Annotated in this window: 51 protein-coding genes (2 of these 51 only partly in view); 38 read left to right on the top strand and 13 right to left on the bottom strand. The window is 71.4% G+C overall.

Translation table 11 applies throughout. The features are described from left to right. The 3 genes in view from ACZ516_RS27600 to ACZ516_RS27590 are tightly spaced (at most 48 nt apart) and all read left to right on the top strand, a layout consistent with a single transcriptional unit that may run on beyond the window. On the top strand, nt 1-1265 hold the 3' portion of the coding sequence (locus tag ACZ516_RS27600) for a geranylgeranyl reductase family protein (protein WP_358577228.1). 22 nt of this gene lie to the left of the window's left edge; the window shows 1265 of its 1287 coding nt (coding positions 23-1287); its start codon lies off the left edge, out of view; its stop codon occupies nt 1263-1265. Next, complete coding sequence (locus ACZ516_RS27595; RefSeq protein ID WP_469012054.1) at nt 1262-2008, top strand: IclR family transcriptional regulator; 747 nt, start codon at nt 1262-1264, stop codon at nt 2006-2008. Before ACZ516_RS27600 ends, ACZ516_RS27595 begins: the two co-directional genes overlap by 4 nt. Nucleotides 2009-2056: 48 nt before the next feature. Next, nucleotides 2057-2392 (top strand): putative quinol monooxygenase, encoded by a 336-nt coding sequence (locus ACZ516_RS27590; protein ID WP_361082784.1) that lies wholly within the window; start codon nt 2057-2059, stop codon nt 2390-2392. A 95-nt stretch (nt 2393-2487) separates the two neighbouring features. Here the strand turns inward: ACZ516_RS27590 and ACZ516_RS27585 are convergent, their stop codons facing one another. Next, nucleotides 2488-3321, bottom strand: coding sequence for a C40 family peptidase (locus ACZ516_RS27585; RefSeq protein WP_469012052.1), 834 nt, complete (start codon nt 3319-3321; stop codon nt 2488-2490). Between the two features lie 828 nt (nt 3322-4149). Here ACZ516_RS27585 and ACZ516_RS27580 point away from each other — a divergent pair. From ACZ516_RS27580 to recQ, 15 genes are all read left to right on the top strand, one after another. Continuing rightward, nucleotides 4150-4509 (top strand): NADH-quinone oxidoreductase subunit A, encoded by a 360-nt coding sequence (locus ACZ516_RS27580; protein ID WP_358577239.1) that lies wholly within the window; start codon nt 4150-4152, stop codon nt 4507-4509. A gap of 21 nt (nt 4510-4530) precedes the next feature. Further along, entirely contained in the window at nt 4531-5085 is a 555-nt protein-coding gene (locus ACZ516_RS27575; protein WP_358577241.1) for a NuoB/complex I 20 kDa subunit family protein, read from the top strand. Between the two features lie 68 nt (nt 5086-5153). Beyond that, nucleotides 5154-5852 carry an NADH-quinone oxidoreductase subunit C gene (locus ACZ516_RS27570; RefSeq protein WP_361082928.1) on the top strand — a complete coding sequence of 233 codons (699 nt, stop codon included), beginning with the start codon at nt 5154-5156 and terminating at the stop codon, nt 5850-5852. Continuing rightward, nucleotides 5852-7174, top strand: coding sequence for an NADH-quinone oxidoreductase subunit D (locus ACZ516_RS27565; RefSeq protein ID WP_361082787.1), 1323 nt, complete (start codon nt 5852-5854; stop codon nt 7172-7174). Before ACZ516_RS27570 ends, ACZ516_RS27565 begins: the two co-directional genes overlap by 1 nt. Beyond that, on the top strand, nt 7171-8022 hold the full coding sequence (gene nuoE, locus ACZ516_RS27560) for an NADH-quinone oxidoreductase subunit NuoE (RefSeq protein WP_358911460.1): 852 nt from the start codon (nt 7171-7173) through the stop codon (nt 8020-8022). The genes ACZ516_RS27565 and nuoE overlap by 4 nt, the downstream gene beginning before the upstream one ends. Continuing rightward, entirely contained in the window at nt 8022-9383 is a 1362-nt protein-coding gene (nuoF, locus tag ACZ516_RS27555) for an NADH-quinone oxidoreductase subunit NuoF (protein WP_361082789.1), read from the top strand. The genes nuoE and nuoF overlap by 1 nt, the downstream gene beginning before the upstream one ends. Beyond that, nucleotides 9380-11890: an NADH-quinone oxidoreductase subunit G gene (locus tag ACZ516_RS27550; RefSeq protein WP_469012049.1), complete on the top strand. Its 2511-nt coding sequence runs from the start codon at nt 9380-9382 to the stop codon at nt 11888-11890. The genes nuoF and ACZ516_RS27550 overlap by 4 nt, the downstream gene beginning before the upstream one ends. Before the next feature lie 38 nt (nt 11891-11928). Next, nucleotides 11929-13284 (top strand): NADH-quinone oxidoreductase subunit NuoH, encoded by a 1356-nt coding sequence (gene nuoH, locus ACZ516_RS27545; RefSeq protein ID WP_358577454.1) that lies wholly within the window; start codon nt 11929-11931, stop codon nt 13282-13284. Continuing rightward, a complete protein-coding gene (gene nuoI, locus ACZ516_RS27540; RefSeq protein ID WP_469012048.1) occupies nt 13277-14011 on the top strand; it encodes an NADH-quinone oxidoreductase subunit NuoI in 735 nt (244 codons plus the stop codon). The genes nuoH and nuoI overlap by 8 nt, the downstream gene beginning before the upstream one ends. Then, a complete protein-coding gene (locus ACZ516_RS27535; protein WP_358697550.1) occupies nt 14008-14847 on the top strand; it encodes an NADH-quinone oxidoreductase subunit J in 840 nt (279 codons plus the stop codon). Before nuoI ends, ACZ516_RS27535 begins: the two co-directional genes overlap by 4 nt. After that, complete coding sequence (gene nuoK / locus ACZ516_RS27530; RefSeq protein WP_168543269.1) at nt 14844-15143, top strand: NADH-quinone oxidoreductase subunit NuoK; 300 nt, start codon at nt 14844-14846, stop codon at nt 15141-15143. The genes ACZ516_RS27535 and nuoK (ACZ516_RS27530) overlap by 4 nt, the downstream gene beginning before the upstream one ends. Nucleotides 15144-15153: 10 nt before the next feature. Further along, entirely contained in the window at nt 15154-17100 is a 1947-nt protein-coding gene (gene nuoL / locus ACZ516_RS27525) for an NADH-quinone oxidoreductase subunit L (RefSeq protein ID WP_358577256.1), read from the top strand. A 5-nt stretch (nt 17101-17105) separates the two neighbouring features. Beyond that, complete coding sequence (locus ACZ516_RS27520) at nt 17106-18677, top strand: NADH-quinone oxidoreductase subunit M (protein ID WP_469012046.1); 1572 nt, start codon at nt 17106-17108, stop codon at nt 18675-18677. Further along, nucleotides 18674-20323: an NADH-quinone oxidoreductase subunit NuoN gene (gene nuoN, locus ACZ516_RS27515; RefSeq protein ID WP_358577260.1), complete on the top strand. Its 1650-nt coding sequence runs from the start codon at nt 18674-18676 to the stop codon at nt 20321-20323. Before ACZ516_RS27520 ends, nuoN begins: the two co-directional genes overlap by 4 nt. A 213-nt stretch (nt 20324-20536) precedes the next feature. After that, nucleotides 20537-22573 carry a DNA helicase RecQ gene (recQ, locus tag ACZ516_RS27510; protein WP_469012170.1) on the top strand — a complete coding sequence of 679 codons (2037 nt, stop codon included), beginning with the start codon at nt 20537-20539 and terminating at the stop codon, nt 22571-22573. Between the two features lie 173 nt (nt 22574-22746). On the opposite strand, the gene fahA is transcribed toward recQ, so the two are convergent. Beyond that, on the bottom strand, nt 22747-24060 hold the full coding sequence (gene fahA, locus ACZ516_RS27505; RefSeq protein WP_469012045.1) for a fumarylacetoacetase: 1314 nt from the start codon (nt 24058-24060) through the stop codon (nt 22747-22749). Nucleotides 24061-24426: 366 nt separating this feature from the next. Here fahA and ACZ516_RS27500 point away from each other — a divergent pair, with 366 nt between their 5' ends. Then, a complete protein-coding gene (locus ACZ516_RS27500; protein ID WP_358577267.1) occupies nt 24427-25239 on the top strand; it encodes an HAD family hydrolase in 813 nt (270 codons plus the stop codon). Between the two features lie 40 nt (nt 25240-25279). Here ACZ516_RS27500 and ACZ516_RS27495 read toward each other — a convergent pair whose 3' ends face one another. Continuing rightward, complete coding sequence (locus ACZ516_RS27495; RefSeq protein ID WP_469012044.1) at nt 25280-27295, bottom strand: CocE/NonD family hydrolase; 2016 nt, start codon at nt 27293-27295, stop codon at nt 25280-25282. A 110-nt stretch (nt 27296-27405) separates the two neighbouring features. On the opposite strand from ACZ516_RS27495, the gene ACZ516_RS27490 reads away from it, so the two are divergent. From ACZ516_RS27490 to ACZ516_RS27470, 5 genes are all read left to right on the top strand, one after another. Then, nucleotides 27406-27663, top strand: a complete 258-nt coding sequence (locus ACZ516_RS27490; protein ID WP_358698209.1) for a hypothetical protein — start codon at nt 27406-27408, stop codon at nt 27661-27663. Further along, complete coding sequence (locus ACZ516_RS27485; RefSeq protein WP_358577273.1) at nt 27660-28670, top strand: polyprenyl synthetase family protein; 1011 nt, start codon at nt 27660-27662, stop codon at nt 28668-28670. Before ACZ516_RS27490 ends, ACZ516_RS27485 begins: the two co-directional genes overlap by 4 nt. A gap of 289 nt (nt 28671-28959) precedes the next feature. Then, a complete protein-coding gene (locus ACZ516_RS27480) occupies nt 28960-30252 on the top strand; it encodes a LolA family protein (protein WP_469012042.1) in 1293 nt (430 codons plus the stop codon). 383 nt (nt 30253-30635) lie between these two features. Beyond that, nucleotides 30636-31631: an ABC transporter ATP-binding protein gene (locus ACZ516_RS27475; RefSeq protein ID WP_358911447.1), complete on the top strand. Its 996-nt coding sequence runs from the start codon at nt 30636-30638 to the stop codon at nt 31629-31631. Then, nucleotides 31618-32577 carry an ABC transporter permease gene (locus tag ACZ516_RS27470; protein ID WP_361082806.1) on the top strand — a complete coding sequence of 320 codons (960 nt, stop codon included), beginning with the start codon at nt 31618-31620 and terminating at the stop codon, nt 32575-32577. The genes ACZ516_RS27475 and ACZ516_RS27470 overlap by 14 nt, the downstream gene beginning before the upstream one ends. On the opposite strand, the gene ACZ516_RS27465 is transcribed toward ACZ516_RS27470, so the two are convergent. From ACZ516_RS27465 to ACZ516_RS27445, 5 genes are all read right to left on the bottom strand, one after another. After that, nucleotides 32567-33238, bottom strand: a complete 672-nt coding sequence (locus tag ACZ516_RS27465; RefSeq protein WP_361082808.1) for a flavodoxin family protein — start codon at nt 33236-33238, stop codon at nt 32567-32569. The genes ACZ516_RS27470 and ACZ516_RS27465 overlap by 11 nt on opposite strands. A gap of 93 nt (nt 33239-33331) precedes the next feature. Continuing rightward, the gene (locus tag ACZ516_RS27460) at nt 33332-35023 is read right to left on the bottom strand and encodes a hypothetical protein (RefSeq protein WP_469012041.1); all 1692 of its coding nucleotides are present in this window, start codon (nt 35021-35023) and stop codon (nt 33332-33334) included. 76 nt (nt 35024-35099) lie between these two features. Continuing rightward, a complete protein-coding gene (locus ACZ516_RS27455) occupies nt 35100-35447 on the bottom strand; it encodes a hypothetical protein (protein ID WP_469012039.1) in 348 nt (115 codons plus the stop codon). Between the two features lie 190 nt (nt 35448-35637). Further along, the gene (gene rarD / locus ACZ516_RS27450) at nt 35638-36627 is read right to left on the bottom strand and encodes an EamA family transporter RarD (RefSeq protein WP_467465341.1); all 990 of its coding nucleotides are present in this window, start codon (nt 36625-36627) and stop codon (nt 35638-35640) included. A 207-nt stretch (nt 36628-36834) separates the two neighbouring features. Next, complete coding sequence (locus tag ACZ516_RS27445; RefSeq protein WP_469012038.1) at nt 36835-37695, bottom strand: SDR family oxidoreductase; 861 nt, start codon at nt 37693-37695, stop codon at nt 36835-36837. Nucleotides 37696-37787: 92 nt separating this feature from the next. On the opposite strand from ACZ516_RS27445, the gene ACZ516_RS27440 reads away from it, so the two are divergent. Then, nucleotides 37788-38162, top strand: coding sequence for a winged helix-turn-helix transcriptional regulator (locus ACZ516_RS27440; protein ID WP_361082818.1), 375 nt, complete (start codon nt 37788-37790; stop codon nt 38160-38162). Nucleotides 38163-38292: 130 nt separating this feature from the next. Here the strand turns inward: ACZ516_RS27440 and ACZ516_RS27435 are convergent, their stop codons facing one another. The 5 genes from ACZ516_RS27435 to ACZ516_RS27415 all read right to left on the bottom strand — a co-directional run bounded on the left by ACZ516_RS27435 (nt 38293) and on the right by ACZ516_RS27415 (nt 45153). After that, entirely contained in the window at nt 38293-39354 is a 1062-nt protein-coding gene (locus ACZ516_RS27435) for a 2-oxoacid:ferredoxin oxidoreductase subunit beta (protein WP_469012036.1), read from the bottom strand. After that, complete coding sequence (locus ACZ516_RS27430) at nt 39347-41278, bottom strand: 2-oxoacid:acceptor oxidoreductase subunit alpha (RefSeq protein ID WP_469012034.1); 1932 nt, start codon at nt 41276-41278, stop codon at nt 39347-39349. The genes ACZ516_RS27435 and ACZ516_RS27430 overlap by 8 nt, the downstream gene beginning before the upstream one ends. A gap of 280 nt (nt 41279-41558) precedes the next feature. Next, nucleotides 41559-42230, bottom strand: coding sequence for a response regulator transcription factor (locus tag ACZ516_RS27425; RefSeq protein ID WP_358577299.1), 672 nt, complete (start codon nt 42228-42230; stop codon nt 41559-41561). 220 nt (nt 42231-42450) lie between these two features. After that, nucleotides 42451-43809 (bottom strand): sensor histidine kinase, encoded by a 1359-nt coding sequence (locus ACZ516_RS27420; RefSeq protein ID WP_361082822.1) that lies wholly within the window; start codon nt 43807-43809, stop codon nt 42451-42453. A 117-nt stretch (nt 43810-43926) separates the two neighbouring features. Then, nucleotides 43927-45153 carry a sensor histidine kinase gene (locus ACZ516_RS27415; protein WP_469012032.1) on the bottom strand — a complete coding sequence of 409 codons (1227 nt, stop codon included), beginning with the start codon at nt 45151-45153 and terminating at the stop codon, nt 43927-43929. A gap of 251 nt (nt 45154-45404) precedes the next feature. Here ACZ516_RS27415 and ACZ516_RS27410 point away from each other — a divergent pair, with 251 nt between their 5' ends. The 13 genes from ACZ516_RS27410 to ACZ516_RS27350 all read left to right on the top strand — a co-directional run. Continuing rightward, nucleotides 45405-45794 carry an NADH-quinone oxidoreductase subunit A gene (locus ACZ516_RS27410; protein ID WP_358577306.1) on the top strand — a complete coding sequence of 130 codons (390 nt, stop codon included), beginning with the start codon at nt 45405-45407 and terminating at the stop codon, nt 45792-45794. Next, the gene (locus tag ACZ516_RS27405; RefSeq protein ID WP_469012031.1) at nt 45785-46537 is read left to right on the top strand and encodes an NADH-quinone oxidoreductase subunit B; all 753 of its coding nucleotides are present in this window, start codon (nt 45785-45787) and stop codon (nt 46535-46537) included. The genes ACZ516_RS27410 and ACZ516_RS27405 overlap by 10 nt, the downstream gene beginning before the upstream one ends. Next, nucleotides 46534-47958, top strand: a complete 1425-nt coding sequence (locus ACZ516_RS27400; RefSeq protein ID WP_469012029.1) for an NADH-quinone oxidoreductase subunit C — start codon at nt 46534-46536, stop codon at nt 47956-47958. Before ACZ516_RS27405 ends, ACZ516_RS27400 begins: the two co-directional genes overlap by 4 nt. Further along, a complete protein-coding gene (locus tag ACZ516_RS27395) occupies nt 47955-48923 on the top strand; it encodes a complex I subunit 1/NuoH family protein (protein WP_361082832.1) in 969 nt (322 codons plus the stop codon). The genes ACZ516_RS27400 and ACZ516_RS27395 overlap by 4 nt, the downstream gene beginning before the upstream one ends. A 2-nt stretch (nt 48924-48925) precedes the next feature. Further along, nucleotides 48926-49558: a NuoI/complex I 23 kDa subunit family protein gene (locus ACZ516_RS27390; protein WP_469012027.1), complete on the top strand. Its 633-nt coding sequence runs from the start codon at nt 48926-48928 to the stop codon at nt 49556-49558. Beyond that, the gene (locus ACZ516_RS27385) at nt 49555-50130 is read left to right on the top strand and encodes an NADH-quinone oxidoreductase subunit J family protein (RefSeq protein WP_358577318.1); all 576 of its coding nucleotides are present in this window, start codon (nt 49555-49557) and stop codon (nt 50128-50130) included. The genes ACZ516_RS27390 and ACZ516_RS27385 overlap by 4 nt, the downstream gene beginning before the upstream one ends. Next, complete coding sequence (gene nuoK, locus ACZ516_RS27380) at nt 50130-50564, top strand: NADH-quinone oxidoreductase subunit NuoK (protein ID WP_469012026.1); 435 nt, start codon at nt 50130-50132, stop codon at nt 50562-50564. The genes ACZ516_RS27385 and nuoK (ACZ516_RS27380) overlap by 1 nt, the downstream gene beginning before the upstream one ends. Further along, nucleotides 50561-52555 carry an NADH-quinone oxidoreductase subunit 5 family protein gene (locus ACZ516_RS27375; RefSeq protein ID WP_469012024.1) on the top strand — a complete coding sequence of 665 codons (1995 nt, stop codon included), beginning with the start codon at nt 50561-50563 and terminating at the stop codon, nt 52553-52555. Before nuoK (ACZ516_RS27380) ends, ACZ516_RS27375 begins: the two co-directional genes overlap by 4 nt. 6 nt (nt 52556-52561) lie before the next feature. Beyond that, on the top strand, nt 52562-54151 hold the full coding sequence (locus ACZ516_RS27370) for a complex I subunit 4 family protein (protein ID WP_469012023.1): 1590 nt from the start codon (nt 52562-52564) through the stop codon (nt 54149-54151). Beyond that, nucleotides 54148-55698, top strand: a complete 1551-nt coding sequence (locus tag ACZ516_RS27365; RefSeq protein ID WP_469012021.1) for an NADH-quinone oxidoreductase subunit N — start codon at nt 54148-54150, stop codon at nt 55696-55698. The genes ACZ516_RS27370 and ACZ516_RS27365 overlap by 4 nt, the downstream gene beginning before the upstream one ends. Before the next feature lie 171 nt (nt 55699-55869). Then, entirely contained in the window at nt 55870-56733 is an 864-nt protein-coding gene (gene htpX, locus ACZ516_RS27360; RefSeq protein WP_358577331.1) for a zinc metalloprotease HtpX, read from the top strand. Beyond that, the gene (locus tag ACZ516_RS27355; RefSeq protein WP_361082847.1) at nt 56730-57125 is read left to right on the top strand and encodes a YccF domain-containing protein; all 396 of its coding nucleotides are present in this window, start codon (nt 56730-56732) and stop codon (nt 57123-57125) included. Before htpX ends, ACZ516_RS27355 begins: the two co-directional genes overlap by 4 nt. Before the next feature lie 44 nt (nt 57126-57169). Beyond that, on the top strand, nt 57170-57671 hold the 5' portion of the coding sequence (locus tag ACZ516_RS27350; protein ID WP_469012020.1) for an SMI1/KNR4 family protein. It continues 77 nt past the right edge of the window; only the first 502 of its 579 coding nucleotides appear in the window; it begins with the start codon at nt 57170-57172; its stop codon lies beyond the right edge, outside the window.

The following is a 57671-nucleotide window of genomic DNA, read 5'->3' as shown; positions in this document are numbered from 1 at the left end:
ACTCAGCGGACGTCATCGTCGTCGGAGCCGGGCCCGCCGGTTCGACGACGGCGTACTACCTGGCGAAGGCCGGGCTCGACGTCCTCCTCCTGGAGAAGACCGCGTTCCCGCGCGAGAAGGTCTGCGGTGACGGGCTCACCCCGCGCGCCACCAAGCAGCTGGTGTCCATGGGCATCGACATCTCCGAAGAGGCGGGCTGGCTGCGGAACAAGGGCCTGCGCATCATCGGCGGAGGCATGCGGCTCCAGCTGGACTGGCCCGAGCTGGCCTCGTACCCCGACTACGGCCTCGTCCGCAAGCGCGACGACTTCGACGAGCAGCTCGCCCGGCAGGCGCAGAAGGCCGGCGCCCGGCTCCACGAGCGGTGCAACGTCGGCGAGCCGATCATCGACGACCGCACCGGCCGCGTCACCGGCGTGCACGCCAAGCTCGGCGAGGAGAAGACCCCGGTCACCTTCCACGCGCCGCTGGTCGTCGCGGCCGACGGCAACTCCTCGCGGATCTCGCTGGCCATGGGCCTGCACCGCCGCGAGGACCGCCCGATGGGCGTGGCCGTGCGCACCTACTTCACCTCGCCCCGCCACGACGACGACTACCTGGAGTCCTGGCTGGAGCTGTGGGACCGCCGCGGGCCCGGCGCGGACCGGCTCCTGCCCGGCTACGGCTGGATCTTCGGCATGGGCGACGGCACGTCGAACGTCGGCCTCGGCATCCTCAACTCCTCCAAGGCCTTCCGCGAACTGGACTGGCGCGAGGTCCTCAAGGCCTGGTGCGCCTCGATGCCCGAGGACTGGGGGTACACCCCGGACAACATGACGATGCCGATCCGGGGCGCCGCCCTGCCGATGGCCTTCAACCGCCAGCCGCACTACACCAAGGGGCTGCTCCTGGTGGGCGACGCGGGCGGCCTCGTCAACCCGTTCAACGGCGAGGGCATCGCGTACGCCATGGAGTCCGGGCAGCTGGCCGCCGACGTCATCGTGCAGGCACACGCGCGTGCCACCCCCGCCCAGCGCGAACTGGCCCTCCAGAACTACCCGCAGATCCTCAAGGACACCTACGGCGGCTACTACACGCTGGGCCGCGCCTTCGTGAAGCTCATCGGCAACCCGAAGATCATGAAGATCGCCGCGCAGCGCGGTCTGACGCACCCCGTCCTGATGAAGTTCACGCTGAAGATGCTGGCGAACCTCACGGACCCGACGGGCGGCGACGCCATGGACCGCATCATCAACGGACTGAGCAAGGTGGCGCCGAAGGCGTGAACGACGTGCACGGCGGACCGGCCTCGGTGGACCGCGCGCTCGACCTCCTGGAGGCGATCGCCCGCTCCCCGGAGCCGGTCGGCGCCAAGTCGCTCGCGGGCGAACTGGGCTGCGCCCTCTCGACGGTCTACCACCTGCTGGCCCCGCTGACCGCGCGCGGGCACGTCGCCCGCACCGGCGCCGGCTACGTCCTGGGGCCGCGGGTGCCCGCCCTGTACCGGTCGTTCCAGCGGCACGCGGGCATCGACGCGGGCACCCGGGGGCTGTTGCTCGGGGTGCGCCGGGCCGTCGGCGCCCACGCCTATCTGAGCGTGCGCCGCGGCGGACGGATCGCGGTGGTCGACAGCACCACGGCCGTCACGGCCGACGCCGCCGACCCGTTCGAGGTCGGTCTCGACCAGGGCGCGCACGCCACCGCCCACGGCAAGGTGCTGCTCGCCTCAATGGGCCGGCCGGCCAGGCGCCGCTACCTCGACGAGCACGGCCTGCCCCGGCTGACCGAGCACACCATCACGAGCCCGGACCGCTTCGAGGCCGAGCTGCGCCGGGTGCGGGCGGCGGGCGTCGCGGTGTCGGTGGGGGAGACGGACCCGGCGTACACCTGCGTGGCGGTGCCCCTCGGGGACGGCACGCGGGCGCTTTCGGTCTCGCTGCCGACGGCGCGCTTCCGTGGGCGGCGCTCGGAGTTGGCGCGGGTCCTCACCCGTGCCGCGCGGCACGGTTTTCCGGCAGCGTCGGAATAGCGGGCGGCTCCGGTTGCCGGGGTCGGTGGGCGGGCGGACGCTGGGCCCATGATCTTCATCGCCGTCAAGTTCACCGTCCGCCCGGAGCACGCCGACACCTGGCTGGAGCGGACCGCCGCCTTCACCCGCGCCACGCGCGCCGAGCCGGGAAACCTGTTCTTCGAGTGGTCGCGTAGCGTCGACGACCCCCACCAGTTCGTCCTGCTGGAGGCGTTCGCCACGCCCGAGGCCGGCACCGCGCACGTGGAGTCGGAGCACTTCAAGGCCGGCATGGAGGCGATGGCCGAGGCCGTCGCGGAGGTCCCGCGGATCGTGAACACGCAGGTCCCGGGCGACGACTGGTCGCTGATGGCGGAGCTGACACCGAAGAACGGCCGGCCGTAGACCACTGGAACGGCTGTACGGCCGTCTGAGGGCGCGCGAAGGGCCGGAACCCCACCGGGGGGTTCCGGCCCTTCGTACGTGGCTCCAAGGGGCCGTCAGAGGACGCGCACGGCACCCGACGCCGGGTAACCCGACAGATCCTGGATGACGACGCCCTTGCTGGGGTTGGCGGCGTCGAGGTACTGGCCGTTGCCGATGTACACGCCCACGTGGTACGCGGAGCCCGCGCCACCCCAGTAAAGGATGTCGCCCACCTGGACGTTGGAGAGCGAGACCGGCGTGCCGGCGACCGACTGGTCCTGCGAGACGCGCGGAAGGTCCACGCCCGCCTGCTTGAACGCGGCCTGCACCAGGCTGGAGCAGTCCCAGGCGTTCGGGCCCGAGGCGCCCATCACGTACGCGTCGCCGAGCTGCGCCTTGAGGAAGCTGATGACCGTGCCGACGCTGCCGCTGGCCGGGGCGGCCGAGTCAGAGGCGGAGGCGGAGGTGGCGGAACCGCCGCCGGACGTCGTCTGGGTGGAGAGCGTGGTGCGCTCGGTGGCGCGCGAGGCGCGCTCCTGCTCGGCCTTCTTCTTCGCGGCGGCGTCGGCCTTGCGCTTGGCCTCGGCCTTCTGCTCGGCCTGCGCCTGGTCGGCGCGGGCCTGCTTGGCGGCCTTGGCGGCGGCGGCGTCCCGCTCGGCGTGCGACTCGTAGGTGTCGGCGGCCTGCTGGGTGGCGTCCGCCGACTGCGCGATCTGCGCGGACAGATCGGTGGTGAGCGTGGGCATTTCGATGGTCTCGGACACCGGCTCGGCCGCGTTCGCCGTACCGGCCGCCGCGGCCACTGCCAGGGTGCTGAGGACGCCACCGGCAACTCCGGCGCGCAGGGCGATCTTGGAGGCGCTGCGACGGGGCTTCCGGTGGCTGGGTATGTGAGCGGTGTGGGACATGGGAACAACCGGTACCAGGGACTTGTGGTTCCCATCAAGAAACGTGTGCTGCGCCACAGTTGTCGCTCGCGGGCTCGAATCCCGGGCGTGTCGCTTCTTATTGACGCCGTAACGGGCAATGCGGACACGGTCGATCACGCCTGTGATCATGGGTTTTCTGAGATACGCCCGAATTGCCCTCGGTCTACCACCGGTTGAGACCGTTGGCCAAGCCCGCTTGATTTGGCGTGGGGCTGTTGTGGCGCAGGTCACAGGGGGAGCCCCTCGGGGATCTCCCTGAGATCTTGCCGAGACCTCCCTGAGATCTCCCGTACTTTTCGACTGCCCGGTGCGGGGATTTCGAACCCGGCGCGACGCGTCGGCGGGCGCGCGGACGGACCGGCGACGGGGGTCGCCCCCGGGACCGGCCGGCGCTCCGTTCGTGAATCGGTGCACGTGTCCACTTCCGTCCCCATCTCTGCCGCCAAAGTGTGAACGCGACGCCTTTATCAAGTGAGCGTGCCCAGCGCCAATTTGCCTGAACCGGCCATGGCTTGATAGTGCGACACCTCTTCGACCAGCGGTAACACGCCGAGATGTCACCTCTGGTGATCACTCAGGTGCTTCGCGTACGAAGATCACCGCTCATCCGACTTCATGATCCTTCGTCAGGTGGTGGAGATCACAAAGCCGTTGTCGCACCCCGTGTCGCAGATCACAGACCGCCGGGCATAAGATGCGGGGCAGTTGGGCTTGTGACCTGCTTCACATGAGAGCGATCTTCGTGGGGCCCGGGCTCGGTCCGACGCAACCGCCAACAGTCAGTGCCGACTGAGAGGAGCGAGGAGCGTGAACGCCTATGCGCCCATCCTCGTGCTGGGAGCCCTCGGGGCAGGCTTTGCGATCTTCTCCGTGGTCATGGCCGCGCTTATCGGTCCAAAGCGGTACAACCGCGCGAAGCTAGAGGCCTATGAGTGCGGTATCGAGCCGACGCCGACGCCGGCCGGGGGTGGGCGATTCCCCATCAAGTACTACCTGACGGCGATGCTCTTCATCGTCTTCGACATCGAGATCGTCTTCCTCTACCCCTGGGCCGTCACCTTCGACGCGCTGGGGATTTTCGGGCTCGTGGAGATGCTGCTCTTCGTGCTCACCGTCTTCGTCGCGTACGCGTACGTATGGCGGCGCGGCGGCCTGGAATGGGACTAAAGGTCTGAGGGGCCAAAGAGCATGGGACTCGAAGAGAAACTGCCGAGCGGTTTTCTGCTGACCACCGTCGAACAAGCGGCGGGCTGGGTGCGCAAGTCGTCCGTCTTCCCCGCCACGTTCGGCCTCGCCTGCTGCGCCATCGAGATGATGACGACCGGCGCGGGGCGGTACGACCTGGCGCGCTTCGGCATGGAGGTCTTCCGTGGTTCACCGCGCCAGGCGGATCTGATGATCGTGGCGGGCCGGGTGAGCCAGAAGATGGCGCCGGTCCTGCGGCAGGTCTACGACCAGATGCCCAACCCCAAGTGGGTGATCTCGATGGGGGTTTGCGCCTCATCGGGCGGGATGTTCAACAATTACGCGATTGTGCAGGGTGTGGACCATGTCGTCCCCGTCGACATCTATTTGCCCGGTTGTCCGCCCCGCCCCGAGATGCTGATGGACGCGATCCTCAAGCTCCACCAGAAGATCCAGGGCGGCAAGCTCGGCGTGAACGCGCAAGAGGCGGCCCGCGAGGCGGAGGAGGCGGCCCTCAAGGCACTCCCCACCATCGAGATGAAGGGGCTGCTGCGGTGAGCGACGCGCACGACGAGCGCCCGAACGGCAAGGGCGACGACAAGACCCCGGACGCCACCGGCGAGCACCTGAACGGGGGCGGCCTCCCCGCCCCGCGCGACGCGGCCGGCGACGTCATCCGCGTACGCAAGGGCATGTTCGGCGCCGAGAACGGCGGTGACACCTCCGGGTACGGCGGCCTGGTGCGGACCATCACCCTGCCCGGCGCCACCCCGCGCCCCTACGGCGGCTGGTTCGACGAGGTCGCGGACGAACTGGAGGGCGCCCTGGAGGAACAGGGCCTGCTCCCCGAGAACGCGATCGAGAAGACGGTCGTCGACCGCGGCGAACTGACCTTCCACATCGCCCGCGAGCACCTCGTGCGCGTCGCCCAGACCCTGCGCGACGACCCGGCCCTGCGCTTCGAACTGTGCACCGGCGTCAGCGGAGTGCACTTCCTGGAGGACAAGGGCCGCGAGCTGCACGCCGTCTACCACCTGCGCTCCCTGACCCACAACCGGCTGATCCGGCTGGAGGTCGGTGCCCCCGACGCCGATCCGCACGTCCCCTCCCTCGTCTCCGTCTATCCGACGAACGACTGGCACGAGCGCGAGGCGTACGACTTCTTCGGGCTGATCTTCGACGGTCACCCGGCCCTGACGCGGATCATGATGCCGGACGACTGGCAGGGCTTCCCGCAGCGCAAGGACTACCCCCTCGGCGGCATCCCCGTCGAGTACAAGGGCGCCCAGATCCCGGCTCCGGACCAGCGGAGGTCGTACAGCTGATGAGCACTTCCCACGCATCTGCCCGGGAGACCACCGAGGGGACCGTCTACACGGTCACCGGCGGCGACTGGGACGAGGTCGTCCAGGCCGCCGCGAAGGCCGACGACGAGCGCATCATCGTCAACATGGGGCCCCAGCACCCCTCCACGCACGGTGTGCTCCGCCTGATTTTGGAGATCGAGGGCGAGACAGTCTCCGAGGCCCGCTGCGGCATCGGCTATCTGCACACGGGCATCGAGAAGAACCTCGAGTACCGCACCTGGACGCAGGGCACGACGTTCGTCACGCGCATGGACTACCTGACGCCGTTCTTCAACGAGACGGCGTACTGCCTCGGGGTCGAGAAACTCCTCGGCATCGAGGACCAGATCCCGGACCGCGCCTCGATCATCCGCGTGCTCCTCATGGAGCTGAACCGCCTCTCCTCGCACCTGGTCTGCATCGCCACCGGCGGCATGGAACTGGGCGCGACGACGATCATGATCTACGGCTTCCGGGATCGTGAACTGATTCTCGACATCTACGAACTGATCACCGGCCTGCGGATGAACCACGCGTACATCCGGCCCGGCGGACTCGCCCAGGACCTGCCGCCCGGCGCGGTGGACCAGATCCGCGAGTTCGTGAAGAAGATGAACAAGAACCTTCCCGAGTACGACAAGCTCGCCACCGGGAACCCCATCTTCAAGGCCCGCATGCAGGACGTCGGCTATCTCGACCTCGCCGGCTGCATGGCGCTCGGCGCCACCGGCCCGGTCCTGCGCTCGGCCGGCCTGCCGCACGACCTGCGCAAGTCCCAGCCCTACTGCGGCTACGAGAACTACGACTTCGACGTCCCGACCGCGGACACCTGCGACTCCTACGGCCGCTTCCTGATCCGCCTCGAAGAGATGCGGCAGTCGCTGCGCATCGTCGAGCAGTGCCTGGACCGGCTCGCGCCGGGCCCGGTCATGGTCGCCGACAAGAAGATCGCCTGGCCCGCGCAGCTGGCGCTCGGCCCCGACGGCCTCGGCAACTCGCTCGACCACATCAAGAAGATCATGGGCACCTCCATGGAGGCCCTGATCCACCACTTCAAGCTGGTGACCGAGGGTTTCCGGGTCCCGGCGGGCCAGGCGTACACCGCGGTCGAGTCACCCAAGGGCGAACTGGGCGTGCACGTCGTCTCCGACGGCGGCACCCGCCCCTACCGGGTCCACTTCCGCGACCCGTCCTTCACCAATCTCCAGGCCATGGCGGCGATGTGCGAGGGCGGCCAGGTCGCCGACGTCATCGTCGCCGTCGCGTCCATCGACCCCGTGATGGGAGGCGTCGACCGGTGACCACCACTCCTTCGGAGAAGGCAGCGGGCGTCAGCCTGGGCATGCCCCAACTCCCCGCCCCCGCCTACCCGGACGACGTCCGGGCCCGCCTCGAGGCGGACGCGCGGGAGATCATCGCCCGCTACCCCGACTCGCGGTCCGCGCTGCTGCCCCTGCTGCACCTCGTGCAGTCCGAGGAGGGGCACGTCACCCGCACCGGCATGCGGTTCTGCGCCGACGTCCTCGGCCTGACCACCGCCGAGGTCACGGCCGTCGCGACCTTCTACACCATGTACCGGCGCAAGCCCTCCGGCGACTACCAGGTCGGCGTCTGCACCAACACGCTCTGCGCGGTCATGGGCGGCGACGCCATCTTCGACGAACTCAAGGCCCACCTCGGCGTCGGCAATGACGAGACGACCGAGGACGGCAAGATCACCCTTGAGCACATCGAGTGCAACGCCGCCTGCGACTTCGCCCCCGTGGTGATGGTCAACTGGGAGTTCTTCGACAACCAGACCCCCGAGTCCGCCAAGCGGCTCGTGGACGACCTGCGCGACGGCAAGACCGTACGGCCCACCCGCGGGGCGCCCTTGTGCACGTACAAGGAGACCGCCCGCATCCTGGCCGGCTTCCCCGACGAGCGGCCCGGCGCCGTCGAGGCGAGCGGCGGCGCGGGCCCCGCCTCACTGATCGGACTGCGCCTGGCCAAGGGCGAGGCGCCCCAACGACGCGTCGTCCACCCGCGCACCGCGGGCCCGCAGGACGAGGCCCCCGCCGAGCACCTCAGCTCGCACGACGCACCGCAGCAGACCTCGGCATCCGACCCGGCCAACCCGGCCGGACCGACCGCCGAGGAGGGGGAGTGATGACCTTGGCCGCCGAGATCAACAACGAGACCAGCCCGGAGAAGCTGCTCGCCCCCGTCCTCACGGCCTTCTGGGACGAGGACAAGCCCTGGACGCTGGAGACCTACCGGCGCCACGACGGCTACGAGGGCCTGCGCAAGGCACTCGCCATGGCCCCCGACGACCTCATCGCGTACGTGAAGGACGCGGGCCTGCGCGGCCGCGGCGGCGCGGGCTTCCCCACCGGGATGAAGTGGCAGTTCATCCCGCAGGGCGACGGCAAACCGCACTATCTGGTCGTCAACGCCGACGAGTCGGAGCCGGGGACCTGCAAGGACATCCCGCTCCTCTTCGCGAACCCGCATTCCCTCATCGAGGGGATCGTGATCGCGTGCTACGCGATCCGTTCGTCGCATGCCTTCATCTATCTGCGGGGCGAGGTCGTCCCCGTGCTGCGCAGGCTGCACGAAGCCGTCCGCGAGGCCTACGCGGCGGGCTACCTCGGCAAGGACATCCTGGGCAGCGGACTCGATCTCGAACTCACCGTGCACGCGGGCGCGGGCGCGTACATCTGCGGTGAGGAGACGGCGCTGCTCGACTCGCTCGAAGGCCGCCGCGGTCAACCGCGACTGCGTCCCCCCTTCCCGGCCGTCGCGGGCCTCTACGCATGCCCCACTGTCGTGAACAACGTCGAGTCCATCGCGTCGGTTCCCGCGATCCTCCACCGCGGAAAAGACTGGTTCAAGTCGATGGGGAGCGAGAAGTCCCCGGGCTTCACGCTCTACTCGCTCAGCGGCCACGTCACCAACCCCGGCCAGTACGAGGCCCCGCTCGGCATCACACTGCGCCAGCTGCTCGACATGAGCGGCGGCATGCGCGCCGGACACCGGCTCAAGTTCTGGACGCCCGGCGGCTCCTCGACGCCGATGTTCACCGACGAGCACCTCGACGTCCCCCTCGACTACGAGGGCGTGGGCGCCGCCGGTTCGATGCTCGGCACCAAGGCGCTCCAGTGCTTCGACGAGACGACGTGCGTGGTGCGGGCCGTGACCCGCTGGACCGAGTTCTACGCCCATGAGTCCTGCGGAAAGTGCACGCCCTGCCGCGAAGGGACGTACTGGCTCGTGCAGTTGCTCCGCGACATCGAGGCCGGCAAGGGCGTCCTGGCCGACCTCGACAAGCTCAACGACATCGCCGACAACATCAACGGCAAGTCCTTCTGCGCCCTCGGCGACGGCGCCGCCTCGCCGATCTTCTCCTCGCTGAAGTACTTCCGCGAGGAGTACGAGCAGCACATCACCGGCAAGGGCTGCCCCTTCGACCCGGCCAGGTCGACCCTGTGGAGCGACCGCGCCGACCAGCACACGGAGGTGAACGCATGACAGTGACCACGAACAGCGCTCCCTCCGGGGGCGGCGCGGCGGCCGTACCGCCCGAGGACCTCGTGTCGCTGACCATCGACGGCATCGAGATCAGCGTCCCCAAGGGAACGCTGGTGATCCGCGCCGCCGAACTCCTCGGCATCGAGATCCCCCGGTTCTGCGACCATCCGCTGCTCGACCCCGCGGGCGCCTGCCGCCAGTGCATCGTGGAGGTGGAGGGCCAGCGCAAGCCGATGGCTTCCTGCACCATCACCTGCACCGACGGCATGGTCGTGAAGTCGCAGCTGACCTCGCCGGTCGCCGAGAAGGCCCAGCGCGGTGTGATGGAGCTGCTGCTCATCAACCACCCGCTGGACTGCCCGGTGTGCGACAAGGGCGGCGAATGCCCCCTGCAGAACCAGGCGATGCAGGTCGGCGACTCCGACACCCGCTTCGAGGGCAAGAAGCGGACGTACGAGAAGCCGGTGCCGATCTCCACCCAGGTGCTGCTCGACCGCGAGCGGTGCGTGCTGTGCGCGCGCTGCACCCGGTTCAGCAACCAGATCGCCGGCGACCCGATGATCGAGCTGATCGAGCGCGGCGCCCTCCAGCAGGTCGGCACCGGCGAGGGCGACCCCTTCGAGTCGTACTTCTCCGGGAACACCATCCAGATCTGCCCGGTCGGCGCCCTGACCTCGGCGGCGTACCGCTTCCGCTCCCGCCCCTTCGACCTGGTGTCGTCGCCGTCGGTGTGCGAGCACTGCGCGGGCGGCTGCGCGAGCCGCACGGACCACCGGCGCGGCAAGGTCATGCGCCGCCTCGCGCAGGAGGACCCCGAGGTCAACGAGGAGTGGATGTGCGACAAGGGGCGCTTCGCCTTCCGCTACGCGCAGCGGCCCGACCGGCTCACCGCCCCCCTGGTGCGCAACGCCTCGGGTGAGCTGGAGCCCGCGAGCTGGCCCGAGGCCCTGGCGGTCGCGGCCCGCGGCCTGGCCGCCGCGCGCGGCCGGGCGGGCGTGCTGACCGGCGGCCGGCTCACCGTGGAGGACGCCTACGCGTACAGCAAGTACGCGCGCGTGGCGCTCGACACGAACGACATCGACTTCCGCGCGCGCGTGCACAGCAGCGAGGAGGCCGACTTCCTCGCGGCCCGGGTCGCCGGACGGGGCCTGGACCTGGACGGGACCGGCGTCACGTACACGGCCCTGGAGAAGGCGCCCGCCGTCCTGCTCGCCGGAATCGAGTCCGAGGAGGAGGCGCCCGGCGTCTTCCTGCGGCTGCGCAAGGCCTGGCGCAAGCACGGCCAGCGCACCTTCTCCCTCGCCACGCACGTCACACGGGGCCTGGAGAAGGCGGGCGGCACGCTGCTGCCCGCGGCTCCCGGCACCGAGACGGAGTGGCTGGACGCCCTCGCCGCCGGCGTGGGACTCGCGGACGACGGAGCCGGGGCCGCCGAGGCGCTGCGTACGCCCGGGGCCGTCATCGTCGTCGGTGAGCGGCTCGCGGCCGTGCCCGGCGGACTCACCGCCGCCGTGCGCGCCTCCCTGGCGACCGGCGCCCAGCTGGTGTGGATCCCGCGCCGGGCGGGCGAGCGGGCCGCCGTCGAGGTGGGCGCGCTGCCGTCGCTGCTGCCCGGCGGCCGCCCGGCCACCGACCCGCGCGCGCGGGAGGAGGTCGCGGCCGCCTGGGGCGTCGCCGAACTCCCGCACCGCTACGGCCGCGACACCGGGCAGATCGTCGAGGCCGCCGCGACCGGCGAACTCGGCGCGCTGCTCGTCGCGGGCGTGGAGGTGGCCGACCTGCCCGACCCGGCACGCGCGCGTGAGGCGCTCGACGCGGTCGGCTTCCTGGTCTCGCTGGAGCTGCGGCCCAGCGAGGTGACACAGCGGGCCGACGTCGTCCTGCCGGTGGCCGCGGTCGCGGAGAAGCCGGGCACCTTCCTCAACTGGGAGGGCCGGGCGCGGATGTTCGACGCCGCGCTGAAGCCGGACCACATGACGCGCAGGCTGGCGCCCACCGACGCGCGCGTGCTGCACATGCTGGCCGACGCCGGTGACGTCCACCTCGGGCTGCCCGACCTGGTCACGCTCCGCCGCGAGCTGGACCGACTCGGCGGCTGGGGCGGACCGTACGCGGATCAGCCCCGCGAGACGGGGGCCCAGCCGCCGCGGCCCGCCGCCGGAGAGGCCGTGCTCGCCGGTCACCGGTTGCTGCTCGACCAGGGCCGCCTCCAGGACGGCGACGAGGCGCTGGCCGGCACCCGGCACGCCGCCCACGCGCGCGTGTCCGCCGCCACGGCGGCCGAGGCGGGCGTGAAGGACGGCGACCTCCTCGCGGTCACCGGCCCGGCCGGGTCGACCGCGCTGCCGCTCCAGGTCACCGCGATGCCCGACCGGGTGGTCTGGCTGCCGCTGAACTCGACGGGCGGAGGCGTCGCTTCGGACACCGGCGCGCGCCCCGGCGAACTCGTCCGCATCGGCCCGGCGGTCCTGCCGGAGTCCACCGAGGCCCCGGAGGTGACGTCGTGACGCACACCGTGGTGCCGCTTGCGGCGGAAGACCTGTCCATGTTCGGCCGCGACCCCTGGTGGCTGATCGCCCTGAAGGCGGTCTTCTGCTTCGCGTTCCTGATGGTGACGGTCCTGTTCTCCATCGTGTGGGAGCGCAAGGTCGTCGCGTGGATGCAGCTGCGCATCGGCCCCAACCGGCACGGCCCCTGGGGCATGCTCCAGTCCCTCGCCGACGGCATCAAGCTGATGCTGAAGGAAGACGTGATCGTCAAGCGGGCGGACAAGGTGGTCTACGTCCTCGCCCCGGTCGTCGCGGCGATCCCGGCCTTCATGGCGATCGCCGTGATCCCGTTCGGCCCCGCCGGCAACGAGGTCTCGATCTTCGGTCAGCGCACCACCATGCAGCTCACCGACCTGCCGATCGCGATGCTCTACATCCTCGCGGTCGCCTCCGTCGGCATCTACGGCATCGTGCTCGCGGGGTGGAGTTCCGGCTCCACCTATCCGCTCCTGGGCGGCCTGCGCTCCTGCGCGCAGATGATCTCGTACGAGATCGCGATGGGCGCCGCGTTCGCCTCCGTCTTCCTCTACTCCGGGTCGATGTCGACCTCGGCGATCGTGGAGGCGCAGACCGACCGCTGGTACGTCCTGCTGCTGCCGGTGTCGTTCCTCATCTACATCGTGACGATGATCGGTGAGACCAACCGCGCGCCGTTCGACATGCCGGAGTCCGAGGGCGACCTCGTGGGCGGCTTCAACACCGAGTACTCCTCCATCAAGTTCGCGCTCTTCATGCTCGCCGAGTACGTCAACATGGTCACCGTCTCGGCGGTCTCGGTCACGCTCTTCCTGGGCGGCTGGCGGGCCCCGTATCCGATCAGCACCTTCTGGGAGGGCGCGAACCACGGCTGGTGGCCGATGCTCTGGTTCGTCGTCAAGGTCCAGCTGCTGCTGTTCTTCTTCATCTGGCTGCGCGGCACGCTGCCCCGCGTGCGCTACGACCAGCTGATGAAGCTCGGCTGGAAGGTCCTCATCCCGGTCTCGGTCCTGTGGCTGATGCTCGTCGCCACGGTCCGGGCGCTGCGGAACGAGAACTACGACTTCACCTCGATCGCGCTGTACGTGGGGGGCGGGGTCATCGCGCTCCTGCTGCTCTCCGTGGTCGTCGACATCTTCCGCGACAAGCGGGAGAAGGCGACGGCGGTCGAGGAGGAACCGGTCGCCTTCGACCCGATGGCCGGCGGATTCCCCGTGCCGCCGCTGCCCGGGCAGAGCCTCCCGCCCGTCCCGCGCCGCCGCTCGCGCCAGGAGCGGGAGCTGATTGTCAGTGGCGGGCCGGATACTCACAGTGACACCCGCGGTGACGCCAGTGGCGGCACCCGAAGTGACGGAAAGGAGGCGTCCGATGGCTGAGTCGCACAACGAATCGCCGGCATCGCCGGAGTCACCCCATGAGTCGAACCAATCGAAGCAGGGGTTCCAGAACCCTGTGGCGGGCTTCGGCGTGACCTTCAAGGCCATGTTCAAGAAGCGGCTGACCGAGCAGTACCCGGAGCAGCAGAAGACCACCGCTCCCCGCTTCCACGGCAGGCACCAGCTGAACCGCCATCCGGACGGCCTGGAGAAGTGCGTCGGCTGTGAGCTCTGCGCCTGGGCCTGTCCCGCGGACGCCATCTATGTGGAGGGCGCGGACAACACCGAGGAGGAGCGGTACTCCCCGGGCGAGCGGTACGGCCGCGTCTACCAGATCAACTACGCCCGCTGCATCCTGTGCGGCCTGTGCATCGAGGCGTGCCCCACGCGCGCGCTGACGATGACGAACGAGTTCGAGCTGGCCGACAGCAGCCGCGAAAGCCTCATCTACACCAAGGAGCAGCTGCTCGCCGGGCTGGAGGAGGGCATGGTCGAGAGCCCGCACTCGATCTTCCCCGGCATGGACGAGCAGGACTACTACCGAGGCCTGGTCACCGAGGCCGCCCCGGGGACGGTGCCCCAGGTGGCGCTCTCCAAGGGCGAGACGCCCCAGGAGGCGGCCTCCGACTTCGGGGCCGGCGAACCGGCCTCGCGGAAGGTGGCCGGCGGCCCCGTCGCCGGGAAGCCGGCCGGCGGACGGGCGGCCGGGAAGGTGGCAGGCCGATGACGCAGCTCGCCGCCTACTCCACCTCCACCGGCGAGGCCTTCCAGTTCTGGGTCCTCGGCACGGTCGCCGTCATCGGCGCCCTGTGCACGATCCTGATGAGGAAGGCCGTGCACAGCGCGCTCTGCCTCGCCGGGACCATGATCATCCTTGCGGTGTTCTACCTCGCCAACGGCGCGTACTTCCTCGGCATCGTCCAGATCGTCGTCTACACCGGCGCGATCATGATGCTCTTCCTCTTCGTGGTCATGCTCGTCGGCGTCACCGCCGCCGACTCCCTGAAGGAGACCATCAAGGGCCAGCGCTGGCTGGCCCTGCTCTGCGGCCTCGGCTTCGCGGTACTGCTCTTCGCGGGCATCGGGAACGCCTCGGTGAGCGAGTTCAACGGCCTCGGCAAGGCGAACTCCGGCGGCAACGTGGAGGGCCTCGCGAGGCTCATCTTCACCAAGTACGTCTTCGCCTTCGAGATCACCGGCGCCCTGCTCATCACCGCCACGGTCGGCGCGATGGTGCTGACCCACCGCGAGCGCACGGAGCGCGCCAAGACCCAGCGCGAGCGGGCCGAGGAGCGGGTGCGCGCGGGCAAGCACCTGCCGCCGCTGCCCGCCCCCGGGGTGTACGCGCGGCACAACGCCGTGGACATCGCGGGCCTGCTGCCCGACGGCACCCCGTCGGAGCTGACGGTCAACAGGACGCTGCGCGAGCGCGGCCAGATCCGTGACGTGTCGAGCCAGGCACTGGAGGACCTGCGGGCGCTGGAGCAGCGCTCCGCGGACCGTCTGGAGCGGCCCGACCCGCGCGGCACCGACATCGGGCGGACCGAGGAGGCGTCGAAGTGAATCCGGTCAACTACCTCTACCTGGCCGCGCTGCTGTTCTCGATCGGCGCGACCGGCGTGCTCATCAGGCGCAACGCGATCGTGGTGTTCATGTGCGTCGAGCTGATGCTCAACGCCTGCAACCTCGCGTTCGTGGCCTTCTCCCGGCTGCACGGCAACCTCGACGGCCAGATCATCGCGTTCTTCACGATGGTCGTCGCCGCCGCGGAGGTCGTCGTCGGGCTCGCGATCATCGTGTCGCTGTTCCGTTCCCGCCACTCGGCCTCGGTCGACGACGCCAGCCTGATGAAGCTGTGAGGGGCTGAAAGTGGAGAACCTGATCGCGCTGCTCGTCGCGGCGCCGCTGCTCGGAGCGGCCGTACTGCTGTGCGGCGGGCGGGCGTTGGACCGTGTGGGCCACTGGCTCGGCACGCTGCTGGCCGCCGCCTCCTTCGCCGTCGCCGCCGTGCTCTTCACGGACATGCTGGGCAAGGGCGCCGAGGAGCGCGCCCTGTCGCAGCACCTGTTCAGCTGGATCCCCGTCGAGGGTTTCCAGGCGGACGTCGCCTTCCAGCTGGACCAGCTGTCGATGACGTTCGTCCTGCTGATCTCCGGAGTCGGCACCCTGATCCACGTCTACTCCATCGGGTACATGGAGCACGACGAGCGGCGCCGCCGCTTCTTCGGCTACCTGAACCTCTTCCTCGCGGCGATGCTCCTGCTGGTCCTTGCCGACAACTACCTGCTCCTGTACGTCGGCTGGGAGGGCGTCGGCCTCGCCTCGTACCTCCTGATCGGGTTCTGGCAGCACAAGCCCAGCGCGGCCACCGCCGCGAAGAAGGCCTTCCTGGTCAACCGGGTCGGCGACATGGGCCTGTCGATCGCGATCATGCTGATGTTCACCACCTTCGGGACGTTCGCCTTCGGGCCCGTCCTGGAGGCCACCGGTGAGACCGGCGAGGGCAAGCTCACCGCCATCGGCCTGATGCTGCTGCTCGCCGCGTGCGGCAAGTCGGCCCAGGTGCCCCTGCAGTCCTGGCTGGGCGACGCGATGGAGGGCCCGACCCCGGTCTCGGCCCTGATCCACGCCGCGACCATGGTGACCGCCGGTGTCTACCTGATCGTCCGCTCCGGGGAGATCTTCAACGCCGCGCCGGACGCCCAGCTGGCCGTCACGGTCGTCGGAGCGGTCACGCTCCTGTTCGGTGCGATCGTCGGTTGCGCGAAGGACGACATCAAGAAGGCCCTCGCCGGTTCGACGATGTCCCAGATCGGCTACATGATCCTGGCCGCCGGCCTCGGCCCCGTCGGCTACGTCTTCGCGATCATGCACCTGGTGACGCACGGCTTCTTCAAGGCCGGGCTCTTCCTCGGGGCCGGTTCGGTCATGCACGGCATGAACGACGAGGTCGACATGCGCAAGTACGGCGGCCTCAGGAAGTACATGCCGGTCACCTTCGTCACCTTCGGGCTCGGCTATCTCGCGATCATCGGCTTCCCCGGCCTGTCCGGCTTCTTCTCCAAGGACAAGATCATCGAGGCGGCGTTCGCCAAGGGCGGCACGGAGGGCTGGATCCTCGGCTCGGTGGCCCTCCTGGGCGCGGCCATCACCGCGTACTACATGACACGCGTGATGATCATGACCTTCTTCGGAGCGGAGCGCTGGCGCGACCGCCCCACCGCCTCCCCGGACCAGCCGGACGTGGAGCCCGCCGCGGAGCACCGCGGGGCGCACGAGGAGCCGCATCCCCACGAGTCCCCGAAGTCCATGACGATCCCGATGGTCGTGCTCGCCTTCGGATCGGTGTTCGCGGGCGGCTTCTTCAGCATCGGGGACCGCTTCCTGCACTGGCTGGAGCCGGTCACCCACCACGACCACGGCGACTCGCCGCTGAGCGCCGCCACGGTCACGGGCGCCACCATGGTGGTCCTCGTCATCGGCGTCGCCCTGGCCTACGTCCAGTACGGGCGTCGGCCGGTCCCGGTCACCGCCCCGCGCGGCTCGCTGCTCACCCGGGCCGCCCGCCGCGACCTCCTCCAGGACGACTTCAACCACGTCGTCCTGGTGCGGGGCGGCGAGCACCTCACGCGGTCCCTGGTCTACGTCGACCACAGCCTGGTCGACGGCGTCGTCAACGGCACGGCGGCCTCCATGGGCGGCCTCTCCGGGCGGCTTCGCACCCTGCAGAACGGCTACGCCCGCTCCTACGCGGTCTCGATGTTCGGCGGCGCTGCGGTGCTCATCGCCGCGACCCTGCTGATGAGGGCGGTCTGATACCGATGTCCTTTCCCCTGCTGACAGCGACGGCGGCCCTGCCCGCGGTCGGCGCGATCGTCACGGCGGCCGTCCCGGCCGCCCGGCGGACCGCCGCCAAGTGGCTCGCGCTGCTCGTCTCACTCGCCACGCTGGCGCTGGCCGTGGTCGTCCTGGTGCGGTTCGACCCGGACGGCGACCGCTATCAACTCACCGAGTCCCGCGCCTGGATCGCGGACTTCGGGGTGCGCTACGAACTGGGGGTCGACGGCATCGGCGTCGCGCTCATCGGGCTCACCGCGCTGCTGATCCCGTTCATCGTCCTGGCGGGCTGGCACGACGCCGACCCCCTGGAGACCGCCTCCTCCCGGTGGCGGCCGACGCAGGGCTTCTTCGCCCTGATCCTGGCCGTCGAGGCGATGGTGATCATCTCCTTCGAGGCCACCGACGTCTTCCTCTTCTACATCTTCTTCGAAGCCATGCTCATCCCGATGTACTTCCTCATCGGCGGCTTCGGGGACCGCGCCCACGCGGGCAGCGACGAGAACGCCTCGGCGCAGCGCAGCTACGCGGCCGTGAAGTTCCTGCTCTACAACCTCGTCGGCGGCCTCATCATGCTGGCCGCCGTCATCGGGCTCTACGTGGTCGCCGGGAACTTCTCGCTCCAGGAGATCGCCGAGGCCCGCGCCAACGGCACGCTGGACATGGCGACCAACACCGAACGGTGGCTCTTCCTCGGCTTCTTCTTCGCCTTCGCGGTGAAGGCGCCGCTGTGGCCGCTGCACACCTGGCTGCCGAACGCGATGGGGGAGGCCACGGCCCCGGTCGCGGTACTGATCACGGCGGTGGTCGACAAGGTCGGCACGTTCGCGATGCTGCGGTTCTGCCTCGGCCTCTTCCCCGAGGCGAGCAAGTGGGCGACGCCGGTCATCCTCGTACTGGCCCTGATCAGCATCATCTACGGCGCGCTGCTCGCGGTCGGCCAGCGCGACATCAAGCGCCTGGTGGCGTACGCGTCGATCTCGCACTTCGGGTTCATCGTCCTCGGCATCTTCGCGATGACCTCGCAAGGGCAGTCCGGCGCGACGCTGTACATGGTCAACCACGGCATCTCGACCGCCGCGCTGATGCTGGTGGCCGGCTTCCTCATCTCGCGCCGCGGCTCGCGCCTGATCGCCGACTACGGAGGGGTGCAGAAAGTCGCCCCGGTGCTCGCGGGCACCTTCCTGGTCGGCGGTCTGGCCACGCTCTCGCTGCCGGGGCTCGCGCCGTTCGTCAGCGAGTTCCTGGTGCTCGTCGGGGCGTTCGCGCGCTACCCGGTGGCCGGGGTCGTCGCGACCCTCGGCATCGTGCTCGCCGCGCTCTACACCCTCGTCCTCTACCAGCGGACGATGACGGGACCCGTGAAGCCCGCGGTCTCGGCCATGCCCGACCTGCGGGTGCGTGAACTGGTCGTCGTCGCCCCGCTGATCGCGCTCCTGATCGGCCTCGGCGTCTATCCGAAGCCGCTCACCGACCTGGTGAACCCGGCGGTCGAGCACACCATGTCCGACGTCCAGAAGAAGGACCCCGAGCCCGAGGTGGAGGCGGCCAAGTGAGCGCATCAGCCGTCCACAGCCTGTGGACAATGGCCGCCGATCCGATCGACAAGATCGACGCGCCGAAGATCGAGTATGGACAGTTGTCGCCGACGCTGATCGTCATCGGCGCGGCCGTCCTCGGAGTGCTCATCGAAGCCTTCGTCCCGCGCAAGGCCCGCTACCACGCCCAGCTGTTCGTCTCCGTCGTCGCGCTCACCGCCGCCTTCGCCGCGGTGGTCGGCCTCGCGGCCCGCGGCTTCGGCACGACGAAGGCGCAGATCGCGGCCATGGGCGCGATCGCGGTCGACGGGCCCGCGCTCTTCCTCCAGGGCACGATCCTGCTCGCCGGGCTCGTCGCCGTCTTCACCTTCGCCGAGCGGCGGCTCGACCCGGTGGCGCACGGCAACCGCGTCGACTCCTTCGCCGCGCAGGCCGGAGCCGTGCCGGGCAGTGAGGGCGAACAGGCCGCCACCAAGGCCGGGTTCACCACCACCGAGGTGTTCCCGCTGGCACTGTTCGCCATCGGCGGCATGCTGGTCTTCCCGGCGGCCAACGACCTCCTGACGCTCTTCATCGCGCTGGAGGTCTTCTCCCTGCCGCTGTACTTGCTGTGCGCGCTCGCCCGCCGCAAGCGCCTCATGTCGCAGGAGGCAGCCGTCAAGTACTTCCTGCTCGGCGCCTTCGCCTCCGCGTTCACCCTCTTCGGCATCGCGCTCCTGTACGGGTACGCGGGCTCCGTGTCGTACGCGACGGTCGCCGACGTCGTCGAGGGCAACGTGCAGACCCTGGACCCGGCGCTCGCCGAGACCATGGGCAATGACGCGCTGCTGCTGATCGGCGTCGCGATGGTGGTGATGGGGCTGCTCTTCAAGGTCGGCGCCGTGCCGTTCCACATGTGGACCCCCGACGTGTACCAGGGCGCCCCGACACCCGTCACCGGCTTCATGGCGGCGGCGACTAAGGTGGCCGCGTTCGGCGCGCTCCTGCGGCTGCTCTACGTGGTCCTGCCCGGCCTGCGCTGGGACTGGCGGCCGGTCATGATGGGCATCGCGGTCATCACGATGCTGGGCGGCGCGATCGTGGCGATCACCCAGACCGACATCAAGCGGCTCCTGGCGTACTCGTCCATCGCGCACGCCGGCTTCATCCTCGCCGGCGTCATCGCCACCACCCCGGAGGGCGTCTCCTCGGTCCTGTTCTACCTGGCGGCCTACTCCTTCGTGACGATCGGCGCCTTCGCCGTGGTCACGTTGGTGCGCGACGCCGGGGGCGAGGCCACGCACCTGTCCAAGTGGGCGGGGCTCGGACGCAGGTCACCGCTGGTCGCGGCGGTCTTCGCGGTGTTCCTGCTGGCCTTCGCCGGCATTCCGCTGACCTCCGGTTTCACGGGGAAGTTCGCGGTGTTCAAGGCGGCGGCGGAGGGCGGCGCGGGCGCGCTGGTCGTGGTCGGCGTGCTGTCGTCGGCGATCGCCGCGTTCTTCTATATCCGTGTGATCGTGCTCATGTTCTTCAGCGAGCCGAAGGCGGACGGCCCCACGGTCGCCGTGCCCTCCCCGCTGACGATGACGGCGATCGGGGTCGGCGTCGCGGTGACGCTGGTCCTCGGCGTGGCCCCGCAGTACTTCCTGGACCTCGCGGGCCAGGCGGGGGTCTTCGTCCGGTAGCCGCTCCGGTTCGCACACATGTCGCCGCCCGGCGTCCCGACCTGGGGATGCCGGGCGGCGGCCTGTGGATAACTTTTCGGCCTGTCGGCGCGGGGCCCTATCGTGGAGGCAGTGGTCGAGGCAGTGGACGAGGCAGGACGTACGGCGGGGGACAGGGCGATGGATGGGACCAGCGGCATGAGCGAGGTGACGGCGTCGGCATCGACGCCGGGTATGGCGAGCGACACGGTGACCGGCACGGCGGGCGCGGTGGCGCAGAGCGATGCCCTGCGCATGCTCCAGCGCGTCTTCGGTTACGACGCCTTCCGCGGCGAGCAGGAAGCGATCATCGACCATGTCGTGGCCGGTGGTGACGCCGTCGTCCTCATGCCCACCGGCGGCGGAAAGTCCCTCTGCTATCAGATCCCCGCCCTGGTCAGGCCGGGTACGGGCGTGGTGGTCTCGCCGCTCATCGCGCTCATGCAGGACCAGGTGGACGCCCTGCGGGCGGCTGGTGTGCGGGCCGGGTTCATCAACAGCACGCAGGACTTCGACGAGCGGCGCGTGATGGAGGCCGAGTTCCTCGCGGGGGAGCTGGACGTGCTCTATCTCGCCCCGGAGCGGCTGCGCCTGGACGCCACGCTGGACCTGCTGTCCCGCGGCAAGATCTCGGTCTTCGCCATCGACGAGGCGCACTGCGTCGCCCAGTGGGGGCACGACTTCCGCCCCGACTACCTCGCGCTCTCCGTGCTCGGGCAGCGCTGGCCGGACGTGCCGCGCATCGCCCTCACGGCGACGGCCACGCACGCCACGCACCGGGAGATCACCGAGCGGCTCGGCATGCCGGACGCCAAGCACTTCGTGGCGAGCTTCGACCGGCCCAACATCCAGTACCGCATCGTGCCCAAGGCCGAGCCGAAGAAGCAGCTCCTGTCCTTCCTGAAGGAGGAGCACGCGGGCGACGCGGGCATCGTCTACTGCCTCTCGCGGAACTCGGTCGAGAAGACCGCCGAGTTCCTGTGCCGGAACGGCATCGAGGCGGTCCCGTACCACGCGGGTCTCGACGGCGGCACGCGCGCGGCGCACCAGTCCCGCTTCCTGCGCGAGGAAGGCCTCGTGGTCTGCGCCACCATCGCCTTCGGCATGGGCATCGACAAGCCGGACGTCCGCTTCGTCGCCCACCTCGACCTGCCGAAGTCGGTCGAGGGGTACTACCAGGAGACGGGCCGCGCGGGCCGCGACGGTCTGCCCTCGACGGCCTGGATGGCGTACGGCCTCCAGGACGTCGTCCAGCAGCGCAAGATGATCCAGGGCAGCGAGGGCGACGAGGCGTTCCGGCGCCGGGCCGCCTCCCACCTCGACGCGATGCTGGCGCTCTGCGAGACCGCCCAGTGCCGGCGGGCCCAGCTCCTCACCTACTTCGGCCAGGATCCGGCCGCGCAGTCGTGCGGGAACTGCGACACGTGCCTGACCCCGCCCGAGACCTGGGACGGCACGGTCGCGGCGCAGAAGGTGCTCTCCGCGGTGGTGCGCCTCCAGCGGGAGCGCGGCCAGAAGTTCGGCGCGGGCCAGATCATCGACATCCTGCTCGGCAAGAAGACCGCGAAGGTCATCCAGTTCGACCACGACCAGCTCTCCGTCTTCGGCATCGGCGAGGAGCTGGCGGAGGCCGAATGGCGCGGAGTGGTGCGGCAGTTGCTGGCGCAGGGCCTGCTCGCGGTCGAGGGGGAGTACGGCACGCTGGTGCTCACCGAGACGAGCGGCTCCGTCCTCGCCCGTGAGCGTGAGGTGCGGCTGCGCAAGGAGCCGAAGCGTCTTCCGGCGGCGCGGGCCGCCAAGGGCGAGCGCAAGGCGAAGGGCGCGGCGGCGGTCGCCGAGCTGCCCCAGGAGGCGGTGCCGGTCTTCGAGGCGCTGCGCGCCTGGCGCGGCGCCCAGGCCAAGGAGCAGGGCGTCCCCGCGTATGTGATCTTCCACGACGCCACGCTGCGGGAGATCGCCACGCTGCGGCCCACGTCCGTGGCGGACCTCGCGGGCATCAGCGGAGTGGGCGAGAAGAAGCGGGCGACGTACGGCGAGGGCGTGGTCGGGGTCGTCGCGGAGTTCACCGGCGGGGCGGACTCCGGCGAGGCTGGCTCCGGCGAGGCGGGCTCCGGCGGGGCGCCCGGCGGGGGTGCGTCGGGCACCGCCGCGTCCGACGGCGACGTTCCGTCGGGGGCCGGTGCGGACGAGCTGGGCTGGGGGGACGAGGAGGAGCCGGACTGGACGTCCTGACGAGGACGACCGAAGGCGGGCCGCGCCGCACCCGGGACTGGCGCGGGACATGCCTCGGGCCCGGCAGGACACCGGGCCCGAGGAGCAGACGGCGCCGCGCGCCGCTCAAGCGTTCAGGTCAGCCGGCCGGCCGGCCAGCCAGCCAGCCGGTCAGTCAGTCAGTCAGCCGCCGCTCAGCGCGCCGCCACGATCCGGCCCGTCACCTCGCCGAGGCCGACCTTGGTGCCGTCCGGGCCCGGGGCCCACGCCGACAGGGTGACCTCGTCGCCGTCCTCCAGGAACGTCCGCTTGCCGTCGGGGAGTTCGAGGGGGTCGCGGCCGTTCCAGGTGATCTCGATCAGGGAGCCGTACTGGCCGGCGGAGGGGCCGCTGACCGTGCCCGAGCCGTACAGGTCGCCGGTGCGCAGCGAGGCGCCGTTGACCGTCATGTGCGCCAGCTGCTGCGCGGCCGTCCAGTACACGGTGGAGAACGGCGGTTCGGAGATCACCTGGCCGTTGAGCGTGACCGTCATGCGCAGGTCGTAGCCGCCCGGCTCGTCGGCCGCCGACTCGGCGGAGTCGTCCAGGTAGGGCAGGAGCGGGTGCGTGCGCTCGGGGGGCGCCACCCGGGCCGCGTCCAGCGCGTCGAGGGGCGTGATCCAGGCGGAGACGGAGGTGGCGAAGGACTTGCCGAGGAACGGCCCGAGGGGGACGTACTCCCAGGCCTGGATGTCCCGCGCCGACCAGTCGTTGAGGAGGGTGAGGCCGAAGACGTGCTCGCGGAAGTCGGCGAGCGGCACGGGGGTTCCGTGCTCCGAGGGCGCGCCGACCACGAAGCCGACCTCCGCCTCGATGTCGAGGCGGACCGAGGGGCCGAAGGTGGGGGCCGGGTCGGCGGGCGCCTTGCGCTGACCGGAGGGGCGCACGACGTCCGTCCCGGAGACCACGACGGTGCCGGAGCGGCCGTGGTAACCGATGGGCAGATGCTTCCAGTTGGGCGTCAGGGGCGTCGGCGAGTCGGGGCGGAACATCTTGCCCAGGTGCGTCGCGTGGTGCTCGGACGCGTAGAAGTCGACGTAGTCCGCGACCTCGAAGGGCAGGTGCAGGGTCACCTCGGAGAGGGGGTGCAGCAGGGGGCGCACGGAGTCCCGGTAGGACGGCACGGTCACCCATGCCGTCAGGGCGCGGCGCACGTCGGACCAGGCGGTGCGGCCCGCGGCGAGCAGCGGGTTCAGCGTGGGCCGGGCCAGGAGCGAGACATAGGGCGAGCCGAGCGCGGCGGCCGCGGCGCCGGCGTCCAGGACGTGCGAGCCGAGCCGTACGCCGACCCTGCGCTGGTCGTCCCGCTCTCCGGCCAGGGAGAACACGCCGTAGGGAAGGTTGTGCGGCCCGAAGGGGTCGCCCTCGGGCAGGCCGAAGGGGTCGCCCCCGGGGAGGCCGAAGGAGTCGCTCCCGGGAAGGCCGGTGGAGTCACCGGCGGCCGGGTCGAGCGGGGTCTGCTCGGACATGCGTACCTGCCTCGCTTTCCATAGGGGTGTGCCACACGTTACGTGTGAAGACCCTGGTTGCGGCAGTGTCCAAAGAGTGCGCCCTGTCCGGAAAGGTCGTGCTGGAGTGTCCGATTCCGGCTTCGCGTCCTTCGGGGCGCGGGCGAGGTGGTGACGCGCGTCGGGTGCCGCACGCGGTTCGCCTCGCCGCGGCCGGCGGAGCACTTGGCGCGTTCGTACGGCTGAGCGGCCGGACACTCGGCCGGGTAAGAATCGGAATGCTGAATTCCGCTTTCTGGTGAACCGTGCCGGTCCTCGCCGTCCCCCTCGCGCACCGGCCCCGCCAAGGCGCTTCCGGCGTGCCTCAGGATCCGTATTCTCTGGATCATGGCCGCTCCCCTCGCGTACGCACTCATCGCCACCGACCTGGACGGGACGCTGCTGCGCGGCGACGACACGGTCTCGGACCGGTCGCGGCGGGCGCTGGCCGCCGCGGACGAGAGGGGCGCGCGGCACCTCGTGGTGACGGGGCGTCCGGCGCCGCGGGTGCGGCCGCTCCTCGCCGAACTCGGGTACGACGGCCTGGCCGTCTGCGGGCAGGGCGCGCAGCTCTACGACGCCGGGGCGCACCGCATGGTCTGGTCGGTGACGCTCGACCGCGAGCTGGCCGAGGTCGCGCTGGGGAAGATCGAGGCGGAGGTCGGGCAGGTCTTCGCCGCCGTCGACCAGGACGGTGTGGACGGCCTCACGCTCATCGAGCCGGGGTACGAGATGCCGCACCCGACGCTGCCCGCGGTGCGGGTGCCCGGGCGGGACGTGCTGTGGGAGGTGCCGATCAGCAAGGTGCTGCTGCGCCATCCGACGCTGGCGGACGACGAGTTGGCGGCGGTGGCGCGCGGCGTGGTGGGCTCGCTCGCGACCGTGACGATGTCCGGTCCGGGGACGGTGGAGCTCCAGCCGTGCGGGGTGACCAAGGCGACGGGGCTCGCGCTGGCCGCCGGACGGCTGGGGCTGACGGCCGCCGACACCATCGCCTTCGGGGACATGCCGAACGACATCCCCATGTTCCTGTGGGCGGCGCACGGCGTGGCCATGGCCAACGCCCACGCGGAACTGAAGTCGGTCGCCGACGAGTTGACCCTGACCAACGAGGCCGACGGGATCGCCGTCGTCCTGGAACGGATGGCGGCCGCGGCCTGATCGGCCCGCGTTCCGACCGAGCGGCCCGCAGTCCCCCGGTTCAGCCCGCGGTCCGGCGGATCCGCCGCTCCCAGGTGCGGTGGAAGACGACCTCGTCGCCGTCCCGGCAGATCACCTCGTCCGTGGTGCGGAAGTCCGCGGCGTCGCAGGTGATCTCCGAGTGCGTCTCGATCCTGGTGTCCCAGGCCAGTTCGGGGCGGTGCAGCCGGATCGTCCGGTCGGAGCGGGCGCGGGCGCTCAGCGGGTCGCTCTCGTGGATGGTGTACGTCTCCACGGCGTCCTCGGTGAACTCCAGGCCGTCGGGGTGGACCCGCGTGCCGCCGGCGCCCGGGACGACCTCCAGGCGCCATTCGCCCCGGGCGACATCGCGTACGACCAGGCGTTCGGGGCGCTCCTCGTCGAGTGTCGCGGGGTGCGTCACGCCGAGCGGCTCCGCCTGTTCCGGGGGTTCGAAGGTGATCGTCGGGTCCGGGCCGCCTGCGCGCACCGGGAGCTCCAGGAAGCTGCCGGCCGGCTCCAGCGTGAAGCCCGCCGTGTCGGCCTGCGGCCAGATCCAGGGCCAGTACGCGGAGGAGACCGCGAGCCGGATGCGGTGGCCGGCCCGGAAGGCGTGGCCGATGCCGGTCAGCTCGAAGGCCACGTCCTCGGTGGCGCCGAGCGGCCAGGCGTCCGCGCGGTCCCGGCCGTGCCGGGCCGAGAGGTTCAGCGCGCCGCGCGTCACCAGCGTGGACGAGCCGTCGGGCGCGATGTCGCACAGGCGGGCGACGGCCTGGCCGAAGGGCACGTCCATCCGCAGCCGCAGCGTCACCCGGGGCCGCCCGAGGACGCGTACCTCGGCGGGGACCTCGAACTCGAAGCACGCCGACCTCGCGTCCTCGTCCCGCTGGTCGGGCGGCAGGTCGGCGGAGCCGCCGCACGGGATGTGGCGGCCCGCGTCCACCCCGGTGTGCTGCGGGGAGGCGACCAGCACCGGGGTGCCCTGGAGGGCGTAGGAGGCGGGGGTGACGTTCGGGGAGGGCCAGGCCGGATCGCCGGCCCAGCCGCCGCGCAGTTCGGCGAGGTCCGCCGCCGGGCGGTGCGAGTCGCTGATCCAGGACCGGAGCTTCGGCTCGGCCATGACGCCGGTGTCGACGCCCTTGAGGTGGTGGTCCCACCAGCGCAGCGTCTCCTGGAGGAAGCCGATCGCCGGACCCGGCGCCAGGCCCTGGTCGGGGTACTGGTGCGACCACGGGCCGATCAGGCCCCGCACCTGGTCGTCGGGCAGCTGTTCGACGAGGCGCAGGACCGTGTCCCGGTACGGGTCGTGCCAGCCGCCCACCGCGAGGACCGCGGCGCCGATCGTGGAGCAGTCCTCGCGGACGCTGCCGTGCCGCCAGTAGGCGTCGCGGGTCTGGTGGTCCAGCCAGGTGTGCACGGGGGGCTCGACGGCCGCCAGGCGCGTCAGCCACATCGCGCGCCACGCGTCGCCCACGAAGCGCGGGTCCGGCGGGCGGCAGGCGCGGGCGAGCGTCGTCGCGGACCACGCGTGCGTGTCCACCGCGAGGACGGAACCACCCATGTAGTGGAGGCCGTTGTCATGGCGGTCGTCCGTCGAGCAGACCGTGACGAGCGCCTTGAGCGGCTCGGGCGCGAGGGCCGCGATCCGGAGGGAGCCACCGCCGTCCCGGGAGAGGCCGAACATGCCGATGCGGCCGGTCGACCAGGGCCGCGCGGCCAGCCAGTTCACCACCTCCACGCCGTCGGCCGCGGCCCGCTCCGCGTACGCGTCCACGGGCAGGCCCTCGCTGTTGCCGTGGCCGCGGGCGTCGACGCGTACGGAGGCGTAGCCGTGGCCCGCGTACCAGGGGTGGCGCTGCGCGTCGCGCGCCGCCGTCCCGTCGGTGAGGCGCTCGGGGAGGTATTCGAGGAGCACCGGCACGGGCTCCTCGGTGACGGGGCGCCACACGCGCGCGTACAGCTTGGTCCCGTCGGCGAGGGGTACGCGGAGATCCTCGTGCGTCGTCTCGTACGGGAAAGCTGTCCGGGTCTTCGGGCGCGTCATCTTCGGGTGCGTCATCTGGGGAACCTCGGTGGACGGAGATGCCGGGTCGGCGACGACTCGTACTCAGCGGGGGTACAGCGGTAGTGCTCAGCGGTAGTACTCAGCGGTAGTACGGGAGGAACAGGATGTTTCCGTTCACCCATGCGACAACCGGCACAGAACAGCTTTCTCGGCCGTATGGGCTGATCAAGAACATACCGGTGGTGATCGGCGGGCGCCCGGTCGGCTTTGTGCGGGCAGGTGCTCGCTGTGATCGAAAGGCGACCGGATACGCTGACTTGAGTGATGGCAGCGACACATCGACAAACCGTGTCATCGACCGAGATCCAATGATCGACCGAGTTCGCCATGTGATCGTCAGCAGACAGGAGAACCTCTCGTGACCGTCGTCGGGCCTTTCGGGCTGAGCGTGCGGGACCAGGCTCTCGAAGCCGATGTCCAGGCAGGGTTGGCGGCTGTCGAGGAGGGCCTCCTGGAGGCCACCAAGAGCGCGGTCCCCTTCATCACGGAGGCCGCCCAGCACCTCGTCCGGGCCGGCGGAAAGCGTTTCCGCCCGCTGCTCGTGATGCTCGCCTCCCAGTTCGGCGACCCGGACGCGCCCGGCATCGTGCCCTCCGCCGTGGTCGTCGAGCTCACGCACCTCGCGACGCTCTACCACGACGACGTGATGGACGAGGCGGACGTGCGCCGCGGGGTCGCCAGCGCGAATCAGCGCTGGGGCAACTCCGTGGCCGTCCTGACCGGCGACTTCCTCTTCGCCCGCGCCTCCTACATCCTCGCCGACCTCGGCCCGGAGGCCGTCCGCATCCAGGCGGAGGCCTTCGAGCGCCTGGTCACCGGACAGATCCTGGAGACGGCCGGCCCCAGCGAGGGCCGCGACCCGGTCGACCACTACCTCGACGTGCTCGGCGGCAAGACCGGTTCGCTGGTCGCCGTCGCCTGCCGGTTCGGCGCGATGATGTCCGGCGCGGACGAGACCGTCGTGGACGTCCTGACCCAGTACGGCGAGCGGCTCGGCGTGGCCTTCCAGCTCGCCGACGACGTGCTGGACATCGCCTCCGACTCCCACGAGTCCGGCAAGACGCCGGGCACGGACCTGCGCGAGGGCATCCCCACGCTGCCGGTCCTGCGGCTGCGCGAGCGCGTGGCGCGGCTCGGCCTGCCCGAGGACATCGCCCTGAGCGAGCTGCTCGCCTCCGACCTCACCGACGACGCCCGGCACGCCGAGGCGCTCGCGGGGCTGCGCGCCCACCCGGCCCTGGAGCAGGCCCGCCGGGACACCGTGCGGTACGCGGAAGAGGCGCGGGCCGCGCTGGCGCCGCTGCCGGAGTGCGACGCGAAGATCTCCCTGGTCGAGCTCTGCGACCTCGTGGTGCACCGGGCGGGCTGAGGGCCCACTGCCGACGGCCGGCGGCGTCACCCCCTACGGGACGGGGGAGGCGCCGCCGCTCTGTGTCATCCCGTGGCAGTACGCCGAGTTGCGCCCGGGGGCTGACGCTTCTGCGCGCCCGATTTGGTCGGATGGACCTCGGCAAGAACCACCACTCCTGACCAATTCGGGTGAGAATGGCGGCGCGGGGTGGACAAAGGCGCGTACGCATGTATGGACGTACCGGCACATGCGGCACGTACCGCACGTACAGGCAGGGCCGCCGCCGACCACGGAGGTAGGGCACACAATGGCACCGTACGGACCGGAACAGGACACCACGAAAGCCGGGGAACCGCGCGCGCGGCGCCGCAAGGCGAGCCGTTACGCGGTCCCCGTCGCGGTGGCGGGGGTGGCGGCGGCGACGATCGGGCTCGTCCCGGCGCTCGCCACCTCGGGCGACCCGGATCTGCCGAAGATCACCGCTCAGGAACTCATCGAGAAGATCGCCGCGTCGGACACCCAGCGGCTTTCCGGCCACGTCAAGATCAGCACGGATCTGGGGCTGCCCTCGGTGGGCGGCCTTGCGGGCGGCGTCGCGGGCGGAGGCGGCGGCGCGGGCCGCGGTGAGGGCGGCGAGGGTTCCGCCGCGGACCCCGCGAGCAAGCTGATGGAGCTGGCGTCCGGCACGCACACCCTGCGGGTCGCGGCCGATGGCCCCGACAAGCAGAAGGTGTCCGTCCTCGGGGACGCCTCCGAGTACAGCCTGATCCACAACGGCGACGAGGTGTGGGGCTACGACAGCGCCTCGAACGAGGCGTACCACGCGCAGGGCGCCGACGAGGGCGCCGAGCGGCGCTCCGGGAAGGGCCCCGGGAAGGGCGCCGAGTTCGGGAAGGGCGCGGCGAAGGGGCTGCCCGCCACGCCCAAGGACCTCGCCGAGCAGGCGCTGAAGGCCGTGGACGGCACGACGTCCGTCACGGTCGACGGGACCGCGCAGGTCGCGGGCCGCGACGCGTACCGCCTGGTCGTCAAGCCGAAGCAGTCCGGTTCGACGGTCGGGCAGATCACGGTCGCCGTGGACGCGGAGACGGGTACGCCGCTGAAGTTCACGCTGACCCCGGCGTCCGGGGGCGCGGCGGTGATCGACGCGGGCTTCACGAAGGTCGACTTCGGCAAGCCGTCCGCGGCCACGTTCGACTTCACGCCGCCCAAGGGTGCGAAGGTCGCCGAGGCCGACGAACGCGGGGCGCGCGGCGGTGACTTCAGGCCGAAGGACGGTGACTTCAAGGGCAAGGGCAAGGGCAAGGAATTCAAGGAGGAGGACCTGAACGACCTGCGGGTCATCGGTGAGGGCTGGGGTTCCATCGCCGAGCTGAAGCTGCCCGGCGGCCAGGGGCTGCCGACGGCCGGTTCGGGCGATGTCCCGCCGGGCGCGCAGAAGCTGCTGGACTCCCTGGGCGACAAGGTCAGCGGCGAGTTCGGCTCCGGCACGGTCTTCTCGACCCGCCTGATCAACGCCCTCGTCACCGACGACGGCACGGTCTACGCGGGCGCGGTCACGAAGGACGCGCTGGTGAAGGCGGCGAACGAGGCGCACTAGCGCGTAGGGCCCACGGGGGGCGCTCGGTGGTGCACGGCGGCGCGGGACGGCACTGTGCACCACCGCGTACTACCGCGACGCGGACGAGCGGGCGGGCCACATGAGGATGAGCGGAAACGACGCCGGTACGGCCGATCCGCGTGCCGCGTGCGTGGCCGAGGGCGCAGCTGGGAGCGGAGCGTTCCCGACGGCACAACCGGGAGCGCGCCGACGGCACAGCCAGGACAGGGACCGGAAGCGTGCCGGGCGACAGCCGGGCGCGTCCCCGTCGGGCACGGCCAGGAACGTGCCCGACGGGACAGCCAGAAGCGTGCCCGCAGGCACAGCCAGGACAGGACGGACCGGAAGCGTGCCGGGTGACAGCCGGCCGACGGGAGGACGCGGTGTCGGGCACGATCGGGGGAACGCCGTCTCTCGCCGGCGGAACATCGCCCCACGTCATCGAGACGCGGGGGCTCACCAAGCGGTACGGCGGACACCTCGCCGTCGACCGGCTGGACCTCGCCGTCCCGCAGGGCAGCGTCTTCGGGTTCCTCGGGCCGAACGGCTCGGGCAAGACGACCACCATCCGCATGCTGATGGGCCTCATCGAGCCGACCTCGGGCACCGCCCGGGTCCTCGGCAGGCCCATGCCGCGCGCCGCCCGCGCCGTGCTCCCGCACGTCGGCGCGCTGATCGAGGGCCCCGCCCTCTACGGCTTCCTGTCGGGCCGCGACAACCTCCTGCGCTACGACTCCGCCGACCCGACGGCCGACCCCCGCACCCGCCGGGCCCGTGCCGAGGCCGCCCTCGACCGGGTGGGCCTGGCCGCGGCCGCCGGCAAGAAGGCTAAGGCGTACTCGCTGGGCATGAAGCAGCGGCTCGGCCTCGCCGCCGCGCTGCTCCGCCCACGCGGACTCCTCGTCCTGGACGAGCCGACGAACGGCCTCGACCCGCAGGGCATGCGTGAGATCCGCGCCCTGGTGCGGGAACTGGCGGCGGAGGGCACGACCGTCTTCCTGTCCTCGCACCTGCTGGACGAGATCGAGCAGATCTGCACGCACGCGGCCGTGATGAACCGGGGCCGCCTGCTCACCCAGGGCCCGGTCGCCGAGCTGGCGGCGGGCGCCCGCGGCAGGCTGGTCGTGACGACACCGGACCCGGGCGAGGCGGCCCGGGTCCTGAAGGAGCGGGGCGTGGCGGATCTGGTCGTGACGCAGGACGGCGTGACGGGCGAGCCGCCGGCGCAGGACGCGGCCGGCCGGGACGTGGATCTGGCCGAGGTGAATGCCGCGCTGGTGGCGGCGGGCGTCCGCGTCCGGGGCTTCGGCCTCGAACGGGCCTCGCTGGAGGACGCGTTCGTGGCGCTGACGGGGGAGGGCTTCGATGTCGCGGGCTGAGACGGGGGCCGTACCGGAGCCGGGCGGGGCGGGCGCACCCGGGGCAGGCGGCAGGGAGGCAGGCGCTCCCGGGGCGGGCGGAGCGGGGCCCGTGCCGGAGCCGCGGCCGAGCTGGACGCTCGGGCTGTTCCGCAGCGAGCTGACGATCACCTTCCGCCGCTGGCGGACCCTCGCGCTGCTCGGCGTGCTCGCCGCCGTGCCGATCGTCGTCGGCATCGCCGTCAAGATCGAGACGAGCGACGGTTCGACCGTCGGCGGGGGCGGCGAGGGCGGCGGCCCCGCGTTCATCGCCCAGATCACCAACAACGGCCTGTTCCTGGTCTTCACCGCGCTCGCGGCGACACTGCCGTTCTTCCTGCCGATGGCGATCGGCGTGATCGCGGGCGACGCCGTCGCGGGCGAGGCGAACGCGGGCACGCTGCGCTATCTGCTGGTCGCGCCCGCGGGCCGCACCCGCCTGCTGCTCGTCAAGTACGCGACCACGCTGACGTTCTGCCTGGTCGCGACCCTGGTCGTGGCCGTGACCGCGCTCGCGACGGGCGCACTGCTCTTCCCGCTGGGCGAGGTCACCACCATCTCCGGCACCCGGCTGGGCTTCGGCGAGGGACTCTGGCGGGCCCTGCTCGTCGCGCTCGTCGTCGCCGCGTCACTGACCGGTCTCGCGGCGCTCGGCCTGTTCGTCTCGACGCTCACCAGCAGTGGCGTCGCCGCGATGGCGACGACCGTCGGCCTGCTGATCACGGTGCAGATCCTCGACCAGATCCCGCAGCTGGACGCCCTGCACCCGTACTTCTTCTCCCACTACTGGCTGTCCTTCGCCGACCTGATGCGCGAGCCGGTCTACTGGGACGACCTCATCAAGAACCTCCGTGTCCAGGGGCTCTACGCGGCCGTCTTCGGCTCGGCGGCGTGGGCGAGGTTCGGCGCGAAGGACATCATGGCGTGAGGACCGCGTCGCCTGCCTTGTCCGAGTCGCCCGCCGGGTCGCCCGCCGTTTCGTCCGTCGTCCCGCCGGCCGTGTCCTCGTACGGGTAGCGGGCCACGGGCGCCTCCCGCGCGAAGAACGTCTTGGCGCGCAGCAGCGCCTGCTCGTCCGCCAGGACGTGGCCGGGCCGGGTGCCGTTGCCGAGCAGGACGCCGCCGAAGCGCATGGGGAAGAAGGCGGCGGTGTGGTTCAGCGTGTCGATCAGCGGTCCGGCCACCTCCTCCTCGGAGTGCGCGAGCGCCGTCACGCCCCACAGGGTGCGGCCCCGCAGCGACTCCTTGAAGTCCAGCTCCGGCGTCTCCAGCCAGGCGTCCCAGTAGTCGAGGTAGCGCTTGGCGGTGGCCGAGAGCGAGTACCAGTACAGCGGCGACGCGATCACGATGTCCGTGGCGTGCAGCGTGGCGTCCAGGAGCAGGGCCTCCGTGCCCTCGGGGCGCGGCCGGGCGCGGGGAAGCGAGTCGTCGTGCCGCAGGTCCTCGAAGTCGGGCAGCGGGTGATCGGAGAGATGGATCCAGCGCTGCTCGACGTCCGAGGGCAGCTGCTCGGCGGCCTTGCGGGCCAGGATCTCGGTGTTGCCGCCGGTGCGGCCGCTGCCGAGGACGAAGAGGAACGAACGGGTCATGGGAATCCTCCTGGAAGTGGCCGGGGACGGCCGAGCGCCGACTTACTTGCGTGTGCACTATATGCACGCGCATCCAAAGTCGTCCAGGGGAATTCAGCCCGTACGCGTCGGCTGCCGGACCACCTCGCCGCGGTCGGGGCGTACGTGGATGACCCACCCGGAGGCGTAGGTGCCGGGCACGGTCTCGCGGGGCCAGTCGCGGGCCCAGGGTGGCGGTGCCGCCCGGCGCAGGACGAGGGCGGTGGGGCGACGCGGATCGCGCGGGCCGCCGCCGGGGGCGCAACCGGCGGTGTGGGCGAGGGGGATGACGGAGGTGTTGCCGTTCAGGGTGCAGGGGGCGCGGGTGCCGGCACCCGGGTGCGGGCCGTTGCCGACGCCGTGCCGCTGGAGGGCTGCGGCGATCCGCTGCCAGTCACCGCGAGCGGCCGCCTGGACGGTCGTGTGGCCCTGGACGAGGAGCATCTGGACGGCGAGATGCCCTCCGAGCACGAGCACCGCCACGCCCGCCACCGCCCACCGCGGCATGACCGTCCGCCCCCATCCGACGAGGGTGAGCAGGCCGAGCGCGGCGACGGGCGCGAGCAGGGCATGGGCGGGCAGCAGGAACCGGGGGGCGGCGTAAGGGACGAGCAACAGATAGGGCAGCGCGACGGCCAGAGCGGTGCCAAGGGCCAGGGCGGTGCCAAGGGGCACGGCGGTGGCAGGGGGCAGCAGGCTGAGGTGGGGCAAACGGCTGGCAGGGGGCAGCAGGCCGAAGCGGGACAGACGGCTGACACGGGGGAGCAGGCACAGGCGGGACAGACGGCTGGCACGGGGCAGCAGGGTGAGGCGGGACAGAGGGGTGAGGCGGGGCAGAAGGGCGACACGGGCGGGGCCCACCGGCCGGCCGACGGGCCGCGCCCGAGCCGCCGTCCCGCTGTCGCGGCGGGTGGCCCACAGGCCGGTCGTCACCAGGACGGTGAGCAGGAGCCACCACTCCGCCGCCACCGGGTGGATGCCGTCGCCGGTGCAGGGGCGGCAGAGCAGCGGGCCGTCGAAGGCCGTGAGGTGGTGGACGAAGGACAGCAGCGGGCGCAGATCGCCCTGCACCTCGCTGGCCTCCGTCAGCCGTTCGCGGACCCCGCCGAAACGGACGTACGCCTCGACGGCCCACGGCAGCACACCCACCGCGAGCCCGCCGAGCACCGCGCCGACCCGGCCCCGCCCCCGCCAGGCGGGCACCAGCAGGGCGGCGAGCAGCAGGGGCAGGCCCACGGCGGCGCCGTCGTTGGGCCGCATCAGCGTCGCGAGGGCGAGCCCGGCCGCGATCCCGGCGTACGTGCGGACGGACTGGCGTGAGCACAGGAACAGGCCGACCGCGCCCACGGCACCCATGGCCGTGTAGTGGTTCGGCATGGCCGCGCTCGCGTAGAACAACGTGATCCACAGCCCGCCGTACAGCGCGGCCCCGACGACGCCCGCCGAGGGCCGGGGCGCGGCACGCAGCCACGGCCGAAAACCCAGATAGAGGGCGGCGGACGAGAGCAGCGTCAGCCACACCCTGAGGAGCGGCACGGAGTCGCTCCAGGCGGCCACGGGCGCGATGAGGAGCGGCACGCCACGGGTGCGGGGCGCGCTGAACGGGGTGGCGGGGGCGTGGGGCGCGTACCGGCTGGCGTAGACGAGTTCGTCCCAGCCGAGGGGGAGGCCGAGCGGGACGAGGACCAGGGACAGCAGGGCGAAGGCACCGCAGACGGCGAGAAGGAGCCGGCGCGGGTCGGCCGCCCCCCGCGTACCGCCCCTCACCGACCGTCCCCGACGACGACCGCCCCTCTCCGCTGCCGCCCGCCACCGCCCCACCCGCCACACCCGGCTCACGTGGTCAGCTGAAAACCACGGACCGCACCTTCAGCCGCTCCGACCCCCCTCCGGTGCGCGGACGCAAGCTGAAGAACTGATCCCCCTCGCAGTCGGCGTGCAGGAAGACGGTCGCCGTGGCGTCGGTGCGGTTCTTCGGCGAGTGGCCGGGAGCCAGGTCGTCCGATCCCACGCCCTTGAGGTTGATGCACCTCCTGCTCGGCGGGTCGTTGAGGAATCCGACCGCCTCATAGCCCTCGTCGGTTGTGTACGTGTAGCGGAACTGGCCCGTGGCGGCGACAGCCGAGGTGGGCACGGTGGTGACGAGCACCAGGGCGCCGAGGGCGGCGGTCATGGCGTGACGAAGGCGCATGGGACCTCTTTCGTTTCCGTTGCCGGGGAGTTGACGTCTCCACCGGCGAGGTCCCCGGGCGGTGGTGACGGGATGCGCGGCGTCCCTCCTTGGACGGGTGGGGAAACGATTCGTCATGCGCCATCCGGGCTACGGGCTACTCCGCTACCAGGCGAGCCGTGGCCTGGGGGGCGATGGGGCCCTGGGGCGGTCAGACCACAGGCTCCGGCTCGTCCCGGACGCCGGGCTTCCGCTCCCCGTCCGCAGCGACGGCCTCGGCAGCGACGGCCTCCGCGCCGAGGGCCTGCGCGGTGATCGCCTCCGTGGGCTCGGTGGCCGGCGTGGCCCGTCGGGCGGCGCCCAGGCGGGCCGCGTTCCGGCGGGCCGTGCGCAGCGCGTCCCACGTCAGCAGCGAGAGGGCCAGCCAGACCAGAGCGAAGCCTGCCCACCGTTCGGGCGGCATCGCCTCGTGGAAGTACAGGATGCCGATCAGGAACTGGAAGACGGGTGCGAGGTACTGGAGCAGCCCCAGCGTGGACAGCGGCACGCGGATCGCCGCCGCCCCGAAGCAGACCAGGGGAACGGCGGTCACCACCCCGGTCGCCGCGAGGAGCGCCGCGTGCCCCGCGCCCGCCGTGCCGAACGTCATGTCGCCTCGCGAGCCGAGCCACACCAGGTAGCCGACGGCGGGCAGGAACTGCACGGCGGTCTCGGCGGCGAGCGACTCCAGACCGCTGAGGTTGACCTTCTTCTTCACCAGGCCGTACGTCGCGAAGGAGAAGGCGAGGCAGAGCGAGATCCAGGGCGGCTGCCCGTAGCCGAAGGCCAGGACGAGGACCGCCGCGAGCCCGACGGCGACGGCGGCCCACTGCACGGGCCGCAGCCGCTCGCCGAGCAGCAGGACACCCATCGCGATGGTGACCAGCGGGTTGATGAAGTAGCCGAGCGAGGCCTCGACGACGTGGCCGGCGTTCACGGCCCAGATGTAGACGCCCCAGTTGAGCGTGATGACCGCGGCGGCGATCACCACCAGCCCCAGCCTGCGCGGCCGGCGGACCAGCTCGCGGGCCCATCCCCAACGCCGTACGAAGAGCATCGCGAGGCCCACCACCACGAGGGACCACGCCATGCGGTGTGCGAGGATCTCGCCGGCCCCGGAGGGCTTGAGCAGTGGCCAGAAGAGAGGCACGAGGCCCCACATCCCGTACGCCGCGAAGCCGTTCAGCAGCCCTATGCGCTGCTCGCCCTTCGACTGTCCGGCTGCTCCGCTGTCCACGGCCCCTCCTCGGCGCACGGCAGTCCGACGCTGCCCTCTCGAAGGTAGCGTCGAGAGGCCGCACCTGTCATGTCCGTATGGGTCGGACACTCATGACGCCGAGGAGTCGGGCGTGGCCCGGCCAGGGCCGCTTCAGCGGCGGAGCCCGGCGGCCACCGCGTCGGCGAGCGGCGTGGTCGGGCGGCCGATCAGCCGGGCCAGGTCCCCGCTGGTGCCCGCGAGGCGCCCCCGCCCGATGGCCGCGTCCACGTCGACGAGGATCGCCGCCATCGGCTCGGGCACTCCCGCGCCGGTCAGCACGGCGAGGTGCTCCTCGGCCGGCACGTTCGCATGGCTGATGTCCTTGCCGCTCTGCCGGGCGACTTCGGCGGCGTACTCGGCCAGGCTCCACGCGACGTCGCCGCTCAGCTCGTAGGCCTTGCCTTCGTGGCCCTCGCCCGTGAGTACGGCGACGGCGGCCGCGGCGTAGTCGGCGCGCGAGGCCGAGGCGATGCGGCCCTCGCCCGCGGAACCGATGACCACGCCGTGCTCCAGCACGGGGGCGAGGTGCTCGGTGTAGTTCTCGTGGTACCAGCCGTTGCGCAGGAAGGTGTGCGGCAGGCCGGAGTCGAGGATCAGCTGCTCGGTGGCCTTGTGCTCGGCCGCCAGGTCGAAGTCGGCCTCCGGGCCGCCGAGGATGCTTGTGTAGGCGAGCAGCGCCACGCCCGCCTCGCGCGCGGCGGCGATCACCGCGCGGTGCTGCTCCACGCGCCGCCCGACCTCGCTGCCGGAGATCAGCAGCACGCGGTCACCCGCGTGGAAGACGCCGCGCAGGGTCGCGGGGTCGTTGTAGTCGGCCGTGCGCAGCTCGACGCCGCGCTCCGCGAGCTCGGCGGCCTTGCCCTTGTCGCGCACGACGGCCGCGATCTGTCCTGCGGGGACCTCGGCGGCGAGCAGCCCCTCGATGACGAGACGGCCCAGGTTCCCGGTGGCTCCGGTGACAACGATGCTCATGTCTGAAATCTCCTCTTCCGATGCGGTCTGCCACTCACTCTAGGCCCGGCACTAACTATGCGTAAGTACACACTTTGAAGTAAGGTACTGGTATGTCCGTAAGCTCGGTAAGTCGTGGCGTCAACGAAGAGATGTGCCCCTATCGCCTGGTCCTGGAGCACGTCACCAGCCGTTGGGGTGTCCTGATCCTGATCGCGCTCGAAGAGCGCTCGTACCGCTTCAGCGAGCTGCGCCGCGAGATCGGCCGCGTCAGCGAGAAGATGCTGACCCAGACCCTGCAGACCCTGGAACGGGACGGCCTGGTGCACCGCGACGCCAAGCCGGTCATCCCGCCCCGCGTGGACTACTCCCTGACCGGCCTCGGCCGCGAGGCCGCCGAGCAGGTCAGGACCCTCGCGGCCTGGACGGAACGGCGCATGGCCGACGTGCAGAAGGCGCGCCAGGAGTACGACCAGAAGGCACGCTAGGGGTACCGCCAGGGGTACGACGAAGCCCGGCTCTGAGGCGTTGAAGGCGCAGAGCCGGGCTCGGTGCGAAGGCGTCCGCCGGTGAGGGCGGGTCTCGGCCGGGGCGGTTCCCGGCCGGGGCGGCCCCGGGTCAGCCGGTGACGGTCCAGGTGTCGCTGCCGGTGAGCAGTGCGGCGAGGTCGCCCTTGCCGTTCTGTTCGATGGCGGTGTCGAGCTGGTCGGCCATGAGGGTGTCGTAGACCGGGCGCCGGATGTCGCGGAAGACGCCGATCGGCGTGTGGTGCAGCGTGTCGGGGTCCGCGAGCCGGGAGAGCGCGAACGCCGTGGTGGGGGAGGCGGCGTGGGCGTCGTGGGTGAGGATGTCGGCCTCGTTGTCCGGGGTGACGGCGACGACTTCCAGGTCACCGGTGGCCGGGTCGCGCACCACGCCCTTCGACTGCTCGGTGCCGAAGCGGATCGGCTGCCCGTGTTCCAGGCGGATGACGGCTTCCTCGGCCTGCTGCTTGTCCTTGAGGACCTCGAAGGCGCCGTCGTTGAAGATGTTGCAGTTCTGGTAGATCTCCACCAGTGCCGTGCCCGGGTGTTCGGCGGCCGCGCGCAGCACCGACGTGAGGTGCTTGCGGTCGGAGTCCACCGTCCGTGCCACGAAGGAGGCCTCCGCGCCGATGGCCAGGGAGACGGGGTTGAAGGGGGCGTCCAGGGAGCCCATCGGCGTGGATTTGGTGATCTTGCCGAGCTCCGAGGTGGGGCTGTACTGGCCCTTGGTCAGGCCGTAGATGCGGTTGTTGAAGAGCAGGATCTTCAGGTTGACGTTGCGGCGCAGGGCGTGGATGAGGTGGTTGCCGCCGATGGACAGGGCGTCGCCGTCGCCGGTGACCACCCATACGCTCAGGTCGCGGCGGGAGGAGGCCAGGCCGGTGGCGATGGCCGGGGCGCGGCCGTGGATGGAGTGCATCCCGTAGGTGTTCATGTAGTACGGGAAGCGGGACGAGCAGCCGATGCCGGAGACGAAGACGATGTTCTCTTTGGCCAGGCCCAACTCGGGCATGAAGCCCTGGACGGCCGCCAGGACGGCGTAGTCGCCGCAGCCCGGGCACCAGCGCACTTCCTGGTCGGTCTTGAAGTCCTTCATGGACTGTTTGGCCTCGGTCTTGGGGACCAGGTGCAGCAGTGCGTTGCCGGAGTCAGTCATCGATGGCCTCCTTGAGAGCCGTGGCCAGCTGCTCGGCCTTGAACGGCATGCCGTTGACCTGGTTGTACGAGACCGCGTCCACGAGGTACTTCGCCCGGACGAGGGTGGCGAGCTGGCCCAGGTTCATCTCCGGGATCACCACCTTGGGGTAGCGGCCCAGGATGTCGCCCAGGTTGCGCGGGAAGGGGTTGAGGTGGCGCAGGTGGGCCTGGGCGATGGGGACGCCGGCCGCGCGCAGCCGGCGCACGGCCGCGGTGATGGGCCCGTAGGTGGAGCCCCAGCCCAGGACCAGGGTGTCCGCTTCCCCGCTGGGGTCCTCGACGTCGAGGTCGGGCACCTCGATGCCGTCGATCTTGGCCTGCCGGGTGCGGACCATGAAGTCGTGGTTGGCCGGGTCGTAGGAGATGTTGCCCGTGCCGTCCTGTTTCTCGATGCCGCCGATCCGGTGTTCCAGCCCCGGCGTACCCGGAATCGCCCATGGCCGTGCCAGCGTGCGCGGGTCCCGCTTGTAGGGCCAGAACACCTCGCTGCCGTCGGCCTGGGTGTGATTGGGGCCGGCGGCGAACTGCACGCGCAGATCCGGCAGTTCCTCCGGTTGCGGGATGCGCCACGGCTCGCTGCCGTTGGCCAGATAGCCGTCGCTGAGCAGGAAGACGGGGGTGCGGTAGGTCAGCGCGATCCGCGCCGCCTCCAGCGCCGCGTCGAAACAGTCCGCCGCGGTCCTGGGGGCCACCACCGGCACCGGCGCCTCGCCGTTGCGCCCGTACATCGCCTGCAGCAGGTCCGCCTGCTCGGTCTTGGTCGGCAGCCCCGTGGAGGGGCCGCCGCGCTGGATGTCCACGATCAGCAGCGGCAGTTCCAGGGAGACCGCCAGGCCGATCGTCTCCGACTTCAGCGCCACGCCCGGCCCGGAGGTCGTCGTCACCGCCAGCGAGCCGCCGAACGCCGCCCCCAGCGCCGCCCCGATCCCGGCGATCTCGTCCTCCGCCTGGAACGTGCGCACCCCGAAGTTCTTGTGCCGGGACAACTCATGCAGGATGTCCGAGGCCGGCGTGATCGGATACGAACCCAAGTACAGCGGCAGATCCGCCTGTCGGGCCGCCGCGATCAACCCGTACGACAGCGCCAGATTGCCGGAGATGTTGCGGTAGGTGCCCGCGGGGAACGCGGCCGCCGCCGGCGCCACCTCGTACGAGACCGCGAAGTCCTCGGTCGTCTCCCCGAAGTTCCACCCCGCGCGGAACGCCGCGACGTTCGCCTCGGCGATCTCGGGCTTCTTCGCGAACTTCGACCGCAGGAACCGCTCCGTGCCCTCCGTCGGCCGGTGATACATCCACGACAACAACCCCAGCGCGAACATGTTCTTGCAACGCCCCGCGTCCTTGCGCGAGAGGTCGAAGTCCTTCAACGCCTCCACCGTCAACGTCGTCAATGGCACCTGGTGCACCCGGTAGGCGTCCAGCGAACCGTCCTCCAGCGGCGAGGCGTCGTACCCGACCTTCTGCATCGCCCTCGGGGAGAACTCATCCGTGTTCACGATGATCTCCGCGCCCCGCGGCACGTCCCCGATGTTCGCCTTCAGCGCCGCCGGATTCATCGCCACCAGCACATTCGGCGCATCCCCCGGAGTGAGGATGTCGTGATCGGCGAAATGCACCTGGAAAGAGGACACCCCGGGCAACGTCCCGGCAGGCGCCCGGATCTCCGCCGGGAAGTTCGGCAACGTCGACAGGTCGTTGCCGAACGACGCGGTCTCCGACGTGAAACGGTCACCCGTCAGCTGCATGCCATCACCCGAGTCACCCGCGAAACGGATGATCACCCGGTCGAGGCGCTGTACGTCTTTTCCACCCGCGGGCCTGCGTTGCTCTCCGACGATTGCCTCGTCGGCCTGCTCGGCTTCGCTACTGACCTGGCTGGTCACTGAACTGGACCTCCCTCAAGGCGGCTGAGGGTAAACGCCGGGACGCCCGGCGTTCCCAAGGCCCACCCTACGTCTGTAAGGGGTGCCTGCCCCGGGTGGCTCGTATTTTGGATGTCCTTTTCAGACGGTTCGCTGTCCTGTTTTGCCATGATGTGCCCGACCCCCCGGCCCTTCGTAGCTGACGCTCCCGCTCATCCTTTGGTTGTAGGACTCTCTACGGCCTGCCCCTGACCGCTGCCTGACCCGGACCTGACACCCCCCGTTCGGGTGCCTCGGCCGGTCAGGAGTTGAGGTAGGTCAGGACCGCGAGCACCCGACGGTGGTCCCCGTCGCTCGGGGACAGACCGAGCTTCAGGAAGATGTTGCTCACGTGCTTCTCGACGGCGCCGTCGCTCACCACGAGCTGGCGGGCGATCGCGGAGTTCGTCCGGCCCTCCGCCATCAGCCCGAGCACCTCCCGCTCCCGCGGAGTGAGCCCCGCGAGGACGTCCTGCTTGCGGCTGCGGCCCAGCAGCTGCGCGACGACCTCCGGGTCGAGCGCCGTGCCGCCCTCGGCCACCCGCACCACCGCGTCCACGAAATCGCGCACGTCGGCGACCCGGTCCTTCAGCAGATAGCCCACCCCCCGGCTGGAGGCGGCGAGCAGTTCGGTGGCGTACTGCTCCTCGACGTACTGCGAAAGGACCAGCACCCCGAGACCCGGGTGGCGGTGGCGCAGCAGCACCGCCGCCCGTACCCCCTCGTCGGTGTGGGTCGGCGGCATCCGCACATCGGCGACGACCACGTCCGGCAGTGCGTCCCGGGCCGCGAGATCCGTGATCGTCTCGATCAGCGCGTCCGCGTCCCCCACCCCCGCGACCACCTCATGTCCGCGGTCGGTCAGCAACCGGGTCAGGCCCTCCCTGAGCAGCACCGAATCCTCGGCGATGGCCACCCGCACTTTGTCCTCCACTGTTCTTGTCCCCCCGCGCTCGTCCGGCGGCCCGGGTCCGACGTCCGTCGCGTCGGCCGACCGTCCGGCACCTCAGTATCGCGCGATCCACGGTCGGCCACCTGGGCCTGTGGATAACTTCCCCGCCCGCCGCGAGGGGGCAGACGAGCGGGGTCGAACGGCCGGGGTCAGACGGGTGGCACAGCGGGTGGCTCAGGCGTGGCGGGGCAGGCGTGCCGAGTCAGGCGTGCCGCCACGGCAGTTCCGCCGTTATCGTCGTCGGACCGCCCCGCGGCGAGTCGACCACCAGGATCCCGTCGACCGCGTCCAGCCGCTCCGCGAGGCCCGTGAGCCCCGAGCCCGCCATGACGTCGGCGCCACCCGAGCCGTTGTCCGTGACCTGGAGCATCAGCCGGTCCTCGGAACGCCACACGTCGACCGCGCCCTGGGTCGCCCGGCTGTGCTTGCTGATGTTCTGGAGCAGCTCGGAGACCGTGAAGTACGCGATGCCCTCGATGGCGGCGGCCGGCCGGCTCGGCAGGTCCACCTCCACCTGGACCGGCACGGTGCAGCGCGCGGCCAGCGCGGAGAGCGCCGCGTCGAGACCGCGGTCGGTGAGGACCGCCGGATGGATGCCGCGGGCCAGGTCGCGCAGCTCTTGAAGGGCGACCTTCACCTCGCCGTGCGCCTCGTCCACCATGCGGGCCGCGGCCTCGGGGTCCTCGGCCAGCTTCTCCTTGGCCAGCCCCAGATCCATGGCGAGGGCGACCAGGCGGGCCTGCGCGCCGTCGTGCAGATCGCGCTCGATGCGGCGCAGATCGGCGGCGGCGGTGTCCACGACCACACCCCGGTCCGACTCCAGCTCCACGACGCGGGTCGCGAGCCGCGAGGGACCCAGCAGTCCCTGCACCATCACGCGGTCCACCGTGGTCAGGGCCCGCAGGATCCACGGCGTGGCCAGCGTTATCAGCAGGCCGGTCGCCGCCGTGACGCCGATCTCGAAGGGGTTGTCGAGGTAGATGCGGTGGCCGTCGTCGCCGTAGAGCTGGATGCCGCCCTGGCCGCCGTACAACGGGAAGAGCCAGAACCACAGCGGGTACGTGAGCATCATCCAGCCGTACGACCAGAAGGCCACTGTCACCACGAACGAGAACAGCGACCAAGGCAGCATCAGCACCGAGTACAGCAGGTGCCGCCAGGACGCGCCGGACTTGAGGACGGCCCCGATGACCGCCATCGCGCCGCCGCCCTGGGGTCGCAGCGGCTCCGGGGCCGCCACGTCCAGGTCGAGCAGGCCCCGGGCCCGCGTCCGCTCCAGGGCGCCGATGCCGCGGCAGCCGGCGAGGGCCCCGGCCAGCACCGGTATGCCGATGAAGGTGATCAGCAGCCCCACGCCGAGGGAGAGCATCGTGACCGCGAAGACGAAGGACATGACGCCTATGGGCAGGCTCAGCAGGGTGTAGCCGAACTCCTTCCAGGTGCGCGCCTCGATCGGGGCGCGCAGCCCCGCCGGGAGGCGGCGGCGCCCGTCCGCCCCACCCGTGCCGCGCAGGTCCGGCCGGTCCCCGTGCGCGTACCCCTGTCCGTACTCCGTGGCCATCGCTGCCGTCCATTTCTGCTGAAGCTGCCTGGTTCCCGTGTTCTTCTGCTTCTAGCCTCGCCGCCGCGGGGGTCCGGGACCATGGAGCGGGTCGGCGTCTTCGGGCGGGGGTTTTCCCTACCTTCCGCGCGAGCCGGACGCTTGGTCCTGCGCCCGGTCGCGCCACGGCAGCTCCGCGGTGATCGTCGTCGGTCCGCCCTTCGGCGAGACGATCACGAAGAGGCCGTCGACCGACCCGAGCCGCTCCGCGAGCCCCGCCAGGCCGGTGCCGCCGTCCGGCCCGGCCCCGCCCCGCCCGTCGTCCCACACCTGTATGAGCAACCGGTCGTCCGCCCGCCACACCTCGACGCTCGCGGATTTCGCCCCGCTGTGCTTGCTGACGTTCTGGAGCAGCTCGGAGACCGTGAAGTACGCGATGCCCTCGATGGCCGCCGCCGGCCGCTCCGGCAGGTCGGCGGTCACCTTCACGGGCACCGTGCAGCGCGACGCCACGGAGGACAGCGCCGCGTTCAGCCCGCGGTCGGTGAGGACCGCCGGATGGATGCCGCGGGCCAGGTCGCGCAGCTCCTGGAGGGCCAGTTTCACCTCGCCGTGGGCCTCGTCGACCATCGAGGCGGCGACCTCGGGGTCCTCCAGGAGCTTCTCCTTGGCGAGGCCGAGCCCCATGGCGAGGGCGACCAGGCGGGCCTGCGCGCCGTCGTGCAGATCGCGCTCGATGCGGCGCAGATCGGCGGCGGCGGTGTCCACGACCACGCCCCGGTCCGACTCCAGCTCGGCGATGCGCCGCTCCAGCTCGTCCGAGGGACAGAGCAGCCCGCGCACCATCGCCCGGTCGACGTTGGTAAGGCCCCGGACGACGAAGGGCAGCACCGGCCAGAGCACGAACAGCCCCGCGATCGTCACGGCGAAGGTGAGCACCCCCCACGGCAACCGGATGAACGCGTACAGCATGGTGCGCCACCCCACCGGGTCCTTCAGGCTCGACCAGAGCCAGCCGAAGACGCCGATGCCGCCGAACACCGGCATCGGACTCGGCTCCTCGACGTGCACCCCGAGCAGTTTCCTGGCCCGCGCCCGCTCGGCCCTGCCCAGCAGACGCGCCCCCGACAACCCCGCCGCGAGCAGCGGCAGCCCGACGACCGTGACCGTCAGCGGGACACCCACGGCCAGCACGACCACCGCGTAGACGAAGCCGGCGATGCCGAGCGGCAGGTTCACCAGGAGGTGGGCGATCTCCTTCCAGGTGTGCCGGTCGTACGCGAATCGCGCGGGCGGCGGCCGGTCGTCGTACGAGGGCCCGGGCGACTTCGGGTCGTCGGGCAGGGGCAGGGCGCGTGCGGTCATACGCGCCAGAGTGCCCGGCGCGCCGCCGTAACGCCATGAGGTCCCCTCCCGGGTCACCGGGGGGATAACCCCACCCCGCCCCGCCTGAAGCCACCCCGCCCTGCCCGAAGCGTGACACTCTGCTTACTCCGTCTTTAGCAGGCCCTAGACTCCCGTGCGTACAGATCGTCGAACAGGCTCGGGACCACGGGCGGCCAGCTCGGGATCAAGGGCGGTCAGGGAGTGAGGACTGACGTGAGTGAGGGGCTGACGTGCACGTGACGAACGTCGCGGCGAGCTACTACCAGTCGTACTCCGTCGTCGGGCTGCTCGCCGTCGTGGGCGTGCTGTTCGTCGCCGTCGCCTTCGGCGCGGGGCGCCTGCTGCGCCCGGTGGTGCCCACCCCCGAGAAACTCCTGACGTACGAATGCGGCGTCGACCCCGTCGGCGAGGGCTGGGCCCACACCCAGGTCCGCTACTACGTCTACGCCTTCCTCTACGTGATCTTCGCCGTCGACTCGATCTTCCTCTTCCCCTGGGCGACGGTCTTCGCCGCGCCCGGCTACGGCGCGGCGACGCTCGTGGAGATGTTCATCTTCCTCGGCTTCCTCGCCGTGGGCCTGCTGTACGCATACAAGAAGGGCGTCCTCACATGGACGTGAGTGCCGTGACCCCCGCTCCCGTGGAGACCCCCGCTCCTGTGGAGACCCCCGCTCCCGTGGACCTTCCGGAGCCGAAGCGGCTTGGGGTGCTCTCCCGCCTGGCCCCCGAGCCGATGAAGGTGGTCCTCAACTGGGGCCGCCGGTACTCCCTGTGGGTCTTCAACTTCGGCCTCGCCTGCTGCGCCATCGAGTTCATCGCCGCCTCCATGGCGCGCCACGACTTCATCCGGCTCGGCGTCATCCCGTTCGCGCCGGGGCCGCGCCAGGCCGACCTGATGGTCGTCTCCGGCACGGTCACCGACAAGATGGCCCCCGCCGTCAAGCGCCTGTACGAGCAGATGCCCGAACCGAAGTACGTCATCTCCTTCGGCGCCTGCTCCAACTGCGGCGGCCCCTACTGGGACTCGTACTCCGTCACCAAGGGCGTCGACCAGATCATTCCGGTCGACGTCTACGTGCCCGGCTGCCCGCCGCGGCCCGAAGCGCTGCTCCAGGGCATCCTCAAGCTCCAGGAGAAGATCGCCGCCGAGTCGCTGGGGGAGCGGTACGGCAACGGCACGGGCGGTCAGGGCACGGACGGCAAGGGCACCGACGCCAAGGGCACGCGGCCCTCCGCGGCGGCGCTGCGCAGTGGTCTCGTCCAGGGGCCGGCGGCGCCCGAGACCCAGTCGGCGCCCGAGACCCAGTCGGCGCCCGGGACCCGGTCGGCGCCCGAGGCCCAGGCTCAGGAAGGTGACCGGTGACCGGCTGGCTGCCGAGCCCCGTCGAGGAGCTCTTCGGCGCGGAGGCGACGGCCGAGGAGTCGTACGACGTACTGACCGTCGACGTCCCCCCGGCGCAGTGGACCACCTCCCTGGAAACGGCCCGCACCACGCTGGGCTGCACCTACTTCGACTGGCTGAGCGCGGTCGACGAGCCCGGCACGGGCTTTCGCGTCGCCGCCCACGTCGTCGCGCTCTCCCCGGTACGACGCCTCCTCCTGCGGACGACGGTCGCGCACGACGCGCCGGTGCTCGCCTCGGCCGTGGACGTCTACGCGGGCGCCGCCTGGCACGAGCGCGAGACGCACGAGATGTTCGGCGTGACGTTCGAGGGCCACCCCGGGCTGACCCCGCTGCTGCTGCCCGAGACCTTCGAGGGCCACCCTCTGCGCAAGGACTTCGTCCTCGCGGCGCGCGTCGCGAAGGCCTGGCCGGGCGCCAAGGAGCCGGGCGAGTCCGAGCACGGCGGCCCCAAGCGGCGCCAGATGCTGCCGCCCGGCGTTCCCGACCCCAACGAATGGGGCCCCCTGAAGGGTCAGCTCCCGGCCGCCCCGGCCCGCCCGGCGCGGACCGCTCGTGCGGCGGGCGCTGCCGGTCGTGCGGCGGCCGGTGAACGCCCGGTGCGGCGGGCCCGCTCGGTGAGCGAAGGCTCGGCGAGCCAGGCGACGACCCCGCCGGCGACCGGCGCTTCCGGTACCGGGGGCACGCTGCCTGCGGACCAGGCGGCCGCTGAGTCCACCGAGGTCCAGCAGCCGACGGCCCCGGCCCGGCCCCCGCGGCGCTCGCGCAGCGTCAGCCAGGGCTCGGCGTCCCAGCGGGCGGAAGTTACGCCTTCTTCGGAGACGGGTGCATCGCCCACGGACGCGGGCGTCTCGCCTACGGACGCGGGCGTCTCGCCCACGGATGCGGGAACCTCGCCCACGGACACGGCGTCAGCGACACCGACACCGCCGATGCCGGAACCGACTCCCGCGCCCAAGGCGTCCCCGGCGACCGAGGCAGCCCCCGCGCCCGAGGCGACCCCCGCTGCGGAGGCGACCGCAACCCCGGCGACTGACGCGTCCCCGGCCACGGAGGCGACGCCCGCACCCGCCCCCGCACCCGCCGCAGCGCCCGAGCCCAAGCGGCGCCCCGCCCCGCGCAGCTCCGACGCCCCGTGGCACCACGCCCGCCCGACCTTCGACGACGCCGAGCGGTCCGGGGCCGAGGCCGAACAGCCCGAAGGCGCGAAGCCGCCTCGCCCCGCTGAGCCCGAGCCGAAGCCCGAGCCCGAGCCGAAGCCCGAGTCCGAGCGGCCCGTACCCGACCCCGAGCCCGAGCGCCCCGTACCCGACCCCGAGCGCCCCGCGCCCGGCACCGCCGAGGACCCGGAGAACGGCGAACGCCCAGGAGGCACCGAGTGAACGACGCCCTCGACGTCGCCCTGCGCCTCGTCATCGTCTTCGCGGCGTTCCTGGTCCTGCCCCTCGTGGTCGGTCAGACCGAGCACAAGGTGATGGCCCACATGCAGGGCCGCCTCGGCCCCATGTACGCCGGCGGTTTCCACGGCTGGGCCCAGCTCGTCGCCGACGGCGTCAAGTTCGCCCAGAAGGAGGACATCGTCCCGGCCGACGCCGACCGCCGCGTCTTTCAGCTGGCCCCCGCGATCGCCCTCCTGCCCTACCTCCTCGTCCTGGTCGCGATCCCGGTCGGCCCCGGCGAGGGCGCGGTCGGCGAGGTCGTCGACGCCGGCATCTTCTTCGTCCTCGCGGTCATGGGCATCGGCGTCCTCGGCTCCCTCATGGCGGGCTGGGCCAGCGCCAACAAGTTCTCCCTCCTCGGCGGCCTGCGCACCGCCGCCCAGCTCCTCGCCTACGAGCTGCCGATGCTGCTCGCCGCCGCCTCGGTCGCGATGGCGGCGGGCACCGTCTCGCTGCCCGGCATCGTGGACGCGTTCGAGTGGTGGTGGCTGCCCTGGCAGATCGTCGGCGCCCTCGTCTTCTTCGTCGCGGGCCTCGCCGAACTCCAGCGGCCGCCCTTCGACATGCCCGTCGCCGACTCCGAGATCATCTTCGGCGCCTACACCGAGTACACCGGTCTGCGCTTCGCCCTGTTCCTCCTCGCCGAGTACGCCGGGATCGTCGTCCTGTGCGGCCTGACCACCGTCCTCTTCCTGGGCGGCTGGCACGGCCCGGGGGGCGCCGACGGTCTCGGCTGGGTCTGGACCCTGCTGAAGACGGCCGTCCTCGCCTTCGTCGTGATCTGGCTGCGCGTCTCCTACCCCCGCCTCCGCGAGGACCAGCTGCAAAAGCTCGCCTGGACCACGCTCGTGCCCCTCGCCCTCGCGCAGATCGCGCTCACCGGAATCGTGAAGGTGGCGATCTCCTAACCATGTCTCCCGTCCCCGGATCCGGCCTCGCCAAGGGCCTGGCCGTCACCCTCCGCACGATGACGAAGAAGACCGTCACCGAGCAGTACCCGGAGCACCAGCCCGAACTGCCGCCCCGCACCCGGGGCGTCATCGGCCTGTTCGAGGAGAACTGCACGGTCTGCATGCTCTGCGCCCGCGAGTGCCCCGACTGGTGCATCTACATCGACTCCCACAAGGAGACCGTCCCGCCCGCCGCCCCCGGCGGCCGTGAGCGCAGCCGCAACGTCCTCGACCGCTTCGCCATCGACTTCTCCCTCTGCATGTACTGCGGCATCTGCATCGAGGTCTGCCCTTTCGACGCCCTGTTCTGGTCACCGGAGTTCGAGTACGCCGAGACCGACATCCACGAACTCACCCACGAGCGCGACAAGCTCCGCGAGTGGATGTGGACGGTGCCGGCCCCGCCCGCCCTGGACCCCGGCGCCGAGGACCCGAAGGAACTCGCCGCCGCCCGCAAGACCGCCGAAAAGCTGGCAGCCGCCGAAGCCGCTGCCTCCCAGACGTCGGGCAGCACCTCCTCCGAGCCGACGGCCGCCACGGCCGCCACGCCCGAGCCGCCGGCCGGCCCCGAGACGAAGGGCGGGGAGTCGTGAACATCGCCGCCGAAACCCACGGCTTCCTCTCCCCGACCGGCGTCGAGATCGCCTTCCTCCTCGTCGGCCTCCTCACGCTGGGCGCGGCGGTCATCACCGTCACGACCAGGCAGCTCGTGCACGCCGCCCTGTGGCTGGTCGTGGCCCTGGGCGGCCTCGCCGTCGAGTACCTCCTGCTGACCGCGGAGTTCATCGCCTGGGTGCAGGTCCTCATCTACGTCGGCTCCGTCGTGGTCCTCCTCCTCTTCGGTCTGATGCTCACGAGGGCACCCATCGGCCGCTCCCCGGACGCCGACTCGGGCAACCGCCCGGTCGCGCTCGCGGTGGCCCTCGTCGCCGCGTCCGCCCTGGTCTGGGTCGTCGTGGACGCCTTCCGCACCACGGTGATCGACCTGGACGGCGCCGCCCAGGGCTCCACCCGCGTGAGCGGCTCGATCCTCTTCCGGCACTGGGTGCTCCCCTTCGAGGCGCTCTCCGTCCTGCTGCTCGCCGCCCTGGTCGGCGCCATCGCCCTGTCCCGCAGGAACGCCGCGGCGGATGCCCGGGCCACGGACCGCGAGGAGAACCGCTGATGCACCTCCACCTCGCCTATCCGGCCGTCCTCGCCGTCCTCCTCTTCTGCGTCGGCCTCTACGGCGTACTCGCCCGGCGCAACGCGATCCTGGTCCTGATGTCCGTCGAGCTGATGCTCAACGCCGTCAACCTCAACCTCGTCGCCTTCGACGTCTGGCTCCGTGACTCCCTCCACGCCGGCCAGGCGCTGACCCTGTTCACCATCGCCATCGCCGCCGCCGAGATCGGCATCGGCCTAGCCATCGTGCTTGCCGTCTACCGCAACCGCGGCACCTCCGCCGTCGACGCCCTCCGCGACACCGCCGAGCCCTCCGCGCCCGACGAGTCCCAGAAGTCGCAGGAGCCGGACGAGTCGCGGGAACCTCAGCAGTCACCGCAGTCACCGCAGTCACAGCAGTCACCGCAGTCGCAGAAGGCCGAGGCCACCGCGTGACCACGACCACCCTCGCCGTCCTCGTCCCCCTTCTGCCGTTCCTGGGCGCGGCCGCCGGCTTGTTCCTCGGCCGCCGGGCTCCAGGCCTCGTACGCCCCCTCGCGGTCCTGCCCACCCTGACGGCGCTGCTGCTCGCCGTGCTCGTGGCCGTCCGGCAGGGCGGCGGCCGCTCGGTCGACGCCGCGACCGAGCTGACCCCGACCGGTTCGGTCCCCGTCGAACTCGCCCTGCACATCGACGGCTTCGCCGCCCTCGTCGCCGTCCTGGTCGGCGTCGTCGCCTCCTGCGTGCAGATCTACTCGACGGGCTACCTCCGCGAGGACCCGCGCTACCCCTCCTACGCCGCTCTCGTCTCCCTCTTCACCTCCGCGATGCTGCTCGTCGTCTACTCCGGCGACCTGATGGTGCTCCTGGTCGGCTGGGAGGTCATGGGCATCTGCTCGTACTTCCTCGTGGGCCACTACTGGGAGACGCCCGAGGCACGCGCGGCCTCCCTCAAGGCCTTCCTGGTCACCAAGCTCGGCGACGTCCCCTTCCTGATCGGCCTGTTCGCCCTCGCCGCGGACACGGGCTCGTTCCGCGTCACGACGATCACCGCGCGCGTTGCGGACGGCGGCCTGGACCACCCCACCCTGATCGCCCTGCTGCTCCTCGCGGGCGTCGCGGGCAAGTCCGCGCAGTTCCCGCTGCACACCTGGCTGCCCGACGCGATGGCGGGCCCCACGCCCGTCTCCGCGCTGATCCACGCCGCGACGATGGTCGCCGCCGGTGTCTACTTCGTGGCCCGGCTCCTCCCCGTCTTCGCCGCCTCCGGGGCGGCCCTGGTCGTCCTCGCCGTCATGGCCGCCGTCACCATGGCCGGTTCGGCCCTCGCCGCGCTCGCCCAGGACGACATCAAGCGCGTCCTCGCGTACTCGACGATCGGCCAGCTCGGCTACATGACCGGCGCCCTCGCCGTCGGCGACCGCGGCGCCGCCGTCTTCCACCTCCTGGCCCACGGCGCCTTCAAGGCGCTGCTGTTCCTCACCGCGGGCGTGCTCATCCACGCCGCCGGTACCAACTCGCTGGCCGCCATGTCCCGCATGACGGGCCTGCGCGACCGCGTCCCGGACGCCTACTGGACGATGACGGTGGCGCTCCTCGCGCTCGCCGCGATCCCGCCGTTCAGCGGCTTCTTCTCCAAGGAGGCCGTCCTCGGCGCCGCCGAGCACACGGCCACCGGCCAGGCCGGCTCCGTGCCGGCCGCCGCCGGCTGGATCGTCCTCGTCGCCGGTCTGCTCACCGCCCTCCTCACCGCCGCGTACGCGACGCGCCTGTGGCTGCTCGCCTTCCACGGCAGGGGAACCGAGGTCCCCGACCACGGGAAGCAGCCGCTCGCCATGACGGCCGTGCTGTGGGTGCTCGCGGTGCCCTCCCTCGCCTTCGGTACCGCCGTCGGCGTCCTGCCGGACTGGTTCGACGGCCACTCGCTCTCCCCGACGCTCACGACCTCCGTCCTCGGCACGGGGCTTGCGCTCGCCGGCGCCCTCGTCATGTACGGCGCGTGGCGGCACACCACCGCGCGCGCCGCGCGCGTCCCGCTGGGCGCCGTCGCGGCGAGCCCGGAAGGTGACGGCGGGCAGGTCGAGGCGGAGGCCATCGCCTCCCACGCCCCCGCGTACGGAGACGTCGCCTCGGCCGACGACCCGGCGGACCCCGGCCGGCTGCTGCTCGGCCCCCTGCACCGCCACGCCGCCGCCGGTTTCCGCCTCGACGCCGCCTACGCCGCCCTGTTCGTCCGCCCGGTCCAGGCCGCCGCACGCCTCGTCCGCTTCCTCGACCGCGAGGTCGTCGAGACGTACGTGCGCGGCGCGGGCACCGTGCCCCGCTGGCTCGGCGCGGCCGTCCGGCGCGCGCAGACCGGCAACGTCCAGACCTATCTGAGCGCGCTGCTCGCAGGCACGGTCGTCCTGGCCGTCGCCGCCGTCCTTGTCGCCACCGCCGGAGCGTGAGCAGCCGTGATCGGTATGAGTGAGTCCGTGATGCAGTTTCTTCTGGCGTTGATCGTCGTCGGCCCGCTCATCGGCGCCGCGGCCGCCCTGCTGCCGGCGCCGCCCGGGCTGAAGGGAAAGTCGCCCGACCAGGCCGTGCTCCGCCACGGTGTACTGGTGACCGGCGTCGTCCTGATCGCGGCGCTCACCCTCGCGCTCGGCTTCGACCACGACCAGCCGTCGAAGATGCAGGCCACGACCGACATCAGCTGGATCCCCGCACTCGACGTGCGCATCCATCTCGGCATCGACGGCATCTCGCTCCCCCTTCTGGTCCTGACCGCGCTGCTGACCTTCCTCTGCGCGCTCCACAGCTACTTCAAAATGCCCGCGGGCCCGTCCCCGAAGGCATTCGTCGCACTGATCCTCGTCCTCGAGTCCGGCACCCTCGCGACCTTCGCCGTGCTCGATCTGCTGCTGTTCTTCCTGGCGTTCGAGATGGTGCTCATCCCGATGTACTTCCTCATCGCCCGCTGGGGCGGTGAGCAACGGACCCGGGCCGCTTGGAAGTTCATCCTCTACACGCTGCTCGGTTCCGTCGTGATGCTGCTGGGCCTGCTCCTGATCGGGCTCAAGTCCGGCACCTTCGACATGGTGGCACTCGCCACTGACAATCGCCTCGGACTGACCACATCGGTGCAGGTCACCGCCGTTTTGGCGATCGGAATCGGGCTCGCGGTCAAGACACCGATGTGGCCGCTGCACAGCTGGCTGCCGGACGCCCACACCGCCGCGCCGACCATCGGCTCCGTGCTGCTGGCCGGCGTACTGCTGAAGATGGGTACGTACGGGTTCGTCCGCATTCTGCTGCCCATCGCCCCCGACGGAATGCGGGAGTTCGCGCCGTACCTCGCCGCCTTCGCGGTCGTCGGGATCATCTACGGATCGCTGGCCTGCCTCGCCCTCGCCAAGCGCGGCGCGAAGGGCGACCTCAAGCGCCTCATCGCGTACTCGTCCGTCGGCCACATGGGCTTCGTCCTGCTCGGCATCGCGACGATGAGTCCGACCGGTGTGAACGGCGCCCTGTTCGCCAACGTCGCGCACGGCCTCATCACCGGCTTGCTCTTCTTCCTCGTCGGCGCCCTCAAGGACCGCACCGGCACCACCGACCTCGACTCCCTCGCCCAGGAGTCCGGCGCGGCGCTCTACGGCAAGGCCCCCCGGCTCGGCGGCCTGCTCGCCTTCGGCGCCGTCGCCTCCCTCGGACTGCCGGGCCTGGCCGGGTTCTGGGGCGAGATGCTCGCGCTCTTCGGCGCGTTCGAGCCCGCCGACGACCTGAGCCGCCCCGCCTTCCTCACCTTCATGGCGATCGCCGCCCTCGGCACCCTGCTCACCGCCGCGTACATGCTCATCGTCGTACGCCGTGTCTGCATGGGCCCGATGCCGCGCACCACCGCCGAGCCCGCGCCCACGGCGATCGCCGACGTCCACGGCCACGAGTTCGCCGCCTGGACGCCGCTCGTCGCCCTCACCGTCCTCGCCGGACTCTGGCCCGCGGCTCTCCTCGGCCTGACCGACCCGGCCGTGCAGAAGCTCCTCACTGGAGGCAAGTCGTGACCGTGGCCGCCGAAAGCGCCGCAAGCCTCGTCCAGTCCGTCGACTGGCTCGCGATCGCGCCGCCGACCATCGCGGCGGTCGTCGGCCTCGTCGTGCTCGTGGCCGACCTCTTCGTGGGTGACGGCAAGAAGGCGCTCCTCGGCTGGATCTCCGTGGCGGGCCTTGCCGCGGCGGCCCTAGCCCTGCTGCCGCTCCTGGACGACGACCGCTCGACCTTCTGCCTGACCGGCGGCGGCACGCACGCGTGCAGCTACACCGCGGACCGCTTCACCCTGGTCATCCAGCTCCTCGTCCTCGGCGGCGCCCTGTTGGCCGCTCTGCTCTCGATGAGCGCCCTGAAGGACGCCCAGCACGGCGAGGGCGAACTCCCGGCGGGGGAGTACTGGTTCCTGCTGCTGTCCTCGGCCGCGGGCGCCGCCCTGCTGCCCGCCTCACGCGACCTCGCGACGCTCGTCGTCGCCCTGGAGGTGGCCTCCCTGCCCGCCTTCGCCCTGGTGGGCCTCAAGTACGGCGACAAGCGCTCCTCCGAAGCCGCTCTGAAGTTCTTCCTCTCCTCGGTCACCGCGACCGCCGTGACCCTCCTGGGCGTCAGCTTCGTGTACGCGGCGACGGGCACCCTGCACCTCACCGAGATCGCGACGAAGCTCCAGGACCCCGAGGTCACCGGCGGGCAGCTGCACACGCTCGCCCAGACCGGCGTCGCCCTGACCCTCGTCGGCTTCGCCTTCAAGGTGGCGGCCGTCCCCTTCCACTTCTGGGTACCGGACACCTACGTAGGCGCGCCCCTGCCCGTCGCCGCGTACCTGTCGGTCGTCGGGAAGGCCGTCGGCTTCACGGGGCTCATCCTCGTGACGGTCGTCGCCTTCCCCTCGTACGCGGACGTGTGGGGGCCGGTGCTCGCCGTCCTCGCGGCGCTCACCATGACGGCGGGCAACGTCGCCGCCCTGCGGCAGCAGTCCACGCGCGCGTACAGTGCGGTCCGCCTCCTCGCCTGGTCCTCGGTGGGCCAGGCCGGCTACCTCCTGGTGCCGATCGCCGCCGCCGGATACGCCGACAACGAGGCGGGCGCCGAGAAGGCCGTCGGCTCCACCGTCGCGTACGCCCTGATGTACGCCGCCGTGAACCTGGGGGCCTTCGCCGTGGCCGCGCTCGTCGGCCGCGGCCAGCGCCTGAACCGCGTCAGCGACTACCGCGGCCTGTACGCGCGCAACCCCCTGGCCGCCCTCGTACTGGCCTTCTTCCTGCTCTGCCTCGCGGGTCTGCCGCCCGGCATCATCGGCCTCTTCGCCAAGGTCACGGTCTTCTCGGCCGCGGTCGACGCGGGGCTCGGCTGGCTCGCCGTGGTGATGGCCGCGAACGTCGTGATCGCGCTCTACTACTACCTCCAGTGGACCGCGCTCCTGTTCCGCGCCCCCGAGGGCGAGCCGGCCGAGCACCGCGTACCGGCGCCGCTCAAGGCGGCCATCGCGCTGACCGCCGTCCTCGGCATCGCGCTCTCCGGAGCGCCCCAGCTCGTCCTGAGGTTCTCCGACACCGGCCTCTTCTGACACCGCCCCCGGGTGCCCCCGGGCCGTCACCCGCGCGGCCTACACCCGCTCCTGAGCGCACAAGGGAACTAGTGCTCCCCGCCTGGCGTTGACCAGTACGGGAGGGTCCACTGAACAGTGGAAGCACCAGTCGACAGAGGGTTCCCCCACGCACCACCAGGAGGGCGTACCGTGCACCGCCGGCACAACGGGTTGAAGACCGCCGTACTCCTCGGGGGACTGTCCGCGCTCATCCTTGTCGTCGGCAGTTTCTTCGGGCGTACGGGGCTGGGCGTCGGGCTCCTGGTAGCGCTCGGCACCAACGCGTACGCGTACTGGAACAGCGACAAGCTGGCCCTGCGCGCCATGCGGGCCCGCCCGGTGAGCGAATTCGAGGCCCCCGCGCTGTACCGCATGGTCCGCGAGCTCTCCACCCAGGCCCGCCAGCCCATGCCCCGCCTGTACATCTCGCCCACAGAGGCCCCGAACGCCTTCGCGACGGGCCGCAACCCGCGCAACGCGGCGGTGTGCTGCACCGACGGCATCCTGCGCCTCCTGGACGAGCGTGAACTGCGCGGCGTCATCGGCCACGAGCTGAGCCACGTCTACAACCGCGACATCCTGATCTCCTCCGTCGCGGGCGCCCTGGCCTCCGTGATCATGTTCCTGGCCCACTTCGCCTGGCTCATCCCCGTCGGCCGGTCGAACGACAACGAGGGCCCCGGCCTCTTCGGCGTACTCCTGATCGCCCTGCTCGGCCCGCTGGCGGCCTCCGTCATCCAGCTGGCCATCAGCCGTTCCAGGGAGTACGAGGCCGACGCCTCCGGCGCCCAGCTGACCGGCGACCCGCTCGCCCTCGCGAGCGCCCTGCGCAAACTGGAAGTGGGCACCAAGCAGTTGCCGCTACCGCCCGAACCCCGCCTGGAGACGGCGAGTCACATGATGATCGCCAATCCCTTCCGCCCGGGGCAGGGCATGTCCAAGATGTTCTCCACGCATCCGCCGATGGCGGAGCGCATCGCCCGACTCGAGCAGATGGCAGGTCGCCACCAGTGAAGCCAATCCTCAACGTCATATGGCTCCTCCTCTGCGGATTCTGGATGTTCCTGGGATACCTGCTGGCGGGCGTGCTGCTCTGCGTCACGATCATCGGCATCCCGTTCGGCCTGGCCAGCTTCCGCATCGGCCGCTATGCCCTGTGGCCCTTCGGCTACACCACGGTCGAGCGCCGTGACGCGGGAGCGCCCTCGTGCCTGGGCAACGTCCTGTGGCTGGTCCTCGCCGGCTGGTGGCTCGCGATCGGCCACCTCGTGACCGGCTTCCTCCTGTGCGTCACGATCATCGGCATCCCCCTGGGCGTCGCCAACTTCAAGCTGATCCCGGTCTCGCTCCTGCCGCTCGGCCGCGAGATCGTCCGCACCGACCAGCCGTTCGCCGGGCGCTACTGACGCTGACGGGCCGCGTTGTCAGTGCCGTGGTCCACCATGAACTCATGACGGACACCGAGCAGTTGCTGGCCCGCGTCGCCGCCGCGGCGCGCGCCACCCGCCCCTGGGGCTGGGACACCCTGCCCGCGCCCGTGGACGCGGACACGCTGGCACGGGCGGAAACCGCCCTGGGCTTTCGCCTGCCGCCGCTGCTCGCCTCGCTGTACACCCGCATAGGCGACGGCGGATTCGGCCCGGAGTACGGCCTGTTGCCCCTGCTCGAAGAGAAGTCGTCCGGGGCAGAGCCGCCCGTCGTCGACAAGTACCTCGGGATGCGCCACCGCGACGACTGGGACTGGCCCGAGGGCGTGCTGCCGATATCCCACTGGGGCTGCGCGATGTACGCGTGCGTGGACTGCCGTACGGACGAGGGCCAGGTGCTGCTCTTCGAGCCCAACGGCGGCGACCCCGAGCACGCCTGGTTCATCGACTCCCCGAGCCTCGCGTCCTGGCTCACCGCCTGGCTCGACGGCACCGGCTGGTACGAGGACGCCAACGACGGTGTCG

It is taken from the genome of Streptomyces sp. NPDC034037 (assembly GCF_055575715.1).
This window is presented reverse-complemented; position numbering and strand designations above follow the sequence as displayed.

Bases quoted from the DNA above. Each gene is read 5' to 3' on its own strand.
- ACZ516_RS27575 (WP_358577241.1), top strand. From the start codon at position 4,531: ATGGGACTCGAAGAGAAACTGCCGAGCGGTTTTCTGCTGACCACCGTC.
- nuoK (WP_469012026.1), top strand. From the start codon at position 50,130: ATGCACCTCCACCTCGCCTATCCGGCCGTCCTCGCCGTCCTCCTCTTC.
- ACZ516_RS27585 (WP_469012052.1), bottom strand. From the start codon at position 3,321: ATGTCCCACACCGCTCACATACCCAGCCACCGGAAGCCCCGTCGCAGC.
- ACZ516_RS27435 (WP_469012036.1), bottom strand. From the start codon at position 39,354: ATGACTGACTCCGGCAACGCACTGCTGCACCTGGTCCCCAAGACCGAG.
- nuoH (WP_358577454.1), top strand. From the start codon at position 11,929: ATGTTCGGCCGCGACCCCTGGTGGCTGATCGCCCTGAAGGCGGTCTTC.
- ACZ516_RS27520 (WP_469012046.1), top strand. From the start codon at position 17,106: ATGTCCTTTCCCCTGCTGACAGCGACGGCGGCCCTGCCCGCGGTCGGC.
- ACZ516_RS27480 (WP_469012042.1), top strand. From the start codon at position 28,960: ATGGCACCGTACGGACCGGAACAGGACACCACGAAAGCCGGGGAACCG.
- ACZ516_RS27415 (WP_469012032.1), bottom strand. From the start codon at position 45,153: ATGACCGCACGCGCCCTGCCCCTGCCCGACGACCCGAAGTCGCCCGGG.
- ACZ516_RS27550 (WP_469012049.1), top strand. From the start codon at position 9,380: ATGACAGTGACCACGAACAGCGCTCCCTCCGGGGGCGGCGCGGCGGCC.
- ACZ516_RS27590 (WP_361082784.1), top strand. From the start codon at position 2,057: ATGATCTTCATCGCCGTCAAGTTCACCGTCCGCCCGGAGCACGCCGAC.
- fahA (WP_469012045.1), bottom strand. From the start codon at position 24,060: ATGTCCGAGCAGACCCCGCTCGACCCGGCCGCCGGTGACTCCACCGGC.
- ACZ516_RS27565 (WP_361082787.1), top strand. From the start codon at position 5,852: ATGAGCACTTCCCACGCATCTGCCCGGGAGACCACCGAGGGGACCGTC.
- ACZ516_RS27420 (WP_361082822.1), bottom strand. From the start codon at position 43,809: ATGGCCACGGAGTACGGACAGGGGTACGCGCACGGGGACCGGCCGGAC.
- nuoI (WP_469012048.1), top strand. From the start codon at position 13,277: ATGGCTGAGTCGCACAACGAATCGCCGGCATCGCCGGAGTCACCCCAT.
- ACZ516_RS27500 (WP_358577267.1), top strand. From the start codon at position 24,427: ATGGCCGCTCCCCTCGCGTACGCACTCATCGCCACCGACCTGGACGGG.
- rarD (WP_467465341.1), bottom strand. From the start codon at position 36,627: ATGTGGGGCCTCGTGCCTCTCTTCTGGCCACTGCTCAAGCCCTCCGGG.
- ACZ516_RS27470 (WP_361082806.1), top strand. From the start codon at position 31,618: ATGTCGCGGGCTGAGACGGGGGCCGTACCGGAGCCGGGCGGGGCGGGC.
- ACZ516_RS27440 (WP_361082818.1), top strand. From the start codon at position 37,788: ATGTCCGTAAGCTCGGTAAGTCGTGGCGTCAACGAAGAGATGTGCCCC.
- ACZ516_RS27390 (WP_469012027.1), top strand. From the start codon at position 48,926: ATGTCTCCCGTCCCCGGATCCGGCCTCGCCAAGGGCCTGGCCGTCACC.
- ACZ516_RS27535 (WP_358697550.1), top strand. From the start codon at position 14,008: ATGACGCAGCTCGCCGCCTACTCCACCTCCACCGGCGAGGCCTTCCAG.
- recQ (WP_469012170.1), top strand. From the start codon at position 20,537: ATGGCGAGCGACACGGTGACCGGCACGGCGGGCGCGGTGGCGCAGAGC.
- ACZ516_RS27405 (WP_469012031.1), top strand. From the start codon at position 45,785: ATGGACGTGAGTGCCGTGACCCCCGCTCCCGTGGAGACCCCCGCTCCT.
- ACZ516_RS27490 (WP_358698209.1), top strand. From the start codon at position 27,406: ATGTTTCCGTTCACCCATGCGACAACCGGCACAGAACAGCTTTCTCGG.
- nuoF (WP_361082789.1), top strand. From the start codon at position 8,022: ATGACCTTGGCCGCCGAGATCAACAACGAGACCAGCCCGGAGAAGCTG.
- ACZ516_RS27445 (WP_469012038.1), bottom strand. From the start codon at position 37,695: ATGAGCATCGTTGTCACCGGAGCCACCGGGAACCTGGGCCGTCTCGTC.
- ACZ516_RS27455 (WP_469012039.1), bottom strand. From the start codon at position 35,447: ATGCGCCTTCGTCACGCCATGACCGCCGCCCTCGGCGCCCTGGTGCTC.
- ACZ516_RS27495 (WP_469012044.1), bottom strand. From the start codon at position 27,295: ATGACGCACCCGAAGATGACGCGCCCGAAGACCCGGACAGCTTTCCCG.
- ACZ516_RS27465 (WP_361082808.1), bottom strand. From the start codon at position 33,238: ATGACCCGTTCGTTCCTCTTCGTCCTCGGCAGCGGCCGCACCGGCGGC.